At 72.0% G+C, this 57671-nt stretch carries 46 protein-coding genes and 1 pseudogene (2 of these 47 running past the window's edge); 32 read left to right on the forward strand and 15 right to left on the reverse strand.

Annotation, left to right across the window (positions count from 1 at the left end):
• Positions 1-303, reverse strand: partial view of a PGPGW domain-containing protein gene (locus ACFW47_RS24910; protein ID WP_386307164.1) — the 5' portion only. Its footprint begins 105 nt before the window's first position; 303 of the gene's 408 nt are visible here — the first part of the coding sequence; it begins with the start codon at positions 301-303; its stop codon lies off the left edge, out of view.
• A 109-nt stretch (positions 304-412) separates the two neighbouring features.
• On the opposite strand from ACFW47_RS24910, the gene ACFW47_RS24915 reads away from it, so the two are divergent.
• The 3 genes from ACFW47_RS24915 to ACFW47_RS24925 all read left to right on the forward strand — a co-directional run bounded on the left by ACFW47_RS24915 (position 413) and on the right by ACFW47_RS24925 (position 3695).
• Entirely contained in the window at positions 413-952 is a 540-nt protein-coding gene (locus ACFW47_RS24915; RefSeq protein WP_386284225.1) for a hypothetical protein, read from the forward strand.
• 40 nt (positions 953-992) lie between these two features.
• Positions 993-1691, forward strand: a complete 699-nt coding sequence (locus tag ACFW47_RS24920; protein ID WP_386307165.1) for a bleomycin resistance protein — start codon at positions 993-995, stop codon at positions 1689-1691.
• A 138-nt stretch (positions 1692-1829) separates the two neighbouring features.
• On the forward strand, positions 1830-3695 hold the full coding sequence (locus ACFW47_RS24925) for a CocE/NonD family hydrolase (protein ID WP_386307167.1): 1866 nt from the start codon (positions 1830-1832) through the stop codon (positions 3693-3695).
• 30 nt (positions 3696-3725) lie between these two features.
• Here ACFW47_RS24925 and ACFW47_RS24930 read toward each other — a convergent pair whose 3' ends face one another.
• On the reverse strand, positions 3726-4670 hold the full coding sequence (locus ACFW47_RS24930) for a methionyl-tRNA formyltransferase (RefSeq protein ID WP_386307168.1): 945 nt from the start codon (positions 4668-4670) through the stop codon (positions 3726-3728).
• Positions 4671-4850: 180 nt separating this feature from the next.
• On the opposite strand from ACFW47_RS24930, the gene ACFW47_RS24935 reads away from it, so the two are divergent.
• The 9 genes from ACFW47_RS24935 to ACFW47_RS24975 all read left to right on the forward strand — a co-directional run bounded on the left by ACFW47_RS24935 (position 4851) and on the right by ACFW47_RS24975 (position 25115).
• Positions 4851-6206 (forward strand): lysine N(6)-hydroxylase/L-ornithine N(5)-oxygenase family protein, encoded by a 1356-nt coding sequence (locus tag ACFW47_RS24935; RefSeq protein WP_386307170.1) that lies wholly within the window; start codon positions 4851-4853, stop codon positions 6204-6206.
• 11 nt (positions 6207-6217) lie between these two features.
• On the forward strand, positions 6218-7276 hold the full coding sequence (locus tag ACFW47_RS24940) for a FecCD family ABC transporter permease (RefSeq protein WP_386307172.1): 1059 nt from the start codon (positions 6218-6220) through the stop codon (positions 7274-7276).
• An 11-nt stretch (positions 7277-7287) separates the two neighbouring features.
• Positions 7288-8355: a FecCD family ABC transporter permease gene (locus tag ACFW47_RS24945; RefSeq protein ID WP_386307173.1), complete on the forward strand. Its 1068-nt coding sequence runs from the start codon at positions 7288-7290 to the stop codon at positions 8353-8355.
• Positions 8356-8393: 38 nt separating this feature from the next.
• On the forward strand, positions 8394-9242 hold the full coding sequence (locus ACFW47_RS24950; RefSeq protein ID WP_386284206.1) for an ABC transporter ATP-binding protein: 849 nt from the start codon (positions 8394-8396) through the stop codon (positions 9240-9242).
• A gap of 109 nt (positions 9243-9351) precedes the next feature.
• Entirely contained in the window at positions 9352-10413 is a 1062-nt protein-coding gene (locus ACFW47_RS24955) for an iron-siderophore ABC transporter substrate-binding protein (protein ID WP_386307175.1), read from the forward strand.
• Positions 10410-12203: an ABC transporter ATP-binding protein gene (locus tag ACFW47_RS24960; protein ID WP_386307176.1), complete on the forward strand. Its 1794-nt coding sequence runs from the start codon at positions 10410-10412 to the stop codon at positions 12201-12203. Before ACFW47_RS24955 ends, ACFW47_RS24960 begins: the two co-directional genes overlap by 4 nt.
• 61 nt (positions 12204-12264) lie before the next feature.
• On the forward strand, positions 12265-23208 hold the full coding sequence (locus tag ACFW47_RS24965; protein WP_386307177.1) for an amino acid adenylation domain-containing protein: 10944 nt from the start codon (positions 12265-12267) through the stop codon (positions 23206-23208).
• The gene (locus tag ACFW47_RS24970) at positions 23195-24895 is read left to right on the forward strand and encodes an ABC transporter transmembrane domain-containing protein (protein WP_386284196.1); all 1701 of its coding nucleotides are present in this window, start codon (positions 23195-23197) and stop codon (positions 24893-24895) included. Before ACFW47_RS24965 ends, ACFW47_RS24970 begins: the two co-directional genes overlap by 14 nt.
• Positions 24896-25037: 142 nt before the next feature.
• Positions 25038-25115, forward strand: a complete 78-nt coding sequence (locus tag ACFW47_RS24975; protein WP_370443954.1) for a 50S ribosomal protein bL37 — start codon at positions 25038-25040, stop codon at positions 25113-25115.
• 83 nt (positions 25116-25198) lie between these two features.
• Here ACFW47_RS24975 and ACFW47_RS24980 read toward each other — a convergent pair whose 3' ends face one another.
• Positions 25199-26308, reverse strand: coding sequence for an alpha/beta hydrolase-fold protein (locus ACFW47_RS24980; RefSeq protein ID WP_386284194.1), 1110 nt, complete (start codon positions 26306-26308; stop codon positions 25199-25201).
• A gap of 89 nt (positions 26309-26397) precedes the next feature.
• Between ACFW47_RS24980 and ACFW47_RS24985 the strand changes: the two genes are divergently transcribed.
• From ACFW47_RS24985 to ACFW47_RS24995, 3 genes are all read left to right on the forward strand, one after another.
• A complete protein-coding gene (locus ACFW47_RS24985) occupies positions 26398-26610 on the forward strand; it encodes an MbtH family protein (RefSeq protein ID WP_386284191.1) in 213 nt (70 codons plus the stop codon).
• A 6-nt stretch (positions 26611-26616) separates the two neighbouring features.
• On the forward strand, positions 26617-28194 hold the full coding sequence (locus ACFW47_RS24990) for an amidohydrolase (protein ID WP_386307179.1): 1578 nt from the start codon (positions 26617-26619) through the stop codon (positions 28192-28194).
• A 117-nt stretch (positions 28195-28311) separates the two neighbouring features.
• Positions 28312-29208: an aminoglycoside phosphotransferase family protein gene (locus ACFW47_RS24995; protein WP_386284186.1), complete on the forward strand. Its 897-nt coding sequence runs from the start codon at positions 28312-28314 to the stop codon at positions 29206-29208.
• 50 nt (positions 29209-29258) lie between these two features.
• On the opposite strand, the gene ACFW47_RS25000 is transcribed toward ACFW47_RS24995, so the two are convergent.
• The 3 genes from ACFW47_RS25000 to ACFW47_RS25010 all read right to left on the reverse strand — a co-directional run bounded on the left by ACFW47_RS25000 (position 29259) and on the right by ACFW47_RS25010 (position 31556).
• A complete protein-coding gene (locus tag ACFW47_RS25000; protein ID WP_386307181.1) occupies positions 29259-29885 on the reverse strand; it encodes a dihydrofolate reductase family protein in 627 nt (208 codons plus the stop codon).
• 54 nt (positions 29886-29939) lie between these two features.
• Positions 29940-30863 carry a class I SAM-dependent methyltransferase gene (locus tag ACFW47_RS25005; RefSeq protein ID WP_386307182.1) on the reverse strand — a complete coding sequence of 308 codons (924 nt, stop codon included), beginning with the start codon at positions 30861-30863 and terminating at the stop codon, positions 29940-29942.
• Positions 30864-30959: 96 nt separating this feature from the next.
• Positions 30960-31556 carry a helix-turn-helix domain-containing protein gene (locus tag ACFW47_RS25010; RefSeq protein ID WP_386307184.1) on the reverse strand — a complete coding sequence of 199 codons (597 nt, stop codon included), beginning with the start codon at positions 31554-31556 and terminating at the stop codon, positions 30960-30962.
• A 122-nt stretch (positions 31557-31678) separates the two neighbouring features.
• Here ACFW47_RS25010 and ACFW47_RS25015 point away from each other — a divergent pair, with 122 nt between their 5' ends.
• From ACFW47_RS25015 to ACFW47_RS25025, 3 genes are all read left to right on the forward strand, one after another.
• On the forward strand, positions 31679-33283 hold the full coding sequence (locus ACFW47_RS25015) for an MFS transporter (RefSeq protein WP_386307186.1): 1605 nt from the start codon (positions 31679-31681) through the stop codon (positions 33281-33283).
• 86 nt (positions 33284-33369) lie between these two features.
• Positions 33370-34128, forward strand: coding sequence for a PIG-L deacetylase family protein (locus tag ACFW47_RS25020; RefSeq protein WP_386307301.1), 759 nt, complete (start codon positions 33370-33372; stop codon positions 34126-34128).
• A gap of 170 nt (positions 34129-34298) precedes the next feature.
• Entirely contained in the window at positions 34299-35012 is a 714-nt protein-coding gene (locus ACFW47_RS25025; protein ID WP_386307188.1) for a DUF4328 domain-containing protein, read from the forward strand.
• Between the two features lie 219 nt (positions 35013-35231).
• On the opposite strand, the gene ACFW47_RS25030 is transcribed toward ACFW47_RS25025, so the two are convergent.
• On the reverse strand, positions 35232-35867 hold the full coding sequence (locus ACFW47_RS25030; protein ID WP_386307189.1) for an HD domain-containing protein: 636 nt from the start codon (positions 35865-35867) through the stop codon (positions 35232-35234).
• A 123-nt stretch (positions 35868-35990) separates the two neighbouring features.
• Complete coding sequence (locus ACFW47_RS25035; RefSeq protein WP_386307190.1) at positions 35991-36980, reverse strand: GlxA family transcriptional regulator; 990 nt, start codon at positions 36978-36980, stop codon at positions 35991-35993.
• Between the two features lie 168 nt (positions 36981-37148).
• On the opposite strand from ACFW47_RS25035, the gene ACFW47_RS25040 reads away from it, so the two are divergent.
• Together ACFW47_RS25040 and ACFW47_RS25045 are read left to right on the forward strand one after the other, a co-directional pair.
• Positions 37149-37979, forward strand: a complete 831-nt coding sequence (locus tag ACFW47_RS25040) for an alpha/beta fold hydrolase (protein WP_386284165.1) — start codon at positions 37149-37151, stop codon at positions 37977-37979.
• Positions 37980-38062: 83 nt separating this feature from the next.
• The gene (locus ACFW47_RS25045) at positions 38063-39034 is read left to right on the forward strand and encodes a pirin family protein (RefSeq protein ID WP_386307192.1); all 972 of its coding nucleotides are present in this window, start codon (positions 38063-38065) and stop codon (positions 39032-39034) included.
• A gap of 295 nt (positions 39035-39329) precedes the next feature.
• Here ACFW47_RS25045 and ACFW47_RS25050 read toward each other — a convergent pair whose 3' ends face one another.
• Entirely contained in the window at positions 39330-40787 is a 1458-nt protein-coding gene (locus ACFW47_RS25050; RefSeq protein ID WP_386284159.1) for an MFS transporter, read from the reverse strand.
• A gap of 147 nt (positions 40788-40934) precedes the next feature.
• Between ACFW47_RS25050 and ACFW47_RS25055 the strand changes: the two genes are divergently transcribed.
• The 3 genes and pseudogenes from ACFW47_RS25055 to ACFW47_RS25065 all read left to right on the forward strand — a co-directional run bounded on the left by ACFW47_RS25055 (position 40935) and on the right by ACFW47_RS25065 (position 42849).
• Positions 40935-41351 carry a MarR family winged helix-turn-helix transcriptional regulator gene (locus ACFW47_RS25055; RefSeq protein WP_386284157.1) on the forward strand — a complete coding sequence of 139 codons (417 nt, stop codon included), beginning with the start codon at positions 40935-40937 and terminating at the stop codon, positions 41349-41351.
• A gap of 204 nt (positions 41352-41555) precedes the next feature.
• Positions 41556-41729: pseudogene (locus ACFW47_RS25060) on the forward strand (pirin family protein); the annotation flags it as partial.
• A gap of 781 nt (positions 41730-42510) precedes the next feature.
• A complete protein-coding gene (locus ACFW47_RS25065; protein ID WP_386284154.1) occupies positions 42511-42849 on the forward strand; it encodes a MerR family transcriptional regulator in 339 nt (112 codons plus the stop codon).
• A gap of 149 nt (positions 42850-42998) precedes the next feature.
• Here ACFW47_RS25065 and ACFW47_RS25070 read toward each other — a convergent pair whose 3' ends face one another.
• Together ACFW47_RS25070 and ACFW47_RS25075 are read right to left on the reverse strand one after the other, a co-directional pair.
• On the reverse strand, positions 42999-43322 hold the full coding sequence (locus tag ACFW47_RS25070; protein WP_386307193.1) for an FhaA domain-containing protein: 324 nt from the start codon (positions 43320-43322) through the stop codon (positions 42999-43001).
• Positions 43323-43404: 82 nt separating this feature from the next.
• The gene (locus ACFW47_RS25075; protein WP_386284149.1) at positions 43405-44067 is read right to left on the reverse strand and encodes a type III effector protein; all 663 of its coding nucleotides are present in this window, start codon (positions 44065-44067) and stop codon (positions 43405-43407) included.
• Positions 44068-44195: 128 nt separating this feature from the next.
• Between ACFW47_RS25075 and ACFW47_RS25080 the strand changes: the two genes are divergently transcribed.
• From ACFW47_RS25080 to ACFW47_RS25090, 3 genes are all read left to right on the forward strand, one after another.
• Positions 44196-44633: an Hsp20/alpha crystallin family protein gene (locus ACFW47_RS25080; RefSeq protein ID WP_386284146.1), complete on the forward strand. Its 438-nt coding sequence runs from the start codon at positions 44196-44198 to the stop codon at positions 44631-44633.
• A gap of 99 nt (positions 44634-44732) precedes the next feature.
• A complete protein-coding gene (locus tag ACFW47_RS25085) occupies positions 44733-45155 on the forward strand; it encodes a DUF2267 domain-containing protein (RefSeq protein ID WP_386284144.1) in 423 nt (140 codons plus the stop codon).
• 64 nt (positions 45156-45219) lie between these two features.
• Entirely contained in the window at positions 45220-45660 is a 441-nt protein-coding gene (locus ACFW47_RS25090) for a DUF2267 domain-containing protein (RefSeq protein WP_386307194.1), read from the forward strand.
• A gap of 140 nt (positions 45661-45800) precedes the next feature.
• Here ACFW47_RS25090 and ACFW47_RS25095 read toward each other — a convergent pair whose 3' ends face one another.
• The gene (locus tag ACFW47_RS25095; RefSeq protein ID WP_386284139.1) at positions 45801-46652 is read right to left on the reverse strand and encodes an ANTAR domain-containing protein; all 852 of its coding nucleotides are present in this window, start codon (positions 46650-46652) and stop codon (positions 45801-45803) included.
• Positions 46653-47086: 434 nt separating this feature from the next.
• Between ACFW47_RS25095 and ACFW47_RS25100 the strand changes: the two genes are divergently transcribed.
• Positions 47087-47527 (forward strand): DUF6010 family protein, encoded by a 441-nt coding sequence (locus ACFW47_RS25100; protein ID WP_386284136.1) that lies wholly within the window; start codon positions 47087-47089, stop codon positions 47525-47527.
• 35 nt (positions 47528-47562) lie between these two features.
• Here the strand turns inward: ACFW47_RS25100 and ACFW47_RS25105 are convergent, their stop codons facing one another.
• Positions 47563-49191: an amidase gene (locus ACFW47_RS25105; RefSeq protein WP_386284134.1), complete on the reverse strand. Its 1629-nt coding sequence runs from the start codon at positions 49189-49191 to the stop codon at positions 47563-47565.
• A gap of 270 nt (positions 49192-49461) precedes the next feature.
• On the opposite strand from ACFW47_RS25105, the gene ACFW47_RS25110 reads away from it, so the two are divergent.
• From ACFW47_RS25110 to ACFW47_RS25120, 3 genes are all read left to right on the forward strand, one after another.
• On the forward strand, positions 49462-50175 hold the full coding sequence (locus tag ACFW47_RS25110; protein WP_386284131.1) for a lytic polysaccharide monooxygenase: 714 nt from the start codon (positions 49462-49464) through the stop codon (positions 50173-50175).
• 152 nt (positions 50176-50327) lie between these two features.
• The gene (locus tag ACFW47_RS25115; protein ID WP_386284129.1) at positions 50328-51026 is read left to right on the forward strand and encodes a dienelactone hydrolase family protein; all 699 of its coding nucleotides are present in this window, start codon (positions 50328-50330) and stop codon (positions 51024-51026) included.
• 38 nt (positions 51027-51064) lie between these two features.
• Positions 51065-51727, forward strand: a complete 663-nt coding sequence (locus ACFW47_RS25120) for a phosphoribosyltransferase (RefSeq protein WP_386284127.1) — start codon at positions 51065-51067, stop codon at positions 51725-51727.
• A 38-nt stretch (positions 51728-51765) separates the two neighbouring features.
• On the opposite strand, the gene ACFW47_RS25125 is transcribed toward ACFW47_RS25120, so the two are convergent.
• Positions 51766-52656: an SDR family oxidoreductase gene (locus tag ACFW47_RS25125; protein ID WP_386284125.1), complete on the reverse strand. Its 891-nt coding sequence runs from the start codon at positions 52654-52656 to the stop codon at positions 51766-51768.
• Positions 52657-52879: 223 nt separating this feature from the next.
• Between ACFW47_RS25125 and mgrA the strand changes: the two genes are divergently transcribed.
• The gene (gene mgrA, locus ACFW47_RS25130) at positions 52880-53926 is read left to right on the forward strand and encodes an L-glyceraldehyde 3-phosphate reductase (protein ID WP_386284123.1); all 1047 of its coding nucleotides are present in this window, start codon (positions 52880-52882) and stop codon (positions 53924-53926) included.
• 11 nt (positions 53927-53937) lie between these two features.
• Here mgrA and ACFW47_RS25135 read toward each other — a convergent pair whose 3' ends face one another.
• Positions 53938-54552 (reverse strand): dihydrofolate reductase family protein, encoded by a 615-nt coding sequence (locus tag ACFW47_RS25135; protein ID WP_386284121.1) that lies wholly within the window; start codon positions 54550-54552, stop codon positions 53938-53940.
• 263 nt (positions 54553-54815) lie between these two features.
• On the opposite strand from ACFW47_RS25135, the gene ACFW47_RS25140 reads away from it, so the two are divergent.
• Positions 54816-57671, forward strand: the 5' portion of a protein-coding gene (locus ACFW47_RS25140; RefSeq protein WP_386307195.1) for an endo-alpha-N-acetylgalactosaminidase family protein. The gene runs 1122 nt beyond the window's last position; the window shows 2856 of its 3978 coding nt (coding positions 1-2856); its start codon is at positions 54816-54818; the stop codon falls past the right edge of the window.

The following is a 57671-nucleotide window of genomic DNA, read 5'->3' on the forward strand; positions in this document are numbered from 1 at the left end:
CGGCAGCCGTGGGAACAGGCCCCAGGCCACCCCCGCGCCGACGAGGCACAGCCCGGCCGTGACCGAGCCGGCGATCCGCCACGGCGACGAGACGCTCTCCTCGGCCGCGCGCATCGCCTGCCGGCGGACGGGGGCGACGAACCGGTCCAGGGCCGGGACGGCACGCGACAGCAGCACCATCCCGGCGAACACCAGCAGCAGGCCCGGCCCGGGCAGCACCAGCAGCGCGACACCGACCGCCACCAGTACGGCCCCGAGGGAGCCCAGGGCCGCTCGCCGGACCGCTTCGACGCTGCGCGCCATGTCGCCGCACCTCCCCGGGGTCGGCCGGAGTTCCCGTTTGCCTCGGTGTGCCCAACCTTAGGCATGCGACGGGGTACGGGCGATTCCGCCCGGCTGGCAAGCTGCTCCCATGAATCACGCGGAAGTGCTGCTCGTCGGAGGGCGCGCGGGTGTCGGCAAGACGACGGTGGCATGGGAGGTTTCGGTGCTGCTGCGGGCCGCTTCGGTGGCCCACGTGGTCGTCGAGGGCGACTTCATGGGGCAGGTGCACCCCGCTCCGGAAGGAGACCCTCGCCGGTCGCGCATCACCGAGAGCAATCTGACGGCGGTGTGGGCGAACTACGCCCGGCTCGGCCACCGCCGCATGATCTACACGAACACGGTGAGCGTGCTGCCCGAGGCGGAAGGCATGTTTCGGCGCGCGATGGGGGCGGACGTACGGCTCGTCAGGGTCCTGCTCACGGCGTCCGACGTCACCGCCGGCGCGCGTCTGACGGGGCGGGAGCTCGGCTCGGAACTGGCGCAGGAGCTGGCCGGCAGCGCCCGCAAGGCGCGGCTGCTGGACGAGGCGGCGCCGGCGGACACCGTCCGGGTGGGAACCGACGGGCGCCGTGTCGTGGACATCGCCCGGGAGGTGGTGGGCGTGACGGGGTGGACGGCGAACGGGTGACCCCCACTGTTTGCTGTTCAAGCTTGACTAGAGTGGCCGCATGGCCGAGAAGACGATCCCGATCCTGCCGTGCCGGACCCTCCAGCCCGTGCTCGACTTCTACACCGCCCTCGGCTTCGAGGTGACGTACCGGCAGAACAGTCCCAACCCGTACGCGGTCGTAGAGCGCGGCGGCATCGAACTGCAGTTCTTCGCGGTCAAGGGGTACGAGCCCGCCGCGTCACTCGGTACCTGCTACGTCCTCACCGACGACGTGGACGGGCTGCACGCCTCCTTCCGGGCGGGGCTCAAGGCGGCGTACGGCAGGGTCCCCACGCGCGGGCTGCCCCGCATCGGGCCGCTCAGGGACATGGCGTACGGGGTGCGGCAGTTCCTCATGACCGACCCGGGCGGCAATTGCGTCCGCGTCGGGCAGCCCGCCGCCGACCCGCGCCACCGGCGCGCCCCCGAGGAGACCTTCGCCCGTGCCCTGCACCACGCCCTGCTCCTCGCGGACTCGAAGGAGGACCCGGCGGGCGCCGCGAAGGTCGTCGACCGGGTGCTGCGACTCGACGACGAGCGGCCCACCCCTGCGCAACTGGTCCGGCTCCTCGTGCTGCGGGCGGACGTCGCCGGGCGGCTCGGCGACGAGGGAGCCAAGGCGTCGGCGCTCGCCCGGGCGGCCGCGGTCCGACTCACCGGCGGGGAAAGGGAGTCGGTCCGCGAGGACCTCGTACGTCTTGCCGAACTGCGCGACTGAGGCCCGGTCACGTCATCGCTGCCGCTCCCCAACGCCCGGTCGCGGCCGGGAACTTGTACGCCCCATCGACGTACGACCGCATCACTGCTACACCTGCGTCACATGCACCACCGGCACCCACCGTCCAAGGAGGAGCATGTGAGAGCACGTCGCGCGGCTGCCCGAAGCACCTCCGCGCTCATCGCCACCCTCGCGCTGACCGCCGGCCTGGCCGGCCCCGCCGTAGCGGCGGGGGAGGCGCAGGTCCCCCCGGTCGCCACCGCGACCGACCCCGTCACCCACGAGGAGAACGACCGCGTCCCCGAGGGCTCGGTCTGGACCCAGCACTACTTCCCCTCCTCCGACGACTCCGGCACCGAGTTGCACGCCGACGTCCTGCTGCCAGAAGGGCTGTCCCGCAGCGAGAAGGTGCCCGTCATCCTCTCGGTCGGCCCGTACTTCGCCCACGCCGGGCAGACCGGCCCGGAGGGCTGGAGCCACACCGGGCCCTCGTCGCGCTTCCAGGACTTCATCGAGGGCACCGACCTGTTCGACGAGGGGTACGCCTTCGTCATGGTGGACCTGCGCGGCTTCGGTGGCTCCACCGGCTGCCTCGACTGGGGCGGACCCGGCGAACAGGCCGACGTCAGGGCCGCGATCGACTGGGCCGCGAAACAGCCGTGGTCCACCGGCGCGGTGGGCATGTACGGCAAGTCCTACGACGCCGTCACCGGCCTCATCGGCAACAACCTGGACCAGCGCGCGCTCAGGGCCGTCGTCGCCCAGGAACCCTTGTGGGACATGTACCAGTACATCTACTCCAACGGCGTGCCCCGCCCGAACGTGACCGGCACCGCCGGCGCGTACAACTCCATCGCCACGATGCCCCCGATGGCGGACGACGACCCGCGCTACCGGGCGAACGCCCGCTACGAGCAGGCGCGTCCGGAGTGCCTGACGGAGAACTCCGCCGGGTACCGAATAGCCGACCAGCGGGACGAACACTGGACCTCCCGCGACCTGGCCCGGATGGCCAGGGGCAGCGACACACCGCTCTTCGTCACGCAGGGCTTCATCGAGCCCAACACGAAACCCGAGGAGATGCAGGAGTACCTCGACAACCACGAGGGCCCCGAGCGCGGCTGGCTCGGCCAGTGGGACCACGTGCGCGGCGGTGACCGCACCCCCGACGGACGCCTCGCCATGGGCCGCGAGGGCTGGTACGAGGAGACCCTGTCCTTCTACGACCAGTACCTCAAGGGCATCAGGCCGGAGGTCCGCTACCCGGCCTACGCCGTCGAGGACTCCACGGGCGCCTGGCGCGCCCAGCGCACCTGGCCGGTCACGGAGCGGTCGGTCACCCTGCCGCTCGGCGGCGGATCGTACGTGGACGACGGCGGCGCGTCCGCCCGCGCGGCGCTGACCGCGTCCGGCACCCCTGCGCCGCGGCCGCCCGCGCCGCCGGCCGGGCGGTGGGACATGGAGAACGCACCGGCCACCGAGCACACCGCCCCTGAGGGACTCGCCGGGGAGACGGCGAAGCGGCAGCGGGGCGGTGAGGTCGGCTCCAGCTTCTTCGTGTGGTCGAAGCCGCTCAAGAAGGCGGTGCGCGTCACCGGCACCCCACAGGTCTCCCTGACCGCCCGGGGAGAGGGCAACGTCATGCTCAAGCTGTACGACGTCGCCCCCGACGGCACCGCCGTCATGTTCGACGAGCAGGTGTCCCTGGTGGACTCGGGCCGGCTGACCGTCGACCTGAAGGCCACCGACTGGACGCTGGCGGCGGGACACGTCCTGGCCGTGGAGATCGGTTCGATCCAGACCGGCTCATGGCGCGACACGCCCTCCGGCGAGACCATCGAGGTCCGGGGTGCCAGGCTCCGGCTGGCCCTGGACGACCCCGCCGACGACGTCGCCACCCCCGGCGACCGCTCGCCGTTCCTCGACACGTACCTGAGCCGGTACACGGTGGAACTGCCCGCCGGTCCGGGCACGTTCACGGTGGTCCGGGGCGGTCGCCGCTGACAGCGGACCGTGCCGCCTTCGCCGCGCGGGTCAGGGACGGCTGGTCAGGTATCCGCCCATGGAGGTGAAGTACTCCGTCGCAGGCAGCTCCCGGCCGTCCTCGGTCCGTACCCGGGTGATGGCCAGGCCGTGATTGCGGCCGGTCCGGGCGTCGGCCCCGGCGACGATCACCACGCCGTCGCCCTCTCGGTAGAAAACGCGGCCGGGAGTGCCGCCGTAGCGGCCCTGGGACACCACTGCGGCGAGTACTTCCAGCCGCCTTCCCCGGTGGTAGGTGAAGGCGCTGGGGTAGGGCTCGGACTGGGCGCGGACCAGGCGCTCCAGATCCTGGGCCGGCCAGCCCCAGTCGATCCGGACGTCCTCGGCGGACCGTTTGTGGAAGAAGCTGGCCCGGGAGCGGTCCTGCTTGGTGAACTCGGTCCGGCCGGCGGCGATGAGGTCCAGTGCGCCGATGGTGACCGGGGCGATGAGGTCGACGGTCTTGTGGAAGAGGTCGGTCGCGGTGTCCGCCGGCCCGACGGGCACCGCCTCCTGCCGGACGATGTCCCCGGCGTCGAGCTCGTCGTTCATCATGTGCGCGGTGACGCCCACTTCGGACTCGCCGTTGATCAGCGCCCAGATCAGCGGGGAGAAACCGGCGTACTTGGGCAGCAGTGAGTCGTGCACGTTCAGCGTCCCGTGGCGCGGCAGACCGAAGATGTGCGGCGGGATCCACGTCCGCCAGTTGTTTGCCACGATGATGTCGGGGTCGGCCTCCTTGAGGCGCTCGAACAGCTCGTCGTCGGGGCGGTTGCGGATCAGGACCGGGACGCCGTGTTCCTGGGCGAGGTCGGCGACGGAGTCGCTCCAGATCTTCTCGTACGCGTGCTCGCTCCTGGGGTGCGTCACGACCAGTACGACGTCGTGTTCGGAGTCCAGGAGCGCTTGCAGGGTGCGGTGCCCCCAGGTCTGGTAGCCGAACATGACGACCCGCATGGGGTTCCTCCTCGAGGCAGGGGACGGCGGCCCGGGCAGTAAAGCAAGGCTTACCTTAGTGGAGAACAGCCTTGCTCGACACCCCAGTTGGGGGCGGAGGCTTCAGGTTCGCCCTATCGACAGCCTGCACCAATTAGCTTAGGCTCACCTAAGTTTCGGCGGCCGCGGGATGGGAGTGACATGTCACAGGTTCTTCCTGATGACGCAACACTGGTCCACGACCTCATTGGTATCGGCTTCGGGCCGTCCAATGTCGCCATGGCGATCGCACTGAGCGAGCACAACGCACGCCCCGACGGACGGGAGCCGGTCACCGCCCGCTTCTTCGAGCAGCAGCCGCGCTTCGGCTGGCACCGTGGCATGCTGATCGACGACGCGACCATGCAGGTGTCCTTCCTCAAGGACCTGGTGACGCTGCGGAACCCGGCGAGCGAGTTCAGCTTCCTCTGCTACCTCCAGAGCAAGGGACGGCTGATCGACTTCATCAACCACAAGAACCTCTTCCCGCTGCGGGTCGAGTTCCACGACTACTTCGAGTGGGCCGCAGCCAAGGTCGACGACATGGTCTCCTACGGCCACGAGGTCGTCGGCGTCGCACCCGTCGAGAGGGACGGGTCCGTGGCACACCTGGAGGTGACGGTCCGTTCGGGGGAGGGGCTGGAGGTGCACCGGACCCGCAACCTCGTCATCGGCACCGGACTGCGACCCCTCTTGCCCGAGGGCGTCGAGCGCGGCGACCGCGTCTGGCACAACTCCGAGCTCCTCGCCAAGGTGGACGCCTTGGAAGGCACCTCGCCGTCCCGGTTCGTCGTCGTCGGCGCCGGGCAGAGCGCCGCCGAGAACGTCGCCTACCTGCACCGCCGCTTCCCGCGCGCCGAGGTCTGCGCGGTCTTCGCCCGCTACGGCTACAGCCCCGCCGACGACAGCGGCTTCGCCAACCGGATCTTCGACCCCGAGGCGGTGGACGAGTACTTCACCGCGCCCGCCGGCGTCAAACGCCGGCTGATGGGCTATCACGGCAACACCAACTACTCCGTGGTGGACATCGACCTGATCGACGACCTGTACCGGCAGATGTACCGGGAGAAGGTCCTCGGCACCGAACGGCTGCGCTTCCTCAACGTCTCCCGGCTCACCGAGGTCAAGGAGACGCCGGAGAAGGTCCGGGCCACCGTGACCTCCCTGGTCACCGGCGAGGAGACCCTGCTGGACGCGGACGTCGTGGTCTTCGCCACCGGCTACCGCCCGGCCGACCCCCTCGGCCTGCTCGGCGAGGTCGCGGACCGCTGCCTGCGCGACGACGAGGGCCTGGTCCGGGTCGAGCGCGACTACCGCGTCGCCACGGACCCCGGTCTGCGCTGCGGCATCTACCTCCAGGGCGGCACGGAGCACACCCACGGCATCACGTCGTCCCTGCTGTCCAACACCGCCATCAGGGTCGGCGAGATCCTGCGCTCGCTCCTCGGCCGGGGCGTCGGGACCGCATCCGGTGCGGCCCGCACGGTCACCGACGGGACCGGCAGCGCGGCGCGTTAGTGTACGTCGCCATGACCACGACTGCGGCCCGGAGTGCGGCGCCCCCGGGCACAACACCGGCCCGCCGAAGGCGCGTTGTGGGGCTCGGTGTGCTCGTGGCGCTCCTGGTGGTGGCGTCGGCGGCGTCCCTGGCGGTCGGCGCGCGCGCCTTGAGCCCCGCCGACGTGTGGCACGGGCTGCTCGCGGAACCCGGGTCCGGTCAACGGCTCACCGAGATCAGGCTCATCGTGCACACCGTGCGGATCCCGCGTACGGTGCTCGCGGTCGTGGCGGGCGTCGCCCTGGGCGTCGGCGGCGCGCTCATCCAGGGCTACACACGCAACCCCATCGCCGACACCGGCCTGCTGGGTGTGAACTCCGGTGCCTCGTTCGCCGTGGTGACGGGGATCGCCCTGTTCGGGTTCACCGACCCGTTCCAGTACGTCTGGTTCGGCTTCCTCGGCGCCGCGGCCGCGGGTGTCGTGGTCTTCGGGCTGGCGAGCATCGGCCGGGGCGCCGGCAATCCGCTGACGCTCGCCCTGGCCGGGCAGGGGGTCACCGTGTTCCTCGCGGCGATGACCACCGCCGTCGCCCTGTCGGACAAGGAGTCGCTCAACGCGCTGCGGTTCTGGAACGCGGGCTCGGTGGCCGGCGTCCGGTTCGACGTCATCTGGCCCGTGACGGCGTTCATCGCGCTCGGCCTGCTGCTGGCCCTGTCCACGCTGCCCGCTGTCAATCTGCTGAACCTGGGTGACGACGTGGCGCGGGGGCTGGGGCTGAACATCGCACGGAGCCGGACCGCCGGCATCGTCGCCGTCACCCTGCTGGCGGGCGCGGCGACGGCCGCGTGCGGGCCCATCGCGTTCCTCGGGCTGATGGTGGCCCACGTGGCCCGGTACCTGACCGGCCCGGACTACCGCTGGCTGGTGCCGTACGCGGGGCTGCTCGGGGCCGTCGTCCTGCTGGTCTGCGACATCGTGGGACGCCTGGTGGTGCGGCCGGGCGAACTGGACGCGGGGATCGTCGTCTCCCTCCTCGGCGCCCCGTTCTTCGCGGTGCTGGTGTGGCGCGGGAAGTTCAAGAGCGCGTGAACGGGGCGGACGTGAAAACCGATCAGGCGGACGCGAAGCCGCCCCTGACGCCGGGCGTGCGGCTCGGTGGTGTGTCGTTCGTCTGGCGGCCCTGGCTGGCCGGCGTCACCCTGCTGCTGGCGGCGGGGGCCTTCCTGCTCTTCTGCCTGTCCATAGCCGTCGGGGACTTCCCCATCGCCCTGCCCCGGGTGGTCGCGACGATCTTCGGCACCGGCGAACAGGTCGACGAGTTCGTCATCATGGACCTGCGGATGCCGCGCGCGCTGGCCGGGCTCGTCGTCGGTGTCGCGCTCGGGGTGTCGGGGGCGATCACCCAGTCCATCGCGCGCAACCCGCTGGCCAGCCCCGACGTGCTCGGCATCACCAGCGGCGCGAGCGCGGTCGCGGTCTTCCTGGTGACCGTGTCGGGCGGCACCGCCGCGGCGATCACCGACTCCGTGGGGCTGTCGGCGGCGGCGCTCGCGGGCGGGCTCGGCACCGGTCTGCTGGTGTACTTCCTGGCCTGGCGGCGGGGAATCGACGGCTTCCGGCTGATCCTCATCGGCATCTCGGTGACCGCCATGATGCAGGCGGTCACGACCTGGCTGCTCGTCACCGCCGACATCAGGGACGTGGCCAGGGCGCAGGCGTGGCTGGTCGGCTCACTGGACGACCGGTCCTGGGGCGAGGTGTCGCTCGCCCTGTGGTGCACGCTCGCCCTGCTGGCCGTCGTGTCGTGCGTCGCCTTCCAGTTCAAGCCCCTGCACTTCGGCGACGAGATCGCCGCGGGTCTCGGCGTCCGGTACGCGACGGTGCGGGCCGTGCTGCTGCTGTGCGCGGTGCTGCTGGCGGGCGCCGCCGTGAGCGCGGCGGGACCGGTCCCGTTCGTCGCGCTGGTGGCGCCGCAGGTGGCGATGCGGCTGGGCAGACATCCCACGCCGCCCATGGCGGCCTCCGGCTTGGCGGGGGCACTGCTGCTGACCGGCTCGGACCTGGTCGCCCGGGCGGTGCTGCCGGTCTCCCTGCCCGTCGGTGTCGTCACCGCCGCGATCGGCGGGCCCTTCCTGGTCTATCTGCTGGTGCGGGCGAACCGCCGGTAGCTGGTACAAAGTAAGGCGAGCCTAAACGAGGGGGCCCTGTGGGCGTTCAGTCCATCACCGGAGTGAAGCCGAACACCGACGGCACCGACGGAGCTTCGAGGCTGGCGGCCAGGGGCGTCACGGTCGGGTACGGCGCCCGGACCGTCATCGACGACCTGGACGTCACCGTTCCGCCCGGGGTCGTCACCACCGTCATCGGCCCCAACGGGTGCGGGAAGTCCACCCTGTTGCGCACCCTGTCGCGGCTGCTGAAGCCGGCCGGCGGCAAGGTGGTGCTGGACGGCGACGACATCGCGAAGCTCCGGACCCGGGACGTGGCGAAGAAGCTCGGCCTGCTGCCGCAGGCGCCGGTCGCGCCGGAGGGGCTGACGGTGTCCGACCTGGTCGCCAGGGGCCGCCACCCGCACCAGAGCTGGCTGCGGCAGTGGTCGTCGGACGACGCCGACGTGGTCGCCCGCGCGCTGGCCATGACCGGCGTCTCCGACCTCGCCGACCGCCCGGTCGACTCCCTCTCCGGCGGACAGCGCCAGCGCGTGTGGATCTCGATGACCCTGGCCCAGGGAACCGACCTGCTCCTGCTGGACGAGCCGACCACCTACCTCGACCTGGCGCACGCGATCGACGTCCTGGACCTCGTGGACGACCTGCACGAGTCCGGGTGCACGGTGGTCATGGTGCTGCACGACCTCAACCTGGCCACGCGCTACAGCGACAACCTGGTCGTGATGCGGGAGGGTGCGATCCTGGCGCAGGGGCACCCCCGCGACGTGATCACCGCCGAACTGCTGCACGAGGCCTTCGGGCTGCGCGCCAAGGTGATCGAGGACCCGGTGGGCGACCGGCCGCTCATCGTGCCGATAGGGCGGACACACGCCGAACTTCATTGACCACCAGTCGAGTTGTCGTGGTGAGGGTAGGCTATCCTCACTCGAGCGCGATAAGGTTTGCTGCCCTCGGACGGGGCGCACGGACAGCGCGACAGCAAGGGATCCCCGGATGCTCTTCCTCAGAACGACGCGTATCAGGCCCTGGCGACGACTGGCGGCGGCACTGTCCGCCGCCGCCCTCGGTGCCGGCCTCCTCGCAGGATGCGGTTCCGACTCCGACGACTCGGCGGACGAGGCGGCGGGCGGCGCCCCGGCCGCGGGCGGCGTCTTCCCGGTCACCGTGGAGCACGCGTTCGGCACCACGAAGGTCACCGAGGCTCCCGAGAGGGTGGTCTCCGTCGGCTACACCGACGACCAGACCGTCCTGGCCTTCGGCATCAAGCCGGTCGGCATGGTCGACCAGTACCCGAACCCGGCCGGCCAGCGCCCCGACATCAACACCCAGTGGCCGTGGGTGAAGGACAAGTGGGGTGACACCCAGCCCGAGGTCGTCATGAAGAACGGCGACGACGGCCCCAACTACGAGAAGATCGCCGCCCTGCGCCCCGACCTGATCGTCGCGGTCTACTCCGAGATCGACCAGGCCGGCTACGACAAGCTGTCCAGGATCGCCCCGACCGTGGCCCGCACCAAGACCGAGAAGGAGCCCTTCAGCGCGCCCTGGCAGGACAACGCGCTCCACATCGCCAAGGCGCTCGGCAAGGCCGAGGAGGGCGAGAAGATGGTGGCCGGCATCCAGGCCAAGCTCGACACGGCCAAGAAGGAGCACCCCCAGTTCGCGGACCAGACCGCGGTGGTGCTGTCCTGGTACGAGAAGTCGGTGGCGCCCTTCACCTCCACCGACGTACGCGGACGCCTCGTGACCGGCATCGGGTTCAAGTACCAGACGGAGATCGACGAGGTGGCGGGCGGCGACTTCTACACGACGCTCTCCCCGGAGCGGCTCGACCTGATCGACGTCGACCGCGTCTTCGTCATCAACGACCAGGCGGACCAGGACGCGCTGAAGAAGTTCGAACTGTTCAACAACCTGAACGCGGTGAAGAACGGCAAGGTGTCGTACCTGCTCGACAGCGAGGGCCCGGCGGTCGGCGCCGCCATCTCCCAGGGCACCCTGCTGTCCATGCCCTACGCCATCGACGAACTGGTCAAGGCGGCCGGGCAGGGGTGAGCCGCACCGACACAGCCGTCGCCCCGGCGATCCTGCGCACGGCGAACGGACGCGAGGCCGCCCGCTGGGTCGCGGCGCACTGCCGCGAGGTGCCGTGGCTGTCGACCGCCACCGTCCTCACCACGGTGGCGGGAGCGGCACTCCAGGTGCTCCCGGTGCTGCTGCTGGGCCGGGTGGTCGACGCCGTCGTCGAGGGCGAGTCCCAGTCGGTCCTGGTCACGATCGGCGCCCTGATGGTGGCCGCCGCGCTGCTCGGCGCGGCGGCCGGCGCCGCGTCGACGTACCTCATCGGGCGGCTCGGCGCCGACCTGCTCGCCCGGCTGCGGGAAGGAGCCGTGCGGGCGGTGCTGGGGATGCCCAGCGCCCGCGTCGAGCAGGTCGGCCGGGGAGACGTGCTCTCCAGGGTCGGCGACGACGTGGCCGTCATCTCCAAGGGCATCCGCACCGCGGTCCCCACGGTGTTCTCGGCGGGTGTCCTCGTCGCCATCGCCACGGCCGGGATGTTCGGGCTGGACTGGCGGCTCGGTCTCGCGGGCGCCGGCGCGCTGCCCGCCTACGCGCTGGCCCTGCGCTGGTACCTGCCGAGGTCCGCGCCGCTGTACCGGAAGCAGCGCAGGGCACAGGCCGACCGCGCACAGGCCCTGATCAGCGGTCTCAACGGCATCGACACGGTCCGCGCGTACCGGCTCGAGGAGTCCTTCCGCGAGCAGGTCACCCGCGAGTCCTGGCGGGTGCGCGACCTCGGCATCGAGGTGTTCCGCTTCTTCGGCCGGTTCGTCGGCCGGGAGAACCGCGCCGAGTTCATCGGCCTGTCCCTGATCATCGTGGTGGGGTACGCCCTGCTGGAGGCCGGTGCCGCCACCCTGGGCGAGGTCTCGGCCGCCCCGCTGCTCTTCCACCGGCTGTTCACCCCCCTGGGCGCCATCATGTTCACCTTCGACGAGGCGCAGAAGTCGGGCGCCAGCCTCACCCGGCTGGTCGGCGTGCTGGGGGAGGAGGCGCAGGAGCGGCTGGTGGGCGACGCGTCCGCGACGGCGGCCGCCGGGCCGTACCCGGTGACGGTGAAGGGACTGACGTTCCGCTACCCCGGCACCGAAGAGCCGGTCCTGCGGGACGTCTCCCTGACCATCCCGGCCGGCGGCTCGCTCGCCCTGGTCGGGGCGACCGGTGCGGGCAAGACCACGCTGGCCGCGCTCGTCGCGGGCATCGGGACCCCCGAGTCGGGGTCGGTGCGGGTCGGGACGACCGACCTGGCCGCCCTCGACGAGGCCGCGGCGCGGGCCCTGGTGAGCATCCTGACCCAGGAGACGCACGTGTTCTCCGGCCCGCTCGCCGACGACCTGCGGCTGGCCGCACCGGGGGCGACCGACGCCGAACTCACGGACGCCCTGCGCACGGTGGGGGCCGGCTCGTGGGTCGACGCGCTGCCCGACGGGCTGCACACCGTGGTCGGCGAGGGCGGCGAGCGCCTCGACGTCACCAAGGTCGCCCAGATCGCCCTGGCCCGGCTGGTGCTCAGCCGGTCGCCGGTGGTGGTGCTGGACGAATCGACGGCGGAGGCCGGCAGCGAGGGCGCCGCCGAGCTGGAACGCGCCGTGCTGGCCGCCTGCGCGGGCCGGACCACCCTCTTCGTCGCGCACCGGCTGACCCAGGCCATGGCGGCCGACCGGATCGTCGTGCTGGACGCGGGGCGGGTCGTGGAGGAAGGCACGCACGAGGAGTTGGTCGCCCTGGGCGGCCGGTACGCGCGGCTGTGGCGAGCCTGGCGGGAGGGCAGCCAGGCGGCCTAGTTAGGTGACCCTAAGTCAGGCTAGCCTGCCTTCATTCCTTGGAAGGGGCGTTGAGTCTTCGATGATGGAACCGAGCGCTCGTCACATCCCGCTGTCCCCCGAGCAACTGGCCGGCATCCGCCGCCGCACCGGCGACTTCTCCGACCGCACCATCGCCGAGGCCTGCGCCATCGGACTGGAGTACTGGGCCACCGGCCGCAGCCCCGACGGCATCGACCTCGCACCGGGCACCCTCTTTCCCGACGTACTCGGCTGGGTCGACAACGGCGGCTCCGCCGGCGGTGGCGGACCCGTCGGCACGGACGGCCGGAGCGTCCTCCTGCCGCCGGGCGTCGCACCCGACGACGCGCGGCGCGCCCTGGACGACCTCGCCGACTTCCCGGACCGGCCCGTCGGCACCATCGCACCGGCCGACGCGGCGTCGCGGCTGGAGCAACTGGCCCGGTGGAACGACACCGGCGCCGACCGCATCCGCCCGACCCTGGTGGCGATGTTCCGCGAGCAGGCGCGGACCAGGCCGGACGCCGTCGCCGTCGTCGACGAACGGCGGACGCTGACCTACCGCCAAATGGCGGAATTCTCCGCCCAGTTGGCACAGCACCTCGTGGAGCGGGGGCTCACGGCCGAACAACTGGTCGGCGTCTCCCTGGAGCGCTCCGCCGACATGGTCGTCGGACTGCTCGGCGTGCTCCAGGCGGGGTGCGCCTTCGTGCCGCTCGACCCGCACTGGCCGGCCGAGCGCCGGGCCGCCGTCATCGAGGACGCCGGGGTCGTCGTACAGCTCAACGCCTCGGGGGAGCACCCGGCCGGCGAACCGGAAGCGGTCGCCGTGGACCTGGCGGACTGGCGCCACGGCGCACTCCCCGCACAGGCGCCCGAGGTCCCCCTCCCCGGCGACGCCCTGGCCTACGTGATCTTCACCTCCGGCTCGACCGGGCGTCCCAAGGGCGCCATGATCCGGCACGAGGCCATCAGCGAGCGCCTGCTGTGGCAGGTCCACGAGATCCTGGGCTTCGGTCCCGACGACGCCTCGCTGTTCAAGGCCCCGCTGTCCTTCGACATCTCCGTCAACGAGATCTTCCTGCCCCTGGTCTGCGGCGGCCGGCTGGTCGTCCTGCGCCCCGGCGGCGAGCGCGACCCGCACCACCTGCTGGGCGTCATCGCCGAGCAGCGCGTCACCTTCACCTACCTCGTGTCGTCCATGCTCGACGTACTGCTGGAGATCGCGGGCGACTCCGGGCGCCTGGACGGCCTGCGGCACGTTTGGTGCGGCGGCGAGGTGCTGACCCCCGAGCTGTACGAAAGGTTCCGCACCCGGCTCGGCATCCCCATGTACCACGGCTACGGGCCCGCCGAGACGACGATCGGCGTCTCCCACGTCGTCTACCGGGGGGCGGCCGAACGTCTGTCGACGTCGATCGGCAAGGCCAACCCGAACACGCGCCTGTACGTGCTCGACGACGAACTGCGCCCGGTCCCGGTCGGTGTCGGCGGCGAGCTGTACGTCGGCGGTTTCCTCCTGGGCCGCGGATACGTGAACGCGCCGGGGCTGACGGCGTCCCGGTTCGTGGCGAACCCCTTCGCCGACGACGGTTCCCGGCTCTACCGGACCGGCGACCTCGCCCGCTTCAACCCCGACGGCTCACTGGACTTCCTCGGCCGGGCCGACAACCAGGTCAAGATCCGCGGGATGCGGCTGGAGATCGAGGACGTGGAGACCGGACTCGCCGAGCACCCCGGCGTCCGGCACACCTGCGTCGTCGCCAGGAAGAACGCCGCAGGCGGCACCTACCTGGTGGGTTACGTGATCCCGGCCGCCGGGAACGAGACGCTGCGGGCCGCCGACGTCAAGGCGTGGGCCGGCGAACACATGGTGGAGTACATGGTGCCCGCCCACGTAGTCGTCCTGGCGGAGTTCCCGCTCACCGCGAACGGCAAGCTCGACCGGCACGCGCTGCCCGAACCCCAGCTCACGACGACCGCGACCGTGCCGCCGACGACGGAGAAGGAACGGGCGGTGTGCGCGGCGGTCGCCACGCTGCTGCGGCTGGACCGTGTCGGCGTCGACCAGGACTTCTTCCAGCTAGGCGGAGACAGCATCCTCGCGATCTCGCTGCTCGCCGCCCTGCGCGAGGCGGGGCTCCACGTCACGGCGCGCCAGATCCTCACCCACAGTACCCTGGGGGCGCTCGCGGCGGTGGCGAGCGGCGAGGACACCGCGGTCGTGGACCACCGCGATGTGGCGACCGGCCCCGTGGTCGGTTCCCCCATCGTGCAGTGGCTCGGCGAGACCACGGACGCCATCGACGGCTTCGTGCAGTCGGTGGTCCTCAACACTCCGCCGGAACTCACCGCCGACGCCCTCGGCGAGCTCCTCGCCGCCCTCGTCGCGCGGCACGCCATGCTGCGCGCCCGGCTGGTGCGCGGCGAGCGCTGGAGCTTCGACATCCCGGAGGCGGACGGCTCCACGCCCCGGTGGCGGGAGAGCGACCGGCCGCTCGACGAATGCCTGGCCCTCGCCACGGCCGGACTGGACCCGGACCACGGTGCCATGCTGAGCGCCGTGTGGAACCGGGACGCCCGCCGGCTCGTCCTGGCCGCCCACCACGTCGTGATCGACGGCGTCTCCTGGCGGATCCTGATGGAGGACCTGGCCACCGCGTGGCGCCAGTACGCCTCGGGAGCGCCGGTCGGACTGCCCCCTGTCGGCACGTCGTTCCGCCGCTGGACCCAGCTGCTGGAACGAGCGGCGTTCGACGCGGACAGCACGTACTACCGCCGGCCCCTGCCGGGTCCGGACCGGCCGCTGGGCAGGCGGGCACTGAACGAGTCGGACACCGTCGCCCGGGAACGGCTCCGCACCGTCTCGGTGGGCCCCGAGGCCACGGCCGCGCTGCTGGGCGAGACGCCCGCGAAGTTCCACGCGGGCGTCAACGACGTCCTGCTGACCGCGCTCGCCGTCGCCCTCGCCCGCCGACGGCGCGACCTCGGACAGGACCAGACCTTCGCGTACGTCGAACTCGAGGGCCACGGCCGCGAGCCGCGGTTCGTGACGCCGGCCGCCGGCTTCGAGCCCGAACTGTCCAGAACCGTGGGCTGGTTCACCACCCTCTTCCCGGTGACCGTGGATCCCGGGCCGGCCGCCGACCCCACCACCCCCGAGTACCTGGCCGCCGCGCTCAAGGCGGTCAAGGAAGACCTCTCCAGGGTCCCGGACAACGGCGTCTCCTACGGTGCCCTGCGCCACCTCGCCGACTGCGAGTTCGGCGCCCCCGCACCCCAGGTGCTCTTCAACTACCTGGGCCGCTTCGAGGCGGGCGCGCCCGGCGACTGGCAGCTCTCCGACACGACCGGGCAGCTGGGCGAGCGCCGGGACCCGAGGATGCGTCTGCCGCGGCTCGTGGAGTTCAACGCGATCGCCGAACCCGACCCGGCCGGCGGGTACCGACTCGCCACCACCCTCTCCTGGCCCGAGGGAACGTTCACCGAGGAGGACATCGACACCCTCGGCGCCTACTACCTCCAGGCCCTGAACGGGCTGGCCGTCCTCGAGCACGGCGGCCACTCGCCCAGCGACTTCGCCCCGCTGACGCTCACACAGTCCGACGTCGACGCCCTGGACGGTCCGGCGCTGCGGGACGTCCTGCCGCTGACCCCGCTCCAGGAGGGCCTGTACTTCCACTCCGTCTACGACGACGACTCCGCCGGCAGCTACGTCGAGCAGCAACTGCTCACCCTGGAAGGCGAGGTGGACGCCGACCGGCTGGCGGCGGCGGCCACCCGCCTGCTCACGCTCCACCCGAACCTGGCCGCCAGGTTCGTGCCCCTCGCCGACGGCCGGGTGGTCTCCGTGCTGGAGGGCGGGGCCGAGGCGCCCTTCACCACCCTGGACCGCCCCGGCATCACCGACGACGAGATCCGCGACCTGGCCGAGCGGGACCGCCGCGCCGGCTTCGACCTGGCCACCGGCCCGCTGATGCGCTACACGCTCATCCGCCGGGGCCCCGGCCGGAACGTCCTCGTGCAGACCGTTCACCACATCGTCGCCGACGGCTGGTCGGTGATGCCGATGCTCCGCACCCTGCTCGCCGAGTACCACGCGCCGGGGACGGTGTACCCGCCAGGCGGCTTCGCCGACCACGTACGCCGGCTCGCGCGAGGCGACGACGGGCTCGGTGACCGGGTGTGGGGCGAACAGCTCGCCGGACTCGCCGGCCCCTCACTGGTCGCCGAGGGGCACACCCCGTCCGACCGGTTCGCCGACACCGCGGTGGAACCGGCGGACGACATCGACGCGGCCGCCCGGTCGGCCGGCGTACCGCTGAGCGTGGCCGTGCACAGCGCCTGGGCGGTGACGCTGGGCGGCATCCTGCGCCGCACCGACGTGGTGTTCGGCTCCACGGTGTCCGGACGGGACGCCGACTTGCCCGGCGTCGAGGACATGGTGGGTCTCCTCATCAACACCATCCCCCTGCGCGCCCGGTGGTCCGCGGCCACCACCGCCCGCGAACTGCTCGCCTCGGTCCGTGAGCACCAGAGCGCGGTACTGCCCCACCAGCACGTCTCACTGTCCGCGCTCGCCCGCGCCGCCGGCACCGGAACCCTCTTCGACACCCTGGTGGTCTTCGACGTCGCGGCCGACGTCCAGGCTCTGCGGCGACCGGACGACACGCTGGTCATCACCGGTGTCGAGAACGAGGGCGCACCCCACTACCCGTTGACACTGGTGGCGGAACGCACGGCCGACGGCCGTCCGCGCTTCAACCTGATCCACGACGGCGAACTGCTGCGGGAGGACAGTGCCCGGGGGCTCCTGCGCACGTTCGTCCGGACCCTCACCGGCCTGCTCACCCGGCCGGACGCCCTGGTCGACGACGTGACCTCCGAGGGGAGCCGGCGGACCGAACCGGTCATCCGGACCACCCTGGCCGGGCTGTTCGACGCCGCCGCGCGCCGCGACCCCGCGGCCGTCGCCGTCACCCAGTGCGCCCTCGACGGCGCCAGGCGGTCCCTGACCTACGGCGAACTGGCCACCGCGTCAGCCGCGTCGGCCTCGGCACTGCGCGCGGCCGGTGCCGGGCCGGGCCGACTGGTCGCCGTCGCCGTCCCTCGCTCCGTCGAACAGGTCGTCGCCCTGGTCGCGACCGTCGGCGCGGGCGCCGCGTACGTGCCGCTCGACCTGTCCTATCCCGACGACCGACTGGAATACGTCCTCGCCGACGCGGCCCCCCAAGTCGTCCTGGTCGACGCGGAGCGGCACGACCGAATCACGCGGCTGCTGTCCCGGGCGGGTGTACGTGCGCGCGTTCTCGTCCAGGGAGACGAGCCGCAGGGAATCGAACCGCGGCGGAACGACTCGCCGGGAGACCTCACCGGCCGGGACGGCGGACCGGGGTGGCACGATCCCGCGTACGTGATCTACACCTCCGGGTCGACCGGCAGGCCCAAGGGCGTCGTCGTCCCGAACTCCAGTGTGGTGACGCTGCTGGCGAACACCCGGCGCGACATGGCCTTCGGCCCGGACGACGTCTGGGTCCAGTTCCACTCCTTCTCCTTCGACTTCGCGGTCTGGGAGCTGTGGGGCGCGCTGGCGCACGGCGGGGAACTGCTCGTGCCGGAGTACGGCCTGACCCGTTCCCCGGTCGACTTCCACCGCCTGGTCCGCGAGCGGGGGGTGACCGTGCTCAACCAGACGCCGTCGGCGTTCTACCGGTTCGCGGAGGCCGACCGGCAGGCCGGCGCACCACTGCCCGCACTGCGCCGCGTCGTCTTCGGCGGCGAGGCACTGGACCTCGGGCGGCTGCGCGACTGGGTCGCCCGGCACGGCACCGGCTCGCCCGAACTGGTCAACATGTACGGCATCACCGAGACCACCGTCCACGTCACCCATCGCGTGCTCACCGACGCGGACTTCACCACCGGCGACGACGTCAGCCCGATCGGCGGCCCGCTGCCCGGCCTGGTCACCCACCTGCTCGACGACCGGCTCCGTCCGGTCCCGCCGGGGGAGGAGGGCGCCATCTACGTCGCCGGTGACCAGCTGTCGCTCGGCTACCTGGGACGGCCGGGACTCACCGCGGGCCGATTCGTGGCGAACCCGTTCACGGGCGACGGCTCCCGCATGTACCACACCGGCGACCTCGCCCGCCGCACGCTCGACGGCGGGCTGGAGTTCACGGGCCGCGCCGACGACCAGGTGCAGCTGAAGGGGTTCCGCATCGAGCTGGGCGAGGTGGAGTCCGCGATCAGGGAGATCGACGGCGTGGCCGACGTGGCCGTCACCGTCGCGGACAGCGGCGACCACCTGATCGCCCACGTCGTGGGCCGGGCACCCGGCAACCTCACCGAGGCCCTGGCGGCGAAGCTGCCCGCGTACATGGTGCCGGGACGGGTGCTCGCCCTCGACGCCCTGCCGCTGACGGTCAACGGCAAACTGGACCGCAGGGCACTGACCGAGCGCGCGGCGCGGGAACGCCCCGACGGCGTGCCGCGAGGCGCGGCCGGCGGCCCGGACGGTGCCGCACTCGACGCCCTGGTGGAGATCTTCACCGACGCCCTGCCCGGCGTACCCGTCGACGCCGACACCGACTTCTTCCGCGCCGGAGGCGACAGCATCGTCGCCATCACCGTGATCAACCGGGCCCGCGCCCTCGGTCTTCCGGTCGCCCCGAAGGACGTGTTCCTCCGGAAGACCCCCCGCGCGCTCGCCGCACACCTGGCGACGGAGGGAGCCGATCCACGACCAGCGGCGAAGGAGGCACCCGCCCGCCACGAGGACGGCCCGCTGCCGCCCACGCCCATCATCCTGCGCCAGCGGGAACTGGGCGGCTCGCTCGCCCGGTTCGCCCAGGCCAGGGCGGTACCGGCGCCCGAGGGCACCGGGTTCGCCGACGCCGAACGCGCTGCCCGTGCCGTCGTCGCCGCCCATCCGGTCCTGCGGCTGCGGCTGCGCGTCGACCACGGGGTGTGGTCCCTGCGGACCGGACCCGCCCGCGAGGTCACCGTCGAGCGGGTGGACTCGGACGCCGCCACCGCGGCGAACGGGGCCGCAGGACGGCTCGACCCCGAGTCCGGACACGTCGTCGCGTTCTCCTGGCTGGAGTCGAACCGGACCCTGGTGGTCACCGTCCACCACCTCGCCGTCGACTCGGTTTCCTGGCTGATCCTGCAGGACGACCTGACCACCGCCATGCGCGGAGCGCCCCTGCCCGCACCGACCACCCCCTACGCCGAGTACGCCCGAGCCCTCGCCTCCCGGCCCGTCCGTGAGGCCGACGACGTGGACCGCTGGATCACCACGCTCCAGGCGCCCGCGCCGCTCCCCGACGGCGGCACACGGCGCGAGACCACGGTCGTGCTCGCGCCCGACGTGAGCGAACGTCTGACGCGCACCGCACCGGCCGCACTCGGCATCGGCGTCACCGAGTTGCTCTGCGGCGCCCTGCGCGCGGCACTCACCCGCGTCCAGCTCGAGCCCACCGACCTCGCGATCGACCTGGAGCGGCACGGCCGGGTGCCCGCCCTCCCGCACCACGACTACACCCGCACCGTCGGCTGGTTCACCGCCGTCGCGCCCGTGCGGCTGACGGCGCACACCGATCCCCTCGCGGCCGCGAAGGAGGCCGACGCACGCCGGCCGGACGACGACGCGCACGTCGCGTACGGCCGGCTCAGGTACCTCGATCCGCAGACGGCTCCCCTGCTGACCGCGCGCCCGCAGGTGCTCTTCAACTACCTGGGCCGGGGCGGCGAATCCCGCGTACCGCACCTCACGCCCGAAGACCAGGGCAGCCCGTACGCCGTCGAGGTCAACGCCTGGACCGACGAGGCCACCGGCAGCCTGCACGCGGCCTTCACGCTCGCCGAGGGCGTCCCGGACGAGATCACCGGGCACTGGCACGACGCACTGGCCCGCGTCGCGGACGCCGCCGCGACGGCCGAGCGCACGGCACCGGTCACCCCGCTCCAGCGCGGCCTGTTCTTCCAGGCCCAGCTGACGGGCCCCGCCGGACACTACGTCGCGCAGAGCTGGTTCACCTTCGACCGGCGTCTCGATGCGGGCGCGCTGGCCGACGCGATGGCGTACGTGATCGCGCGGCACCCCGTCGCGGGCGCCGGCTTCACCACCGACGCGGACGGAAACCCGGTACAGGTCCTCTCGGCGGGCCGACGGGTCGACGTGCGTACGGTCGAGGCGGCTGACGACGCGGAGGTGGAGGCCCTGCGGGCCAGGGACCGGAGCACCGGCTTCGACCCGGCGGCGCCACCGCTGATCCGGCTCACCGTGGTGCGCCTGCCCGACGACGGTGACGGACTGCTGCTCAGCTACCACCTGCTGCTGTGGGACGGCTGGTCACGCGAGATCGTGCTGCGGGACCTGTTCGACGCCTACCGGGCCGTCCTGGACGGGAGGCCCCCCGTCCCGGCCCCGGCCACTCCGGGCTTCGAGGACCACGCCCGGTCGCTCGCCGCCAAGGACACCGCCGTCGCGGAACGCTTCTGGGCCGGGCACCTGTCCGGCCTGTCCGGGCCGACGCTGCTGGCCGGACCGGCCCCCGACCTTCCCGACGACCTGCCGCGCGCCCTCGTGCACACGCTCTCCGCCGAGCGGTCCGACCGGCTGCGGGCGGCCGCCAGGACCCACGGCGTCACCCTCAACTCGGTGCTGACCGGCGCGTTCGGCCTGCTGCTGGGCGCCCGTACGGGCCGGGAGGACGCCGTGTTCGGCGTGACCGTCTCCGGCCGGGAGGGCGAGGGACTCTCCGGCGTCGTCGGCGTCCTGCTCAACACCGTGCCGACGTGGACGCGGCCACGGCCGGGCGACACGGTGCGCGAGTACCTCACGGCCGTGCAATCGGCCCGCATCGAGGCGATGGAGCACGAGCACCTCGGACTCGGGGAGATCCAGCGGGCCAGTGGGCACGACACCCTCTTCGACAACCTGTTCGTGCTGCAGAACTTCCTCGACCTGGACGCCCTCGCCGAGATGAACGCCGAGCACGGCATCACCTCGGTACGCGCCGACGACTCCACGCACTACCCCTTCACCTGGGTCGTCACCCCCGGCGACCGGCTCACCGTCAAACTGGAGTACCGCGACCACGACACCGCGCACGCCCGCCGTCTCCTCGACGACTACCTGCGCGTACTCGACGACCTGGCGCGGTCGACCGGACGGGTCGGAGCACTGCCGGGTGCGGGACCCGAGCCGACTCCCGCCGTCCGCACGGACGTCGGCACGGACACCGTCGTCGACCGCTTCGACCTGGCCGCGGACCGCGACCCGGAACGGGTGGCGCTCGTCGCCCACGGTGCGGCCATGACCTTCGCCGAGCTGCGGGACCGCAGCCGCGAGGTGGCGGGTGTGCTCGTCCGGCGCGGCATCGGACCCGAGACGACCGTGGGCATCGCGGTCCCGCGCTCCCTCGACTCGATCGTGGCGCTCTTCGCCGTACTGCGCGCCGGCGCCGCGTACGTGCCCCTGGAACTGGACCACCCCGACGAGCGGATCGCCGCGATCGTCGCCGACGCCCGCCCGGAGGTGATCCTCACGGTGAGCGCCGTGTCGCCCCGCCTGGCCGGCGACCTGATCGAACTGGACCGCCCCCTTCCCGAGGCCGACCCGTTCACGACGTTCGACCCCGACGACCCCGACCGGCTGCGGCACCCCGCCTACACGATCTACACCTCCGGCTCGACCGGGAAGCCCAAGGGTGTGGTGACCGAGTACGCCGGACTGACCAACATGCTGGTCAACCACCAACGACGGATCTTCGGACCGGTGCTGGCCGAGCACGGGCACCGGGTCTTCCGGATCGCGCACACGGTGTCGTTCGCGTTCGACATGTCGTGGGAGGAACTGCTGTGGCTCGCCGACGGCCACGAGGTGCACATCTGCGACGAGGAACTGCGCCGCGACGCGCCCCGGCTGGTCGCGTACTGCCTGGAGCACGGCATCGACGTCGTCAACGTGACCCCCACCTACGCGCAGCAACTGGTCGCCGAGGGCCTGCTCGACGATCCGGCGCGCAGGCCCGCGCTGGTGCTGCTCGGCGGTGAGGCCGTCACCCCGGCCCTGTGGCAGCGGCTCGCGGACACGGAGGGGACGGCCGGCTACAACCTGTACGGGCCCACCGAGTACACCATCAACACCCTCGGCGTCGGCACCTTCGAGTGCCCCGACCCGGTGGTCGGCGTGGCGATCGACAACACCGACGTGTACGTCCTGGACCCGTGGCTGCGACCGCTGCCGGACGGTGTGCCCGGCGAGCTGTACGTGTCGGGCATCGGCATCGCGCGCGGCTACCTCGGGCAGCCCGCGCAGACCGCGCACCGCTTCGTGGCCTGCCCCTTCGGCGTGCCCGGTGAGCGCATGTACCGCACCGGGGACCTGGTGGTGCGGCGGCCCGACGGCAACCTGACGTACCTGGGCCGCACCGACCAGCAGGTCAAGATCCGGGGCCACCGGGTCGAACTCGGCGAGGTCGAGGCCGTGTTCGCGGCGCACCCGGCGGTGCGGTTCGTCGCCGCGGTCGCCCAGCCCGACCCGCAGGTCGACGGCGTGTACCGGCTGGCCGCCTACCTCGTGCTGGACGGCGCCGACCTGGCGGAGGTCGCCGCCGAAGTGGGCGCCGGGCTGCCGGACTTCCTGCGCCCGACGCACTACGCGCGGGTCGACGGCATCCCGCTGACCGTGAACGGGAAGGCCGACACCAAGGCGCTGCCCGAGGCCAGACCGCTGGGTGCGCTGACGACGGCGGGGGAGCGCGGTCCGCTCACGGAGACCGAGACCGCGGTGTGCGCGTACTTCGCCGAGGCACTGGACCTGGACGACGACGAGGTGAGCGCGGTGAGCGACTTCGTGTCCCTCGGCGGACACTCCATGCTGGCGGTGCGGCTGACGGGGCTGCTCCGCCGGGAGTACGGTCCGGTGATCACCATCCGCGATCTGTTCACCCTGCGAACACCGGAAGCGATTGCGCGCCACCTCGATGACCACTGCTGACACGAAGCGGCCCCGACCGGGGTCCGAGATCCTGCGGACCGCGTTGCGCCGGAACGTGGGCGCCATGGCCGGGGGTACGTTCCTCATGGGCCTGTACCAGGCCGGTGAGACGGCCTTCCCCATCGCCCTCGGCCTCATCGTCGAACACACGATGCGCGACCGGAGCCCCGGCTCGCTGGGCGTGTCGATCGCCGCCCTCGCGGTGATCATCACGACGGTGTCGCTGTCGTGGCGGTTCGGCATGCGCGTCCTGCAGAAGGCCAACACCACCGAGGCCCACCGCTGGCGCGTGCGGGTGGCGGAGTGCGGACTCCAGCCGGTGGCCAGGGACGTCGACCTCAAGTCCGGCGAGGTTCTGACCATCGCCACCGAGGACGCCGACCAGACCGCCGACATCATCGAGGTGGTACCGCTGCTGATCAGCTCGCTGGTCGCGGTGCTGATCGCGGCCGTCGCCCTCGGGCTCGCCGACCTGCGGCTCGGGGTGCTCGTGATCGCGGGGACGGTCGCGATCCTGACGGTCCTGAGCGTGATGTCCGGACGGATCGGCTCCAGTACCCAGGAGCAGCAGGCCCGGGTGGCGCGGGCCGGCGCCAAGGTCGCCGATCTGATCACCGGCCTGCGCCCGCTGCACGGCTTCGGCGGCAATCACGCGGCGTTCCGGTCCTACCGGAAGCTCAGCACGGAGGCGAAGCGCCAAGCCGTCACCGTCGCGAAGGTGAACGGCGTCTACGCGGGCACCGCGCTGGCCCTCAACTCCGTCCTCGCCGCCGCCGTGACGCTCACGGCCGGCTGGCTGGCGTTCGAGGGCCGGATCAACATCGGTGAACTCGTCATGGCGGTGGGGCTCGCGCAGTTCATCATGGAGCCGCTCAAACTGTTCTCCGAGATGCCGAAGTACGTGATGATCGCGCGCGCCTCCGCCGAACGGATGGCCCTGGTGCTCAACGCACCGCCGGTGACGACCCCGGGGACCGAGCGGCCGGCCGCGGGCGGCGCGCTCGAGGTCGACCGCGTGCGCCACGGCGCCCTGCGCGAGGTGAAGTTCCACGTCGCGGCCGGGGAGTTCGTGGCGATCGCCGCCTACCAGCCGCGCGCCGCCGCCGACCTCGCGGCGGTGCTCGCCCTGCGGGTGCCGCCCGACGCCTACGAGGGGGTGGTGCGCGTCTCGGGCCGGGACGTCGCGGACCTGGCGGTGGAGGCGGTCCGCGCGCAACTGCTGGTCAATCCGTACGACGGGGAGATCTTCGCGGGTACCCTGCGCACCAACATCGACCCGTCGGGCACCAGCCGGACGGTCCCGGAGGCCGTCGAGGCGTCCATGCTGACCGACGTGGTCGCCCTGCACCGCGACGGCCTCGACCACCCCGTCCGCGACCGGGGCGCGAACCTGTCCGGCGGACAGCGCCAGCGTCTCTCCCTGGCCCGCGCCCTGGCCGCCGACGCCGACGTCCTCGTGCTGCGCGACCCGACGACGGCCGTCGACGCCGTGACCGAGCAGCTCATCGCGCGCAATGTGGCCGGGCTGCGCCGGGGCCGCACCACCGTCGTGATCACCAGCAGTCCCGCACTGCTGGACGTGGCCGACCGGGTCCTCGTCCTGGACGACGGCGTCATCACCGCCGAGGACACGCACCGCAACCTCCTGGCCGCCGACGAGGGCTACTGCCTGGCGGTGGCCCGGTGACCTCCGGGAGCGGTGACGCGCGCCACCTGTTTGCTTCCGTTTCGCGTGTTTGCGGCCGCGTGGCTGGGAAAGGGGCTCTGTGATCACCGGTGGTGACAATCCGGTGCACACTGTCCGGAAATCTGAGAAACAGGAGGTTTCGATGTCCTCGAAGCGACGTCGCAAGAAGAAGGCCCGCCGCAAGAACGGTGCCAACCACGGCAGCCGTCCGCAGAGCTGAGGGCGGCACGAAGCACCGGGTGGGTGGCCGACGCCACCCACCCCGGACACCGCGGCGCCCGCGACGGGGCCGCGGGGTCACCACTACGACCGGCGGCCGGATCCGGCGAGAGCCCAGGCGACGTCCCGCAGCAGCGCGTGCCGCCAGCCCGCCCGGTCGTGGCCCGACGGCGACCGCGCGACCCGCACCGTCGCACCGGCCCCCGAGACCAGGCTCTCCACCAGCTCGCAGTGCGGAAGCATCCGCCGCTCGTGCTCCCCCACGTCGAAGGCGATCCGCAGGCCGGAAAGATCCGGCCCCTCCCGCAGAAGTCCGGCGAGAAACCCGCCGACCGGACCGCCCAGCGGATCCGCGAGCTCCGCCGAACCGGGCGTCCACCAGCACGACGCCGACTGGCAGGCGACCCGCGCCACCAGGTCCGGAAACCGCAGTGCCGCGTACAGGGCGCTGAGCCCGCCGAGGCTCTGCCCCGCGACCACCAGCCGCCCGGGGTCCGCGGGCACCCCGGAATCCACCACCAGCGGCAGCAGCTCGTCCCGGACCGCCTCCCACAGCTGCGGACGGCACCCGAACTCCGTCGTCCGGTCCCTGGCCGGCAGGAACACGAGGGTGACCGGCGGCATGTCACCGCCGGCGACCGCCGATTCGAACGCGGTCATCGCCGGGTGCAGATGCAGCCAGTCGTCCCCGTCGAGCAGCAGGACCACCGGCCCGCCGCCGCCCACCGGGTGGACCCGCACGGTGCGCCGCCCGCCGAGCAGCCCACCGGTCCAGCGCAGCCGGGTGCGCGGCAGCGGCAGCACGCCGTCGGCGCCGACGGCCGGCCAGTGCGGCTGGGCCGGTGCGTCGGGCGTCGCGGCGACGGACCGGTCGCCGCCCGCGCCCACCGGGTTCAGCGGGTCGGCGTACGCCGCCCCGCCCACGCGGAACCAGTACGTCACCCGCAGCCGTACGGGCATCCGCACCTCGGCGTACCAGCAGTCCGTGTCACCCCACCGGCGCAGCGGCACCGGCTCCGACCAGCTCTCGAAGACGACGCTCGCCGCCTCGAACCCTCGCCGCAGGAACAGCGTCGTCCAGCCGTCGCCTTCCGGTACCGACAGGGGCGTGCTCGCGGCCGCCCAGAAACCGTCGCTGCCCGGCGTGCCGCGCAACCCGTACGCGGTGAAGGCCTCTTCCCCCACGAGCCTCATCGACGTCTCCTTGTGGAGCGGAAAGCGGGAAAGCTAAGCTCGATCTCGATTTAGGCGAGCCTAACCTAACGCATCGGGAGGCCCCGCGCATGAGCACCAACCCGTTCGACGACGCCGACGGCCGTTTCCTCGTCCTCGTCAACGACGAGGGCCAGCACTCGCTCTGGCCGTCCTTCGCCCAGGTGCCCGGCGGGTGGACGACCGTCTTCGGAGAGGACTCCCGCGACGCCTGCCTCGCCTACGTCGAGGCCAACTGGACGGACCTGCGCCCCCGTTCCCTCACCCGTGCCACGAACGCCTGACGCCCCGTGCTCCACACCCGGCTGACCAACGCCCGCTTCCTCACCATGGACCCCGGCCACCCCGTCGCACACGACGTCGGCGTCTGGCGGGGCCGGATCGTGGGGCTCGACGACGCCGTGACGTCCCTGCCCGCCCGCGAGGTCGTCGACCTCCAGGGCGCCACCGTGCTGCCGGGCTTCGTCGACGCCCACGTCCACCTGGCCTGGGCCGGATTGAAGCAGAGCACCCCCAGCATCGCCGGGTGCACACGGATCGACGACGTGCTCGCCCGCGTCGAGGAGGCCGTCACCCGCACGGGTTCACCCGGCACCTGGGTGAGCATCGCCGGATACGACCAGCGGGCGCTGGGCCGCCACCTGACCGCCGCCGAACTCGACGAGGTCAGCCACGGCCACAGGCTGTACGTGACGCACGACTCCGGCCACGGCTGCGTCGTCAACTCCGCCGTCCTGGACCTGCTCCCCGCGGGCACCCCGCACGAGAACGGATTCCTCGCCGAGGGCGCCATGGGTGCCGCCCGCGCGCTGCGACTGCCGTACGCCCAGGAGGAGCTGGCCGAGGCGATCGGGCGGGCCGCCCGCACCTGCCTGGCCGAGGGGGTCACCGCCTGCGCCGAAGCGGGGATCGGCGGTGCCCTCCTGGGCCACAGCCCGGTCGAGCTGGGCGCCTATCAACTCGCCCGCGACGAGGGCCTGCTGCCGCTGAGGATGCGGCTCATGGTGGCCGCCGACACCCTGCACCCGGTCGCCGCCCACGAGCGCGACGGCATCCCCCGGGCGCTCGACCTGGGCCTGCGCACCGGCTTCGGCGACGACCGGCTGTCCGTCGGCGCGCTGAAGGTCTTCACCGACGGCGGCATGATGGCCCGCACCGCCGCACTCACCGGCCCGTACCAAGGGCTCGACCACGCGGGACAGTTGCAGGACGACCCGGACGTCATCGCCGCCACGATCGTGGACGGTCACCTCGCCGGCTGGCAGCTCGCCGTGCACGCGATCGGCGACCGCGCCGCCGACGTGGCGCTCGACGCCCTCGAACGCGCCCAGCGGGTGCGCCCGCGCCCCGACGCCCGGCACCGCGTCGAGCACGCCGGCCTGATCCGCCCCGACCAGCTCCCGCGCTTCGCACGGCTCGGTGTCAGCGCGGTCGTGCAACCCAACTTCCTGCGGTACTTCGGCGACGACTACGCCGCGATCATGGGCGAGGAGCGCGCCCCCTGGCTCTACCGCGGCAGGTCCTTCCTGGACCACGGGGTCCCCCTGGTGGGCAGCTCGGACCGCCCCGTCACGGACGGATCGCCGCTGCGCGCCGTCCAGTTCATGGTCGAGCGCGCCTCCGAGTCCGGCCTGACCATCGGCCCCGAGGAGGGGATCACCGTCGACGAGGCCCTGCACGCCTACACGGTCGCCGCCGCCCACGCCTGCCACTGGGAGGACGACCTGGGCAGCCTCACCCCGGGCAAGCGGGCCGACCTGGTGGTGCTCGGCGACGACCCCCGGCGGGTCGACACCTCGCGCATCGGAGACATCGACGTCGTGGAGACGTATGTGGACGGCCACCCGACCGGAGGCCCGGCCGCGTGAGCCCACCGCCCCTGGACGCCACGCGCCGGAGGAATCCGGTCGACACGGCGGCGGGCGGCGCCGTTCCATGGCCCTGACCGCCCGCCGCACGCAGCGGGCCGAGATCAGGAGACGTCCTTGCCGACCGGAAGCGCTCCGGACCGCCCCTCGATCGACACCGCGCTGGTGAGACGTCTGGTGGACAGCCAGTTCCCACAGTGGGCGAAACTGCCGCTGGAACGGTTCGAACCGGCCGGCTCGGACCACGTGATCCACCGGCTCGGCGAAGAGCTCGCCGTCCGGCTGCCCCGCCATGCCGGTGCCCTCGGGCAGGCCGGGAAGGACTCCGAGTGGCTGCCCCGGCTCGCCCCGCACCTGCCGCTGGCGGTCCCGGTACCCGTGGCGGTGGGCGAACCCGGCTTCGGCTATCCGTGGGCCTGGGCGGTCACCCGCTGGCTGAACGGTGAGGCGGCCACCGTCCGGACCCTGGGTGACTCGTGCGAGGCCGCCGTCGAACTGGCCGGTTTCCTGAGCGCACTTCAACGGTTCGCGCCAGGGGAGACCGCGTCCCTGGGCGCCCGCCGGGACCTCACCGGCTCACCGCTGGCCGCCCGGGACCGGGCGACGCGTGCCGCCATCGCGCGGGTCGACGGCGTGTTCGACGCCGCCGCCATGACCGGTCTGTGGGACGCGGCGCTGAGCGCCCCGGACTGGGACCGTCCTCCGGTGTGGTTCCACGGCGACTTCCACACGGGCAACCTGCTGACCGCCGACGGCCGCCTCAGCGCGGTCATCGACTTCGGCGAACTCGGCATCGGCGACCCGGCCCGTGACCTGACCATCGCCTTCACCCTGATGTCGGCCGCGCCGCGGGCCGCCTTCCGCGCCGCGCTCGGTGTGGACGACGCCACCTGGACCCGAGGGCGTGGCTGGGCCCTCGCGACGGGCCTCAACGCCTACACGGCCTACGCCGCCGTCAGCCCGAGGGTCGCGGCACAGACCACCCGGCAGATCACCCAGGCCCTCACGGGCTGAACGGCGGACGGTCCGCGCCGACTCCCCGCCCGGTCACCGGACTCCGGCCCTCAGGCCACGCCCCGGACGCGATAGGTGACGTGCGTGACCAGACTTGCCGACCGCGACGCCACCTGCTCCAGCCTCAAGGGCGGTACGCCGTCGAACAGGCGGGTGCCCGCCCCGAGCGTGACCGGCGCGATGTGCAGCCGCAGTTCGTCGATCAGGCCGGCGGCGAGGTACTGGTTCACGGTGGTCGCGCCGCCCTGGACCTGCACGTCGCCGTCGCCGGCCGCCGCGCGGGCCCGCGCCAGCGCCGACGCGATTCCGTCGGTGACGAAGTGGAACGTGGTGCCGCCCTCCATCGGCTGCGGCTCGCGGGCGTGATGGGTGAGCACGAACACCGGGGCGTGGAACGGAGGATCCTCGCCCCACCAGCCGTTCCAGCGCCGGTCCCACCCGCCGCGCACCGGGCCGAACATGTTGCGTCCCATGATGAAGGCCCTCGCGGCGGCCAGCCGCTCGACCTCGGCCCGGTTCTCGTCGGGGGTTTCGAACATCCACGCGTGCAGTCCGGCCCCCGAGCCGTCGCCGCCGTCGTCGCCGAAGGGGCGGTCCTCCGTCTGGTTGAGCCCGGCCGAGAAGCCGTCGACCGAGATCGTGATGTCGCTGGTCACCCTGCCCGGTCGACCGGTCATTGCTTCTCCTCCGCACCGCGAGTGGCGGGTCTGCTGGGCCAACGGACCGATGTCTCACATCCTCGCCCTCCGGCGGGGAGCTGTCGACTCGCCCGGCCGAGGGCGGCGTGCGGCCCACACCGTGCGTTCGGTGCGGACGGCCAGATCGCCGCGGCGCAGCACGCTGTGACTGCTGTCCGTGTCGAGGAGCCGGTCGAGGGCGGCCAGGTCCGCGGCGGCCAGGGTGGAGGCGACGCCGTCGCGGACACGACGCAGGCCCGCCAGCGCGTAGCGCGCCACCGCCGCGCCGGCCTCCGACGGTCCGGCGTCGACCGTGACGGTGCGCCGGTCCTCGACCGTGAACCCCGCGTCGGTCAGCATGGGCCCCCAGTCGGCTCCCCGGTGCGGTACCCGTCCGGCGTGGTCGTGGTCGGCCGCGACGTGACAGCGCTCCTCAAGACCCGGTGCCTCCGCCGGGGCGTCCTCGGGCAGGAACCGCGGGAAGCCGTCCAGTTCCACGACGGCGAACAGCCCGCCCGGTGCCAGCAGACCGTGCACCTGGCGGAGGGTACGGGCGGGGTCGGCCATGTGATGCAGGGACGCCGACGCCCACACCAGCTCAGGTGTGCCGAGCCCGGGCCAGGCAGGCGCGTCGAGATCGGCCCTCACCACGCGCACGCGGTCGCTCACCCCGTCCGCCTCCGCCTTCTCCAGCAGGCGGTCCAGGTGGGCGGCCGAGGAGTCCACGGCGGTCACCTCGGCGCGGGGGAACCGCCGGAGCAGCGCCAGGGTGCCGGCGCCGGTCCCGCAGCCGAGGTCCACGACGTGGCGTGGAGCGGACGTGAGCGGGAGTCCGGCGACGACGGACGAGAGGGGGCCGGCGAGCACTTCCGCGTCGAGGTCGAGGATCTCCGCCTGGTCGACCGGGCCGTGGCCGGACTCGTGCGGGTGGCCCGGGTGTGCGGTTCGGTGCGGCGGGTGCGCGTGAGCGTGGTTCATACCTGGACGCTAAACGGCCCCGTGCGCGCCCGGCCCGCCGCGTTGCGCAAGAAGCAAGCCGATGCCGGCTCGCGGCGCGTGCCGCGCAAGGCCGGTTCACGGTGCCGGGCGGCTCGTCCTGCGGGTGGCCTCGCCGCGTTGGTGGCCACGCCGGGCGTCGCGGTCGAAGATCCCCATGATCTCGCACGGACCGCCCTCGGCCCTGCCGATGGCGTGCGGAAGCATCGTCGGGAACTCGGCCGCCTGGTTGGTCTCGATCCTGAAGCGCCGGTCGCCCAGCAGCAGGATCGCGGTGCCGGACAGGACGACCAGCCATTCGCGCCCCGGGTGCGCCCGCATTCGTGCGGGATTCTCCGGCGGTGGCTCGGTCATGCGCTGGCGTACGACCGACATGCCGGGCTCGGCCTTCAGGGACCACCGCATCAGCCCGTGGGCACCGTCGATCACCGGGTTGGAGACGACGTCGTCCGTGGCGGTCTCGACCAGCTGGTCGAGCGACGTGTCCAGTGCGCGGGCGAGGGTGACGAGCTGGTCGAGGGCCAGTCGCCGGTGGCCGTTCTCGATACGGCTGAGGGTGGACTGGCTGACCCTGGCGCGCGCGGCCAGCTCCTCCAGGGACCAGCCCTGCGCCACCCGCAGGGCGCGGATGCGTTTGCGTACGAGGCCGTCCAGATCGCCGTTGTCTTGCGTCATAGGCAACATGGTATGCCTCACAGGCATGGTGCCTCTAGCGTCGTCCGTGCTCGGCCCCACCGTGTCGGCCGACGCCTCCTTCCGGCTCTCGCCGGCATTCGTTCGCACCGCTGAGAGGACCCATGAGTACGCAACAGCCTGCCCAGACCGGACACGACCCGAGTGGCGCCGCCGGTGACGGGGGAGTGCCGGACGCGCGCCGACGCCGCACGATCCTGATCGCCGTCTGCATCGCGTTGATGGCCGTCATCGCCTCCGTGTCCGGCCTGGGCGTCGCTCAGCCCGACCTCGCCGTCGCCTTCGGCGCCTCGCAGAGCACGGTCCTGTGGATCATCAACATCTACACCCTGGGCCTGGCCGCGCTCCTGCTGCCGCTCGGCGCACTCGGCGACCGCCTCGGCCGCAAGCCCGTGCTGATCACCGGGCTGGCCGTCTTCGGGACGGCCAGTGCGGCGGCGGGCCTCGCCCCTTCCGCCGAGGTCCTGCTCGCCGCGCGACTGCTCGGCGGTGTGGGCGCGGCCATGATCATGCCGATCACGCTGGCCGTCATCACCTCGACCTTCCCGCGGGAGGAGCGCGGACGGGCCATCGGCGCGTGGACGGCGGTGGCCGGTGGCGGCGGCATCCTGGGCATGTTCCTCTCGGCCGTCCTGGTCGACGTGGCGAACTGGCGGTGGATGTTCGTCCTCCCCGTCGTACTCGTCGCCGTCGCCCTGGCCATGACGCTGCGGTCCGTCCCCAACTCCCGGGAGACCACCGGGCACGCCTTCGACACCGTCGGCGCGCTGACGTCCGTCGTGGCGGTGGCCGGACTCGTCTTCGCCCTCCAGGAGGGGCCGGAGCGAGGGTGGACGGACCCGGCGACCGCGCTCGCCTCGGCCGTCGGAGCCGTCGCCGCGGCCGGCTTCGTGGCCTGGGAGCTGCGTCGCCGGGACGCCGCGCTCCTCGATGTGCGCCTGTTCGGCGAGCGGGCGCTCGCGGGGGGTTCGGTCACGCTGCTGGCCGTCTTCGGCGTCCAGGCCGGCATCTTCGTGGTCCTCTTCCCCTTCCTCCAGGCCGTGCTCGGCTGGTCGGGGCTGCTGTCCACGCTGGCGCTGATGCCGATGGCCGTTCTCATGATGGCCGCCTCCGGCCTCGCCCCGCGCCTGGGCGCGCGCGTAGGCCCCCGGGCGACCATGGCCACGGGTGTCCTGCTGGCCGGCGCCGGCCTGGCACTCATGGCGTCCGTCGTCTCGGTCGACGGCGGATACCTCTCCGTCCTCCCAGGGATGCTCGCCATGGGACTCGGCATGGGCCTGTCGATGACCCCCTCCACCGAGGCCATCACCGGCGCCCTTCCGCGCGACCGCCAAGGCGTCGCGTCCGCCCTGAACGACGTCACCCGCGAGCTGGGCACCGCACTGGGCGTCGCACTCCTCGGAGCGCTCCTTTCGACCGGCTACCGGGCCGCCGTCGGCCCCCGGCTCGACGGCGTCCCGGAGGGCACCGCGGACACCGCACGCGAAGGAGTCGCCAACGCCCTCGACGCCGCCCACCAGGGCGGCCCGTACGCGCGGGAACTGATCCTGGCGGCCCGCGAGTCCTTCGTCGACGGCTGGCAGAACGCCATGTGGGCCGGGGTCGCGGTCATGGCCGTACTCTTCCTGTACATCTCCGTCCTGGGCCCCCGGCAGTCCGCCGGCGGGCAGAGCGACGCCCCCGAGCCGGTCGGCGCGAAGGTCCCGTGAGGCCGGGGCGGCGGGGCCCGCTGCCCTCCGGGCAGGCGGCGCATACGATCGACTGCCGTCCGAGCCGGAAGGTGCCCCACATGCCCATGTCCCCGCCGAGCCTGCTCGCCGTCTTCGCCCACCCGGACGACGAGTCGTTGTCGGCGGGCGGGGTGCTCGCCCGGCACGCCGCCGCGGGAGCTCGCACCGCGGTCGTCACGGCGACCTGGGCCGAGGACAGCCCGCGCGCCGCGGAGTTGGCGGTGGCCCTGCGGACGCTCGGCGCGGGCGCGCCGCGGATGCTCGGTTACGCCGACGCGCGCGTTCCGTCGTCTGCGCCGGGCATGCCGAGGTTCTGCGACGCGCCGCTCGACGAGGCGGTGCGGAAACTGGTGGCGCACATCCGGGACTTCCGCCCGGAGATCGTCGTCACCCACGACGCGTACGGCGGGCTGACCGGCCACCCGGACCACCTGCACACCCACCGGGTGGCCGCACTGGCGGTCCAGGCGTCCGGGCTCGACCTGCTCCACCCGGACACCGGTGCCCCCTGGAGCCCCCGGGCCCTCTACCTCGCCACGCACCCGCACTCGGTCGTGCCGGCACTGAGCGAGGTGCTCGGGGCGCGCAAGGCGCGGTTCAGTGTCCCGGACGAGCACGTCACCGCGACCGTCGACGTCCGCCCCTGGCTGGACCGGAAGATCGCCGCGGTTCTGGCCCACCGTTCCGAAGTGCGGCGGGGTGCGCTGCCGGGCGTGATCGCCGGACTCGCGCCCGAGGCCCGGGAGCGGTTGCTGGCGACGGAGTGGTTCATCCGGCATCCGCCCGCCCGCCTGGCCCCGGTCCGGAGCGAACTGACGGTCTGACAGCCGCCGGACGCACGGCCCAGGTCGAAGGCCGGTCTGGTGACTCCGAGGGTGTGGCGGAAGCCGCCCACCTGCATGGGATAAAGTCCCGAGGCCGACCGCACACACGGTCGTCCGCCGCGCCGTCCTTGGACGGGTCGCCGCGCTCAACACCATTCCGGGGGCCCGTCATGACGTATGCGTCCACACCCGTGCCCAGTTCGCACCCGCCCGCGCCCGGCCCTGTGCTGCGTTCGCCCGTCGGCCTCGCGCAGGCCGTCACCGCGCTGCTCGGTGTGGTCGTCGTCGCCGATCTGCTGATCGTCGCGGCATCGCTCAACATGCGGTCGCTGATGGGCGAAGTCGCCTCGGGCGGCGTGGCCGACTTCGACGAGGGCGAGGCGAGCCGCGCCGACTACGCGATGGCCGGGTCGGCCGTCCTGTACGTCGTCGCCATGCTGGCGACGGCCGTGGTCTTCGTCATCTGGTTCCACCGGGTCCGCCACAACGCGGAGGTCTTCGCGCCCGACACCCAGAGGAGGGCCCCCGGCTGGGCGATCGCCTGCTGGTTCATCCCGATCGCGAACCTCTGGATCCCGCGCGGCATCGCCGCCGACGTGCTGCGGGCCGCCCAGCCGGACCCCTACAGCGGGTCGCCGCGGCACCGGGGGCTCCTCAACGCCTGGTGGGGTGCCTGGGTCTGGGCCGTGGTCTTCGACCGCTACGCGTCCAGGACGTACGACGACGCCCAGGACGTCGACGCGATCCATGACGCGGCGGGGCTGGTCATGGCCGGTGCCGGTTTCGACGCACTGGCCGCGGTGCTCGCGATCCTCTTCGTGCGCCGGCTGACCGCCGCACAGCACGAGAAGGCCCTCGCGGGGCCGGCCGTGCCGCGACACTGAACGCCGCCCGGGCCCGCGGGCCCGGGCCGGAGAAAACACGGCGGTGCCGCGAGCCTGTGGTGAGATGAACGGCGACGGGGGCGGCTCCCCGGCGCGCATCCTTCTCACCTTCCTGCAAAGAACCGGCGCGCCCACTCTCCGCCCTCGTTCTTCCGTCCTGAGCCGTCGTGGAGGGCTTCCTGTTGCTCGCTGCCGAGTCCGGTACCGGGGAAGGGCCGGCTACTCCGGCCAGGCGGAGTTCTCGATGACGTCGACGAAGTCCGTACGCCGGAAGCCGGGCACGAAGTGCTCCAGCACATCCGCGTTCACCGTGCCGAACGTGGTCTCCGGGCGGTGCTCGAAACCGTCGGTGAACGCCCGCAGGATCTGTCTCTTGAAGTCCGGGCGGGGGTGCGCGGCGGTGACCGCGTCGATCTGCGCCCGCGTGAGCCGGTCCAGGCGCAGGCCGAGTACGTCGGTCTCGACACCCGCGGTGGTCGCCGCGATCTCCGGGGCCATCCGGTACGGCACTTCCGGGGTGGTGTGGAGGGCGACGGCCGCCCACACGGTGTCGGCGCCGGCCTCGCGGATGCCGCGGGCGAGCAGGAAGGCGCGGGCCTGGTCGGCGCCGTCCATCTCGAAGCGCTGGTCGCCGCGGTAGGGCGGCACCAGGCCGGTGTCGTGGAAGAGCGCGGCGACGTAGAGCAGCTCCGGGTCGGGGCGGATGCCCAGGGCGACGGCCTGGAGGCTGCCGAAGAGGTACACCCGGCGCGAGTGGTGGAAGATCAGCGGCGGTGTGGTGTCACGGATGAGGTCGGTCGCCTCCCGCGCGAGCTCGCTGTCGGGAATCTGGATACCGGCGATCGTCTCGGCCATGGCTGCCCTCCCGGGGATCGGTGCCGTCGTTCGTGTCCCCACTTTCCGCCGGGCGCCACCCCGGCGTCCGCTGCCCGATGGCCGACAACCCCTCGGAAACGGCCATGGCACGCCACCGCCGGCTCACCCGCCGTCCGGCCGCGCGCGGGCGCCCGGCCCCGTGGTGGCGAAGCGGTGCCGGTAGCGGGTGGGGGACAGGCCCAGATGCCGAGCGAAGGCGCGGCGCAGGCTCTCGTAACTGGGAAAGCCCGACAGCGCGGCCGCCTCCGTGGCGTTGTGCCCGGCGTCGAGCAGGGCCTTGGCCAGGTCGAAACGGATCAGTTCCACGTACTTCACCGGTGTGACGTCCAGCTCCGCCCGGAACATCCGGGTCAGGTGCCGCGGACTGACCCGCACGCGCGCCGCCAGCGCCTCCAGACTGTGGTCTGCGGCCGGATCGGCCTGCACCGCGTCCTGTATCTGGCGCAGTACGGGCGTCCGCGGCGCCGGGCCCCGCAGCGAGGCCGAGAACTGTGACTGGCCGCCGGCCCGCTGCATGTACACCACCAGGGAGCGGGCGACCTTCCGGGCCAGGTCGGGCCCGTGGTCCTCCTCCAGCAGGGCCAGGGCCAGATCGATGCCCGCCGACACACCCGCGGACGTCCAGGTGGCACCGTCCTTCACGAAGATCGCGTCGGGCTCCACCCGCGTCGACGGACAGCGTCGGGCCAGCGTGCCGGCGTGCTGCCAGTGCGTCGTCGCCCGCCTGCCCTCCAGCAACCCGGCCGCGCCCAGGACGAAGGCGCCGGTGCACACCGAGGCGACGCGTCCCGCCCGGTCCGCCAGCGACCGCGCGGCCTCGGTGAGCACCGGATCCACGGACGAGCCGGGCAGCACGTCACCGCCCACGACGACCAGCGTGTCGTAGGCGGCGGGCGACCGCGCGTCCGCGTCGGCCGGTACCGGCATGCCGATGGACGAACGCACCGACGCGCCGTCCGGCGAGACGAGGGTCAGCCGGTACCGGGCGCCGTACCGGTTGGCCTCCGTGAAGACCTCCGCGGGGCCGGACAGGTCGAGCATCTTCATGCCCTCGAACACGAGGACGCCCACGTCGTGCGGTCTCCCTGTCATGTCTCCCTCTTCCGTGGGCCTCGCGGGGGCCCGAACGCATTCTCCCGGTGAGACATACCGGACATGGGCGTAGGGTGGCTGGCGTGGATTCGACCGGGGCTCCTGGTCGCGCGACCAGGTCCGCCGGCCGCTTCTGACAGATCTCACAGGGACGCGGAAGGAACAGTGATGGGCAGGGTCACCACCTCCGACGGCACGAGCCTCTTCTACAAGGACTGGGGGCCGCGCGACGGCCGGCCGGTCGTCTTCCACCACGGGTGGCCGCTCACCGCGGACGACTGGGACAACCAGATGCTGTTCTTCCTCTCCCACGGTTTCCGCGTGATCGCCCACGACCGGCGCGGTCACGGGCGTTCCAGTCAGCCCTCGACGGGCCACGAGATGGACACCTACGCCGCCGACGTCGCGGCCCTGACCGACGCGCTGGACCTTCAGGGCGCCGTGCACATCGGGCATTCGACCGGCGGCGGCGAGGTCGCGCGCTACGTGGCACGTGCCGAGCCGGGCCGGGTGGCCAAGGCGGTGCTCGTCGGCGCCGTGCCGCCGGTGATGGTCAAGTCCGAGACCAACCCCGGCGGCACCCCGATCGAGGTCTTCGACGGATTCCGGACGGCGCTGGCCGCCAACCGCGCGCAGTTCTACATCGACGTGCCCTCCGGCCCGTTCTACGGCTTCAACCGGGAGGGCGCGAAGGTCTCCCAAGGACTCATCGACAACTGGTGGCGGCAGGGGATGACGGGCGCGGCCAACGCCCACTACGAGTGCATCAAGGCGTTCTCCGAGACCGACTTCACCGAGGACCTCAAGCGGATCGACGTCCCGGTGCTGGTCGCGCACGGTACGGACGACCAGGTTGTGCCGTACGAGGACGCGGCGCCGCTGTCGGTGAAGCTCCTCAGGAACGGCACGCTGAAGTCGTACGAGGGACTCCCGCACGGCATGCTCGCCACACACCCCGAAGTCCTCAACCCCGACCTGTTGGACTTCGTGAAGTCCTAGTGCGGCTCTATCATCGCCCCCATGGATGTTGAAAGTGGAACTTTCATGTCGGCGTCGGCGACGGCGGGGGAGGTGCGGGGAGCGTGAGCAATACGGAGACACACCCCGCGGAGATGAGGTGCGGCGCGTCGGAGGACGACGTGCCCGCCGCCGGCATCGAGGTCCTCACCGCCCGTGACGTCCCCCTCGGCGGCCCGCGTGCCATGCGGGTGCGGCGTACGCTGCCCCAACGGGCCCGGACGCTGATCGGAGCCTGGTGCTTCGCCGATCACTACGGTCCCGACGACGTGGCCGGATCGGGCGGCATGAACGTCCCGCCGCACCCGCACACCGGTCTGCAGACGGTCAGCTGGCTCTTCAGCGGCGAGATCGAGCACCGGGACAGCCTGGGAACCCACGCGTTGGTCAGGCCCGGCGAACTCAACCTCATGACCGGCGGCTTCGGCATCGCCCACTCCGAGGTGTCCACCTCCGGCACCGCCGTTCTGCATGGTGTCCAGCTCTGGGTGGCGCTGCCGGACGAACACCGCGGCACCGACCGGGACTTCCAGCACCACGCGCCGGTACCGGTCACCCTCGACAACGGCACGGTGCGCGTCTTCCTCGGCTCGCTCGCCGGGGACACCTCACCCGTCAGCACCTTCACGCCGCTGCTGGGCGCCGAGGTGTCGCTGGACCCGGGCGGCACCATGAGCCTGGAGGTCGACGCGGGGTTCGAGCACGGCGTTCTCGTCGACAGCGGTGACGTACGCGTCGACGGCGACACCGTACGGCCGACCGAACTGGGCTACCTCGCTCCGGGCCGCCGGACACTGACACTGACCAACGAGTCGGCCGCGACCGCCCGGCTGGTCCTGCTCGGCGGACCGCCGTTCCCCGAGGAGATCGTCATGTGGTGGAACTTCATCGGACGGTCGCACGACGAGATCGTGCAGGCGCGTGAGGACTGGACGAAGGGGAACCGCTTCGGCGAGGTGCACGGGTACGACGGTGCTCCGCTGCCCGCGCCGGAGCTGCCGAACGCGCCCTTGAAGCCGCGGCGAAGGGCGCGCTGACCAGCGGATACGGCGCGCCGCACGTCGACAGGTCAGATCGCTGCTGCGCCTGCCTGGTAACGCGACAATCCCGCAGCCGCCACGTCGGCTCCAGCCGCGTACTGGAGTTGGGTCCGTCGCGTGATGCCCTCCACGCGTGTCCGGAACGCCTCCGGGCCGCCCCGCGAGGGCTGCGCTGCGGAGGCGCCGGCAACGAAAAACGGGCTCGCAGCGACGTATGCTCCGAGCCCATTCGGTGAATCCGAAACGAACTGCTGGTGACGCGGTTTTCCGGCGGTCCGGAATCGCGAACGAGTCAGGGCGCGGTGGCGGACGCACCAGGGGTGCGCGTCAGGTTCCGCAGAACGAGGGCGAGCACGATGGCGACGACGGAGCAGACGGCCAGGGCGAGGAAGCCGCTTGCGACCCCCTCGCTGGTGGCCGCGGCGACGGTGTCTCCGGCTGCGAGGCGGGTATCGACGGAGGAGGCGAGGACGGTTCCGATCACGGCGATGCCGAGGGCGGCCCCGGTCTCGTTGAAAGTGTTCAAGAGGCCGGAGCCGACGCCGGACTCCTCCACCTTGACGTGTGAGGTGCCGATGCCGAACAGCGGGACGAAGCAGGCCGGCAGGCCCGCACCGATGACGGCCAGCGCGACGATGGTCAGTGTGACGCTGTCGGTGCCGACGGCCAGCACCCCCGCGCCCGCGAGTTGAAGCGCGGTGCCGGTGGCGTACATTCCGCCGAGTCCGAGGACGTTGGCGACCGAAGGGGCGGCCAGGGCCACGACCAGTGCGGCCAGGCCCATGGGGAGCAGGGAGAGGCCGGTGGCGAAGGCGCTCATTTCGTGGACGCGCTGGAAGTACATGCTGCCCAGGTAGGTGCTGCTGATCATCACGGAAGCAACCAGGAGCAGTCCCATGCTGGAGAGCCAGTAGGTGGGCTTGCGCAGCAGATGCAGCGGCAGCAGTGGGTCGTCCTGGCCGAGTTCCATGAAGGTGACCGCGGTGAGCAGGGCGACGGCGACGGCGATGCTGACCCAAGCGGCCGTGTCGCCGAAGCCCTCGTGCAGGCGGATCAGGCCGTAGGACAGGCTCGCGAGGCCCGCAGTGGACACGATGGCGGAGGGCAGACGCAGCTTGCGTCCGATGCCGGCGTTGAGTGCGGGCATGCTGCGCAGAGCGCCTGCGAACGCGGCGATGCACACCGGAATGTTGATGAGGAAGGCCCAGCGCCAGCTGATCGCTGTGACGATCAGGCCGCCGAGCACGACGCCGATGGTCGCCCCGATCACGCCGAGGCCGCTCCATGCGGTCAGTGCGATTTTGCGCTGCGCCTCGTCCTGGTAGACGGCCAGGATGATGGACAGGGCCGCCGCGGAGAGCAGCGCGGCCCCCACGCCCTGCGCAGCGCGACCGGCGACGAGGACCTGCTCGTTCGCCGCGATGCCGCACAGGACCGACGCGGCGCCGAAGAGGGACAGCCCGCCGAGGAAGGTGCGCCGCCGACCGAAGACGTCGGAGACCCGGCCGCCGAAGAGCAGCAGGCTGCCCAACAGGAGGACGTAGGCGCTGATGGTCCACTGCAGGGCCTCCTGGCCTGCGGGGAGCTGTGTGCTGATCGACGGCAGCGCCACGTTCACCACCGTCGAGTCCAGCATGACCATCAACTGGGCGACGCCGACCACGGCCAGCGTGGTCCACGGGGCCTGGGTGGGCCGGGTGGTGGCCGGTTCCGTCGGTTGCCTCTCGGACGTCAGCATGTCCTCGGTCACTGTGCCTCCTTCGTCTGTATGTGCCGCGTGAGCGCCTGGATGTGGCGCCCGGGCATCGGAAGCTATATTCATGCGGATGAATTGATCGCACACTACATACATGTGCATGGATCGACAAGCGGCCCGGGTCGCCATAGGCTTACTGGCGTGACTGATACCGCTCTGACTGATCGTTGGCTGGCCATGCTCCGTGCCTGCGCGCAGATCAACCAGGTCGCCGAACGCGAGCTGTCCGAGCACTACGGCCTCTGTGTCAGCGCCTACGAGATCATGGACGTGATGTCCCAGGACCCCGGCTGGGTCCGGGTGGGGGAGCTCAGTGTGCGAGCGGCCCGCAGTCAGCCGCAGGTTTCGCGCCTCCTGGCGCAGATGGTCGACGCCGGGTATGCGGAGCGGAAACCTTCCCTCACTGATCGCCGGGGCTTCGAGGTGAGGCTCACTCCGGCCGGCGAGCAGGTCTTCGCCCAGGCTGTCGGCACGATGGGCGACGTCCTGCGCGCGGTGGTCGGTGAGAGCGCCGACGTGCGCCGGGCGATGAGTGTGCCCACCCTCGAGTCGCAGTAGACGGCGGGTGTGCATCTCGCCGGCATGGGATAATCGATCAGGTTCACGTCAGACGGCTAGGCTGGCCGACGGTGGGAGGCTGACCGGTCCCCGACCTCATCTGCTTCCTGGCCTGTCAGCCGGTACCAGATCTTGTAGGCGTGCGGGCACTTCGACCACCGCGACTGCGGATGCCCACACTCCTTGAAGAACGAAAATGCCATGGAGTTCGCTATGTGGTGGAACTTCATCGGACGGTCGCGCGACGAGATCGTGCAGCCGAGTGAGGACTGGATGAAGGGCACCCGCTTCGGCGAGGTGCACGGGTGCGACGGTGCTCCGCTGCCCGCGCAGGAGCTGCCGAACGCGCCTTTGAAGCCGCGGCGAAGGGCGCGCTGACCCGCGAGAGCGGTGGATTCCGCGCGGCCGCCGCCTCGGACGGCGGCCCCGCAGACCGAGCTGGTCCTGTACGGCGTCAGCGGCGGTGTCCTCGCCGTTGCCGGAAGGCCGTCAGCGCAGTCTGATCAGGACGGGAAGACGAGGTCGGCCGGCCGGCCGCACCACCAAGCAGCCACGCGCCGGCGAGGCGGGTTGCGACACCCAAGACGAAGCCGACGCTGGGACCTGCCCTGCCTGCCTGTAAGGAACGCACGGGCACAGAAAATCCGTCACCCGTTCGGTCGAAAAACTGTAGCGGCTGCTGTAGACATTCGACCGTCGGCAGGGTTAGTGTGTTGTTGTAGCCAGGAAGTCAGTGAGGCGCGGCAGAGACGAACTGCCCGCATGCAGAACAGTGGTTGCGGCACGGCGGTGGAGTGGCGAGGCCAGAGGTTCCCAGGGTCTTGCCGCTGGCCGCCGGGCCGGGCGGCTTGTCAGGGTCGCCGGTATTGCGCAGTACCAGCAGTACGAAGAGGTGCATCAGAAGGAAGAGAAGGAGGCGAACGCCATCAGGATCGCCCGGGCGAGAACGGTTTGCCCGGGTACCGCAGGCCCCGGAACGGAAGGTGGTCCCACGGTCACGCATCCGCGATCCCTCAACTGCCCGCCCCCCGCAGGGGGACGGCGCGGAGTCAGAAGGCCGGCAGTGCAGTAGGCCGGCAGATGGTGTTGCAAATCCCTCGGGGCCTTGGTGCCGTACGGCACCAAGGCCCCTCGACGCGTTCCCCGATCAGAGGTGCAGATGACCGCAGAAACCCCGCTCGGCCGTATCGACGACGACGACTACCCCGCCTACACCATGGGACGAGCAGCCGAGATGCTCGGCACCACGCCCGCCTTCCTGCGGGCCATCGGGGAAGCACGGCTGATCACGCCGTTGCGTTCCGAAGGCGGCCACCGCCGCTACTCGCGCTACCAGTTGCGTATCGCCGCCCGCGCCCGCGAACTCGTCGACCAGGGCACTCCTGTCGAAGCCGCCTGTCGCATCATCATCCTGGAAGACCAGCTCGAAGAGGCCCGGCGCATCAACGAGGAGCTGCGGCGACGGCCCGCCGGCCGTTCCGGTGAGGACGACGCCTGACCCGGCCCGCCGCCGCCCTGCTGGGCAGTCATCCGGGCACCGACTCCGCCTACGCGGTGTCACCGGCGAGGGAAGGGCGGGGCTCACAGGGCTACGGCCGCCCGCGTGCCGGATCGATGCGGCTGTGGACGCGGAACCGGGCGGTCATGTCATCTGGTGCGGGGCGCAGCGCGACCGTGACCGGGCCAGGTGTAACCCCGTTGGGCGGCGTGGCGGCGTACTTCGCAGGCGAGGGCCGCCGCCACGGGCAGCGGGCTGGCGGAGACCAACTGGTGGATGTCCGGCAGTAACTCAACGACGAAGGCGTTGGGTACCACCACGTTTCGCCGGCCGACGATCACCGTGTTGTCGTCGCACTGCCGCAGAAGCACGGCCAGGGCCTCGCCCCGTGCGTGCCTGCTCGGGAGCAGGCGCACCCACGCCTTCGTGGCCCACCGTTCCATGACGCGTTCACTGGTTCCAAGGACACCCATCGGGGGCACCTGCCCCACAGCACGGGAGGCAGGCTCACCCGTAAGGGTGTACCGCGGCGCCGCGGCCTGTGCCGTTTCCTCCTCACGCTTGCCCCGGAGGCCGGCGTTCCCCTTCCGCTGACGCGCGGATCTGCTCTGTGTGGCGGGTCAGGGCGTCGATGCGGGTGATCAAGTCCGACTGGTCGGCCGCCAGGTGATCGCGTGCGCGGACCAGTGGGCCGATGAGTCCGACGGCGTCGTCCTGGCCGAGTGCCTGCAGGAGGGGAGTGCGGGCCTCTGAGGGGAGACCGGTGAGAGCGGTGACCTGACCGGCGAGCTGGCGCAGGTCACCGGCGTTGCCGCGGGCCCAGGCGGTGACCGTGCGGTCGGCGGCGCGGCGGTCCCGGGTGGCCTGTACGCGCTGTTCGCCCGTGGTGCCGGGGGCCCCGGGGCGCAGGCGCAGATAGCGGCGTTCGGCGGCCTGCCGACTGGCGACACCGAGTGGATGGGCGAGATCGGCCCAGCTGGCCCCCGCGGAACGTGCGGTTTCGATCAGCCCGGTCTCCCAGCCGGCGAGATGGGCGCGGACCTGGCGCAGGAGGAGCAGCGCGGCGAGTGCCTGATCCGGGCTGATCTCGTCGCTGGGCCGCTCTTCGGACTGTGGTGCCTGGGCGGTGTGGACGGCTTCGTCGATCGCCGCCAGTGCCGCCTCGGCGGCAGGGAACGACGCGGGCTGCGTACCGGCTTGCCGGGGGTCTGCGGTCATGATTCACCTCCGCTCGAGGGCGTCACCCGACAGGTGACATCTGCGCTTGTCATCGTTTCGATGACATGCTACAAGAAATACAGGAAGCAGCGCATGAGCGGTTCTGCTCGAAGTGGAGGTGTTTCACGATGCTGATGCGCACTGACCCTTTCCGTGAGTTCGACCGGCTCACCCAGCAGCTGTTCGGCAACACGTCCGGCACCTGGTCGCGCCCCACGGCGATGCCCATGGACGCCTACCGCGAGGGAGACGCCTACGTGATCGCCCTCGACCTGCCCGGTGTCGACCCGGACGCGATCGACATCGACGTCGAACGCAACATGCTGACCGTCAAGGCCGAACGCCGGCCCGTCACCAAGACCGACGACGTGCAGATGGAGCTCTCGGAGCGCCCCCTGGGCGTCTTCTCCCGCCAGGTGATGCTGGCCGACACCCTCGACACCGAGCACATCAGTGCCGACTACGACGCGGGCGTACTCACCCTGCGCGTCCCGATCGCCGAGCGAGCCAAGCCCCGAAAGATCTCCATCTCGGGCAGCGCGGACCGCAAGGAGATCTCCGGCTGAAACGGGGCCGCGCACCCCGGCGGAGGGCTGGCGGCCTCTCCCGCGGCCCAAGCCCTCCGCCCGCCGTCACGGACTCCCGGCGAAAGGAGGACGGCCCCGATGGCCATGCACTGGGACGTGTTCCTCGACCAGGTGCAGGAACGCGGTGAGTACAAGACCCGAGCGGAGGCGGACCGCGCCGCACGCACCGTGCTGGGGCTGCTGGGCGCGCACCTGGTGGGCCAGGTACGGGCGGAGCTGGCCGCCCGGCTCCCGGAGACCTTCGCCCTGATTCTCCTCAACCCGCTCCAGGCGGCCGAACCCCTCTCGGCCGAACGCTTCGTGCGGGCCACCGCCGCCTGGATCGAAGGAGCCACCGAACAGACTGCGGCCTGGGACGTCGGCGCCGTGCTCAGCGTGACCGCCGACGCCGCGGGCGAGGACCTGACCCGCCGCGTCCTGCTCCAGCTCCCGCCCGGGTACGACCTGCTCTTCGGCCGGCCGCAGAACGGCACCACCTTCGCCACCACATCCGGTGACTGAAACCTCGCGGTCACCGGCCCACACAACCGAGACGATCCACGAGCGAGAAAGGCACCTTTCACCGATGCAGACCACGACGGCCCCGGAGACGATCACCACGATCCCGGCCATGTCGTACCTCCACATGCTGGAACAGGTCCGTTACGACGGCGCCTACCCCACCCGAGAGCGGGCCGAGGAAGTCGTCTCCGCCGTCCTGGCCGCCCTCGGCCGCCGCATCACCGGCGAGGAACGCGTCGAACTGGCCGCCCGCCTGCCACGGGAGGCCGCACAGATCTTCGCCGCCCAGATCCCCGCCACCGACTCGATGACCGGCTGGGCCTTCGTCAGGGACCTCGCCACCCGTACCGGCGGCAGCCTGGCGACCACCCGCTGGGACGTCGGCTCGGTCCTGGGCGTCGTCGCCCGCATCGCCGGCACTGACCTGCTCGACCGCATCCTCACCCAACTCCCCTCCGGCTACGCGATCCTCTTCGGCCGCGCAGAACTCACCCAGGCAGCCTGACCTTTCGAAAACCCCCACCCCGAGGAGCATCGCTGGGATGGGCCGGGAGGTGGGCGGGGCCCGTCCGTGAATCGCGACCGGACCGACCGAAGCAGGAGCGCGCTGCGAAGATGCCGGCCGGGCGCTGTGGTTGGGACTGTTCAGCGGTCTGTTGCGCTGACGGTGTGGAGATGCTCGAGGGCGTCCAGGACGACGGTGTGCCGGTGCCAGAGCAGCCATCGGCCGACCTGTGTCCCCAGTCCGTCCAGGGCGGTGAGCTGGGCTTGGGTCAGGCCGGGCAGGGGCCGTTCGTGGTGGCAGGAGACCATGCCCAGCACCGCCCCGGACGGACTGGTCAGAGGCAGGCTGTGAACTCCCCGGGCGCCTGCCTGCAGGATGGCGTGGCGAGAGCCGTCGTCGAAGATGTCCGCGACGGCCGCGTCCTTCACCGTGACCTGGCGTCGTTCCTGGGCTGCCTGCGCGCAGGCCGTGGTCGAGTCCTGGACGAACGCGAAGAAGTCAGTGAACTCCTGGTTCAGGCCGGTGTGCTTCTCCAGGCGTAGCAGCCCGTTCTCCGCCAGTTGGACGTTGCCCATCCCGGTGTCGGTGATGTGCAGCATCCGTCGCATCGCAGCCCGCAGCACCGCCCCGTGGTGCCGGCGCTCGGCTCCCTCCACTCCCAGGCCCGGCAGCGGGGGCGGACTGTAACGGGCTCGGCGGGGAAACCACTGTGCCGCGCCGGGGCCGGGCGGCGGAACATGAGTGACGGCATCGGCCAGGGTGTGCAGCTTGATGTTGAACCGCTGCGACGTCTGGCGGAGCAACTCGAAGGAAGCCTCGGGGCCGGCCAGCCGGTAGCGACCGACGAGTATCTCCTGGGCACGTGCGACACCGGCATGAGCCAGCCGGCGATTACGGTGCTCGGCGCCGTCCTGCGGGGCGTTCCCGACCGTCATGCCGATACGACGCGCCCCGCGACCGGTCGAGGCCGCGTCCTGGCATTCGTGGCTCACGCTGCAGACTCCCTGAGAACCTGGAGGAAACAGCGCCCGCGCCGCGCGTACACGTGCACACCGCGGGCGTGCCTGCTTCCCAAGCACCCTGTCCACCATAACGAACACCACCACTGGGCGAGCTGCCGTCGGCCGCGCAGGAGCACGTCGCGGAACGGGCAGGCACCGAACTCCGGTTGACCGGCGGTCAGGACCGCCGCCATCGGCGCGCTCCTGAGGGTCGGGTGCGCACTACCGCGGCAGATTCGGTCCCCGATCGCCGTGCGGGCCACTTGGTGTTCGGCACGGCATGGAAGCCTTCGTGGGCTCTGAGGGCCCCTTTGGCACTATTCCGTTCGCACGCGTCACTGGTGCCACTGGGCCGGCACGGCGACACCCGGTTGACTTCGGGGCGTCCGATGGAAATCGCCCCGAAGGAAGGGGTCATCCCCCTCATGAATCTCGTGTCACCGGTGCTCGTCGGCATCATCTACTGCCTCCTGATGTCCCTGATCAAAGAACCGCACCGGCGCCGCTTCAACGCGGTCATGGTGGGCGGGGCGGGAGCCGCGTATCTGAGCGGGGGCGGATTCGGCCCCTGGGAGATCCCGTTCGTCGCGCTCGTGGCCTACGTCGCCTATCGCGGCTTGGACTCCTGGACGTTCATCGGTGTCGGCTGGCTGCTGCACACCGCTTGGGACTTGGTCCACCACCTCAAGGGCAATCCGATCCTGCCCTTCTACCACGACTCGTCCCTCGCCTGCGCGATCTGCGATCCGGTCATCGCCCTGTGGTGCTTTCGCGGAGGACCCTCCCTGGTCAGGTCCGTCCGCCTCCGGTTCGGGCCCGACCGCAGGGCGGACCACGCGCACGAGCACGCTTCCGCCGCCCCCTGACCGGATCGGCGTGGCGCTTCCACACGACCGTCGGCTCAGTGCGCGTCCTCGGGCGGCAGGGTGGGCAGGTACACCGGTGCTCGCCAGGCGTCCAGCCGGTGCTCCACCGCCGCCCCGAGGGACAGCAGCCCGGCGTCCTGGTGGGCGCCGGCCATCAGGAGCAGTCCGACCGGCAGTTCGCCGACGAACCCGGCGGGCACGGACAGGGACGGGTATCCGGCGACGGCGGCGGGCGTGGAGGACGGGACCACGTCGTTGTCGCCGCGCGCGCAGTCGGTGGTCCACGCGGGCGGGTTCGCCGGGGAGGCGATGGCGTCCAGGTCGTGCTCGGCCATGGTCTCGTCGATGGACCGCCGGGAGAGGTCTCGCAGCTCGGCGCGCATCGCCCGGTACCGCGGGTCGGTGGTCGGCGGCGCGGCCAGCGCCTGCTCGAACAGCTCCTGGCCGGCGAAGCAGGTCTGCTCGGCCGGGTGGGCGCGGTTGAACTCGATCAGCTCGGCGAGGTCCCGAGGCCAGTCGCGGGTGGTGAGGTAGGCGTCGATGTCCCGGTGGAACTCGCTCAGCAGGGCCGGGAACTCGAGTTCGGCGAGTCGCTCCTGATGGGGCGGGGTCACCTCGACGACGTGTGCCCCCGCGGCACGCAGGTCCCCCGCGGTACGGGTCATCAGGGCGTCCACCTCCGCGCCGAGCGACGGGAGTCGCCACAGCCCGATCCGCTTGCCGCGCAGTCCACCGGGCCGGGTGGCCGCGTCCGCGAGGTCCTGCGCGCGATCACCGCCGGTCGCCGTGCTGGTGACGTCCTCGCTGATCGCGGAGAGGGTGAGCGCGGTGTCGATCACGTTGCGTGCCATCGGGCCGGCCGTGTCCTGCTCGGCGGAGATCGGGACGATGCCCGACTGGCTGACCAGGCCGAGGCTGGGTTTGAGACCGACCACGCCGTTCATCCCGGCCGGGCAGACGATCGAGCCGTCGGTCTCGGTGCCGATCGCCACCTGTGCCAGCGACGCGGCGAGCGCGGCGGCCGAGCCGGAGGAGGACCCACAGGGATTGCGGTCCAGCACGTACGGGTTGTGCGTCTGGCCGCCCACCGCCGACCAGCCGGAGGTCGGCTTCGCCGCGCGGAAGTTGGCCCATTCGGACAGGTTGGTCTTGCCGAGGATCACCGCGCCGGCCGCCCGCAGCCGCTTCACCACAACGGCGTCGGTGGCCGGCGGGCTCCCGGCCAGGGCCAGCGATCCGGCGGTCGTCGGCATGCCTCGGGTGTCGACGTTGTCCTTGAGGAGGACCGGGATGCCGTCGAGCGGGCCGCGGGTGCGGCCGAGTCGGTGCCGTACGTCGCTGGCGGCCGCCTGGCGCAGCGCGGTCGGGTCGGTGCGCAGCACCGCGTTGACCGCCGGGTCGACGGCCTTGATCCGCCGCAGGTAGGCGAGGGTCAGCCGGTACGACGTCAGTGATCCGCGCCGCATGTGCTCCTGCAACTCGGGAATCGTCGCCGTGTTCAGGTCCACCCCACGCACGAGCGCGGCCTCCGCGTCGGTTGACGAGACGCCGGTAGCGTAGGCGGTGGGCTCGGCGGCCACCGCACGGTGGCCCGGGGCGCCCGCTGCCGGGAGCGGTGCCACCGCCAGGGCGGCGGTGAGCGCCGCCACGCTTGTCATCCTCATGGGCCACAGCTCACTACGCGCTCCTCTCGGACACAAGACGCCGTCTCTCCAGGGGTGTTCGGGTGAGCCGGCCGCCCGCGCGTGCCCGGCGCGAGGTCCTGGCTGCCCGGCGGTTGCCCGTGTCCGCCCCCTTGACGCCCCCTCGTCTGCCGCTAAGGTCTAGACCTGCGGGGTGAAGGTCTAGACCTTCATCGGGTGTTGAGCGGCGCCGCCGCAAACCGGGGCCGGCTGGTTCGGTGTGCATCGAGCGGATCGAAGGGAAGGCATGTCATGCGCATGAAGAGAAGAGTCGCTGTCGCTGTGGGAGCACTGGTCGCTCCGGTGATCGCCGTGAGTCTTCCGGCGCCCTCGGCGAGTGCCCACGGCTGGGTGGTCTCGCCGGGGAGCCGTCAGGACCAGTGCGCCGCGGGCGTGGTGGACTGCGGTCAGATCAAGTACGAGCCGCAGAGCGTGGAGGGCCCCAAGGGACTCAACAGCTGCAGCGGCGGCAACCCCCAGTTCGCCGAACTGGACGACGACGGCAAGGGCTGGCGGGTCACGCCGGTCGGCTCCACGCACACCTTCACCTGGCACCACACGGCACGGCACGCCACCGCCAACTGGCAGTACTTCATCGGCAACCAGAAGATCGCCGAATTCGCCGGCCACGGCGCGCAGCCCGCCCCCGACGTCAGCCACCAGGTGAACTTCGGCGGATTCACCGGCAAGCAGAAGGTGCTCGCCGTCTGGAACGTCGCGGACACCGGCAACGCCTTCTATTCCTGCATCGACGTCAACATCGGCGGAACCGGTGGTGGTGACGGCGGCGGCGACGGTGAACCGGGCGACTGCGTCGCGGCGGCCTGGAACTCCGGGAACGTCTACAACGGCGGCGACACCGTCTCCCACGGCGGCCACACGTGGCGCGCCAAGTGGTGGGTGACCGGTGAGGAGCCCGGCACCACCGGTGAGTGGGGTGTCTGGGAAGACCTCGGAGCCTGCTAGAGCTCCCCGCACCGATCGCGACCGGCCGGCGTACGCTTTCGCGAGGGGCGCACGCCGGCCTCCGCACGCTCCCATTCGGGCCGGGGTGTGTCCGCACCCGTGCCCGGGTACCCGTTCGCAGCGAACGGCTGGCCCTCCGGGATGTGAGCACGATGGTCTCCGAAACCGCACGGTTGCCTTCGGCGGACGTGACCCTGACCGGCGACCTCACGGTCCCCGCCGGAGCGCGGGGCCTGGTCCTGTTCGCGCACGGCAGCGGCAGCTCGCGTCTCAGCCCCCGCAACCGGGCGGTCGCCGCCGGTCTGCGGCGGGCCGGGCTCGGCACTCTCCTGCTGGACCTGCTGACCGAGGACGAGGAGCGCGAGGACGCCGCCACGGGCAGGCACCGTTTCGACGTCACCCTGCTGGCCCGGCGCCTGGCGGACGCCGTCGACTGGCTGGCCCGGCGCCCGGACACGGCCGGCCTGGCCGTGGGCCTGTTCGGCGCGAGCACGGGAGCGGCCGCGGCCCTCGAAGCGGCCGCGGAGCGACCCCGACGGGTCTGCGCGGTGGTGTCGAGGGGAGGCAGGCCGGACCTGGCCGGCGACGCGCTGGCCCTGGTCGCCGCGCCGGTGCTGCTTGTCGTCGGCGGCGACGACACCTCCGTCCTCGGTCTCAACCGTGAGGCCGCGCAGAAGCTGTCGGCGCCCCATCGCACCCATGTCGTGCCGGGCGCCACCCACCTCTTCCCGGAACCGGGTGCCCTGGAGGAGGTCACCCAGGCCGCAGCGGACTGGTTCCGTGCGCACCTGACCGGGGGAGCGGCCGACCAGTGCTCCGGCCGAAACCGTCCCGGACGGACCACGGAGTGACAGCCTTCCACACTCACCAGCAGACAGGCGGAGCGGTCATGCGATTCCACAACCGCCGGGAAGCCGGCCGGCTACTCGGTCTTCGGCTCATGGAGCGGGCCAGTGAGCGTGAGTTCCTCCGGCCCGTGGTGCTCGCGCTGCCCCGCGGCGGCGTGCCGGTGGCCGCCGAGGTCGCCCAGGCGCTCGGCGCACCACTGGACGTACTGGTCGCACGCAAGATCGGCCTTCCCGGCCGGCCGGAGACCGGCATCGGAGCCATCGTGGGCGACGATCCGCCGCTGTTCGACCAGCGCGCCCTGGAGATGCTCGGTCTGACCGAGGAACGGCTCGCTCCCGACGTGGCCCGCGAACGTGACGAACTGAGGCGTCGCACGCTGCTCTACCGGGGGGACCGCTCCGCACCCGACGTCAGGGACCGCACCGTGATCGTCGTCGACGACGGCCTGGCCACCGGCGCCACCGCACGCGCCGCCCTGCGGCATCTGCGCCCGCTGCGACCCGGCCGGCTGATCCTGGCCGTCCCCGTCGGCGCGCCCGAGACCGCCGCCGAGATGCGCTCGGAGGCCGACGACGTGGTCTGCCTCCAGCAGCCGCCGGACTTCCGGGCGGTCGGCCTTTGGTACGACGACTTCGACCAGGTGGACGACGACGAGGTCGTCGAGGTGCTGGACGCGCGGCGCGCCTCGACGCGCGGCACCTGAGACGGCGGCGGTCAGGCAGGCGCCCCGCAGCCCGCGGCTCAGGGCAGCGGCGTCCCTCCCGTCGCGTTGAGGATCTCCGCGGTGACATAGCCGGCCTCCTGCGAGGCGAGGTAGACGTACGCCGGCGCCAGCTCGGCCGGCTGGGCGGGGCGGCCCAGCGGACTCTGCTTGCCGAACTCCACCGTGTCCGGCAGCGTCGCCGGGATCAGCGGGGTCCACACGGGGCCCGGCGCCACCGCGTTCACCCGGATGCCGCGCTCGGCGACCATCTGGGCGAGACCCTGGGTGAAGGTCACGATCGCGCCCTTGGTCATCGCGTAGTCCAGCAGGTGCGGGCTGGGCTTGTACGCCTGGACCGAGGTGGTGTTGATGACGCTGCCGCCGGCGGGGATGTGCGGCAGCGCGAACTTGGTCAGCCAGAACATGCCGTAGAGGTTGGTCCGCACCACCCGGTCGAACTGCTCCGTCGGGATCGCCTCGATGCCGTCCGGCTGCGCCATCTGGTACGCCGCGTTGTTCACGAGTACGTCGATGCCGCCGAACTCCGACACCGCCCGGTCGATCAGCGACCGGCAGGCATCCTCCTCACGGATGTCGCAGGAGACGGCCACGGCCTTCCGCCCGGCCTCCTCCACCAGCCGCGACGTCTCCCGTGCCTCACTCTCCTCCTGCGCGAGGTACGTGAACAGCACGTCGGCGCCCTCCCGGGCGAAGGCAAGGGCCACCGCGCGGCCGATGCCGGAGTCACCGCCCGTGATGACGGTCCTGCGGCCCCTCAGCCGCCCCGAACCGCGGTACGAGTCCTCCCCGTGGTCGGGCGGCGGGTCCATCGGCCCGCTCCAGCCGGGGTGCGGCTGGTCCTGGGCGGGGAAGTCGGGGCGGGGGTACTGGTCGGTCGGGTCCCGCTGCTCGCGCTGGTCGTCCGCCACGTCGGCCTCCTGTGTCTCGTAGGGCGAAGTCAGCGACCGTGTTCCCCGAGCGGGCGGGCCGAAAGGTGGGAGTGCGGGCCGGGGACACCGCCGGCGTCGAGAAACGACAGTGCTCAATGCCATGAGCCGTTCTTGTTGGACGGCCGTACGAACCGCGCGCGATGATGACGCGACGTCCGTCGTCACGGACCACCCACCTTCCTCAGCAACACGGAGAACCCCCATGAACCACGTCGCCGACCCCGGCCGGTACGACGGCATCATGCAGTACCGGCGCACCGGACGCTCCGGTCTCGACCTGCCCGTGCTGTCGCTCGGCTACTGGCACAACTTCGGTGACGACAAGCCGTTCGAGTCGCAGCGGGAGATCGCCCTGCGCGCCTTCGACCTCGGCATCACCCACCACGACCTGGCCAACAACTACGGCCCGCCCTACGGCGCCGCGGAGACCAACTTCGGCAGGATCCTGCGCCAGGACCTGGCGCCGTACCGGGACGAACTGGTGATCTCCACCAAGGCCGGCTGGGACATGTGGCCCGGCCCCTACGGCCAGGGCGGCGGCTCCCGCAAGTACCTCCTCGCCTCCCTCGACCAGTCCCTCAAGCGCACGGGCCTGGAGTACGTCGACATCTTCTACTCCCACCGCCTGGACGCCTCCACGCCGCTGGAGGAGACCATGACGGCGCTGGACACCGCGGTGCGCCAGGGCAAGGCCCTCTACGTCGGCATCTCCTCGTACGACGCCGAGCGCTCCCGGCAGGCCGCGGCGATCCTGCGTGACCTCGGCACCCCGCTGCTGATCCACCAGCCGTCGTACAACATGCTCAACCGGTGGATCGAGACCGAGGGCCTGCTCGACGCCGCGGCGGACGAGGGCTTCGGCGTCATCGGGTTCACCGCGCTCGCCCAGGGCCTGCTCACCGGCCGCTACCTCGACGGGGTCCCCGAGGGGTCCCGCGCCACCCAGGGCAAGTCCTTCACCGCCGACTGGCTCACCGAGGACACGCTCGGGCGCCTGCGCGCCCTGAACGGCATCGCCGCCCGCCGGGGCCAGAGCCTGGCCCAGATGGCCCTCGCCTGGGCCCTGCGCGACCCGCGCGTGACCTCGCTCGTCATCGGCGCCTCCCGCACCGAGCAGCTGGAGCAGAACGTGGCCGCGCTGGACAACCTCTCCTTCAGCGAGGAGGAACTCGCCGAGATCGACAAGCACGCGGTGGCCGTCGCCGGTGTCGACCTGTGGCGGCAGGCCCGCACGGGCGCCCTCGGCTGAGGCGCGGGGCTTCACAGGACGTCGTAGGTCACGTGGGTGGCCGTCGTCGTCGGCGTCACGTCGCGCCGCACCAGCGTGCGCCGGGTTCCGCCGGTGAACAGGGGCGTCCCCGAGCCCAGCACCACGGGCGCGAGGTGCAGCGACAGCGTGTCGACCAGCCCCGCCTCGAACGCCGAGCCGATGGTGGCCCCGCCGCCCATGAGCACGACGTCGAGGTCCTCGCCGCCGCGCGCCGAGGCCGCCTCGGCGCGCTCGCGCGCGGCGGCGACGGCATCCGGCAGGCCGGTGGTGACGAACGTCCAGTCGAGGCCGGCGAGGCGCACCGCCCCGGGGGGCGAACTCGTCACGACCACGAACGCGGGTCTGCCGACCTCGCCGGCGCCGTAGCCGGACGTGTCGTCCCAGCCGTACGGCCCGTCGACCACGTCGAAGAGCCGGCGGCCGAGCACGACGGCCCCCGAACGGGCGGTCGCCTCCCGCAGGATCCGCCGGTCGTCGGGGTCGTCGGAGAACGCCCAGGTGTGCAAGGCCTCGCCGCCGGTGCCGAGACCGCTGTCCGGGCCGGGATCCGGGCCGGTGACGAAGCCGTCCAGGGAGACGGAGATGTCCGCGATGATGCGTGTCATACCAGTGCGGACCCGAGGCGTCACCGAAACTCATCGCGTCCGGTGACGCGCTCTGGTGTTATCGATGCCAATTCCACTATGGTCCCCGTGTTCTCCGGTCGGCAGTGCCGGCCGTCCCGAGGAGCCGCTGGATGGTAGCGATGAACCTGCGAGAACCCCGAACAGACCGAACTCCCCGAACACCCACGCCGACTCCCCGGGGAACGGCCCGATGGAGACCGGGCGCGGCGGCCGCCGTCGGCGCGATGCTGGTCCTGAGCACCTTGTCGACCGCTGCCATGCCGGCCCACGCGGGCGACCGCGCCCCCGCCTCGCCCGCGGACGCGTCCGCGGCGTGGGCGCCGGTCCCGCCGCCCGAGCCCGACGACCCGGCCACGCCCGTCGCGCTGTCGCGCGCCGGACTGACCGTGCGGGTCGCCGAGGAGTTCCCGCAGGTCGTCTCGTACGACCTCGACGGCCGCCGGCTGCACGGCAATGCGGAGGTCCTGGACACCTTCACCGTCAACGGCAAGGCGCACGAGGCCCGCACCACGATGAAGGCGAACCGGCACAAGGCCACCTACACCTCCACCTTCGCCGACCTGCCGGACCTCACCCTGACCTCCAGCATCACGGTCACCGACCGGCGCACCGTCGTCTTCGCCGTCGAGAAGATCTCCGGTGACGCCGCCGCAGCCGTCAACGAGCTGTCGGTACCCGGCCAGTCACTCGTCTCCGTCGACTCCGCCGACCGCGGGGCGAGCCTGGCCCGTACGAAGATCTCGACCGACTCCACGACGACGGCGGACCGTTTCATCGACATCACCGGCGCCACCGAGCCAGACGAGGCGCGGGTCGGCACACCCTACGGCTTCGTGTCCCACGACGGACTGGCGGCGGGGCTGATCACCAACGCCACCGACGACTCCGCGCAGGGCGACAACGGCAACTGGAACACCCGGCTCCAGTCCCGGATCGTGGACGCCGGCGACGGCGCACGCCGCGCCGAGCTGTCCGTAGGCGACTACACGTACGCGCCCAAGGGCGCCCAGGACCCGCGGGTCGCCCGCTACGAGCTGCCGAGGACCACCGTCGTCCTCGCCGGGGACGCAAACGGCGACGCCCGGGTCGACTGGCAGGACGCCGCCATCGCCCACCGGAACGCCATGACCCGCCCCCTGGGCGCCGACCGGGTGCCGGAACGGGTCGTCCAGCACATCCCGTTCAACTTCGCCAGCCAGGCCACCAATCCGTTCCTGAAGACGCTCGACAACGTCAAGCGCGTCTCCATGGCGACGGACGACCTCGGCCAGTGGGTCCTGGAGAAGGGCTACGCCAGCGAGGGCCACGACTCCGGGCACCCGGACTACGGCGGCAACGAGAACGTCCGGGCGGGCGGACGCGCCGGACTGGGCGAGCTGATCCGCGAAGGCGCCCGCTACAACGCCGACTTCGCCGTGCACGTCAACGCGACCGAGGCCTACCCCCAGGCGAGGAACTTCAGCGACTCGCTGATCAAGGGCCGGGGGCTGGGCTGGAACTGGCTCAACCAGGCCTACCACATCGACCAGCGCACCGACCTCGGCAGCGGCGCCGTCCTGGACCGCTTCCGGCAACTGCGCAAGGACCACCCCCAGCTCAAGAGCGTCTACATCGACGTGTACTACTCCAGTGGCTGGCTGGCCGACGAACTGGCTTCAGAGCTGCGCAAGATGGGCTTCGAGGTCACCACCGAGTGGGCGTACAAGTTCGAAAGCACCTCCATCTGGTCCCACTGGGCGAGCGACAAGAACTACGGCGGCGCGACCAACAAGGGCATCAACTCCAACATCGTGCGGTTCATCGCCAACTCCGACCGCGACGTGTGGAACGTCGACCCGCTGCTGGGCGGCACCAGCATCAAGGAGTTCGAGGGCTGGACCGGGCAGGACGACTGGAACGCCTTCTACCGCAACATCTGGACCGACAACCTGCCCACCAAGTTCCTCCAGCACTACCGGGTGGTGGACTGGGACTTCGGCAAGAGCGCCCGCCTGACCGGTGACGTCACCGTCACCAAGGCCGACGGGGAGAAGCGCCGCATCACCATGGGCGACGCGGTGGTCCTCGACGGCGACACCTACCTGCTGCCCTGGGGCCGCGCCGACAAGAAGGACGGCACCTCGTCACCGAGCGACGCCGACAAGATGTACTACTACAGCGCTTCCGGCGGCACGCACACCTTCGACCTCACCCGCCAGTTCGCCGGGACGGAGGACTTCACGCTGTACGAGCTGACCGACCAGGGCCGCACCGACGCCACCCGGGTCCGCGCCCGTGACGGCCGGGTGACACTGACCGCCGAGGCGGACCGGCCGTACGTGCTGGTGCCCCGCGGCGGCAAGGCGCCGCACACCGACCCGCGCTACGGCGCGGGCACCGGTCTCGACGACCCGGGCTTCAACGCCGGCGACCTCGCCGACTGGCACCCGCGCGGCGGTGCGACGATCGAGCGGGCCGGCAACGGCGACAACGTGGCCCGGCTCGGCACTGATGCCTCCCGCATATCCCAGCGGGTGGACGGCCTGACCCCCGGCAGGCGGTACACGCTCAGCGCCGACGTGGAGATCGCCGCGGGACACCGGCGCGCCACCACCCTGAGCGTGACGGGGGCCGGCGAGGAGGCCGAGAACACGTTCGACATCACCCCGGCGCGCAACTGGATGGCCGCCGACGAGAAGCGGGACACATACTCCCAGCGCGCCTCCGTGGCCTTCACCGCCCCCGCGAACGGCGAGGTCGCCATCGCCGTCGCCGCAGAACCCGGGGCGGCCGCCGTCGTCCTCGACGACCTGCGGGTCATGCCCGACACCACCGCGCCGCTGCCGCCGCGCGACAGCGGAGTGATCGCGCGGAACGACTTCGAGGGCAACCAGCCCGGATGGGGCCCGTTCGTCAAGGGCGACGCCGGCGGAGTCACCGACCCCCGCACCAGTATCAGCGAACTGCACGCTCCCTACAGCCAGAAGGAGTGGAAGAACAGCCACGCGCCGTACGACGACGGCACCCTCGACGGCAAGGCGGTCGACGACGTCATCGGCGCCGGGCACTCGCTCAAGTCGCACGCGGAGAACACCGGCCTGGTGTACCGCACGGTCCCC

The sequence above is a fragment of the Streptomyces sp. NPDC058796 genome (genome assembly GCF_042745235.1).
Taxonomy (GTDB): domain Bacteria; phylum Actinomycetota; class Actinomycetes; order Streptomycetales; family Streptomycetaceae; genus Streptomyces.

What these genes read in the sequence shown, in the direction of transcription:
- ACFW47_RS25085 (WP_386284144.1), top strand. Translation starts at nt 44,733, where the DNA reads ATGGCCATGCACTGGGACGTGTTCCTCGACCAGGTGCAGGAACGCGGT.
- ACFW47_RS25040 (WP_386284165.1), top strand. Translation starts at nt 37,149, where the DNA reads ATGGGCAGGGTCACCACCTCCGACGGCACGAGCCTCTTCTACAAGGAC.
- ACFW47_RS25100 (WP_386284136.1), top strand. Translation starts at nt 47,087, where the DNA reads ATGAATCTCGTGTCACCGGTGCTCGTCGGCATCATCTACTGCCTCCTG.
- mgrA (WP_386284123.1), top strand. Translation starts at nt 52,880, where the DNA reads ATGAACCACGTCGCCGACCCCGGCCGGTACGACGGCATCATGCAGTAC.
- ACFW47_RS24930 (WP_386307168.1), bottom strand. Translation starts at nt 4,670, where the DNA reads ATGCGGGTCGTCATGTTCGGCTACCAGACCTGGGGGCACCGCACCCTG.
- ACFW47_RS24985 (WP_386284191.1), top strand. Translation starts at nt 26,398, where the DNA reads ATGAGCACCAACCCGTTCGACGACGCCGACGGCCGTTTCCTCGTCCTC.
- ACFW47_RS24915 (WP_386284225.1), top strand. Translation starts at nt 413, where the DNA reads ATGAATCACGCGGAAGTGCTGCTCGTCGGAGGGCGCGCGGGTGTCGGC.
- ACFW47_RS25080 (WP_386284146.1), top strand. Translation starts at nt 44,196, where the DNA reads ATGCTGATGCGCACTGACCCTTTCCGTGAGTTCGACCGGCTCACCCAG.
- ACFW47_RS24975 (WP_370443954.1), top strand. Translation starts at nt 25,038, where the DNA reads ATGTCCTCGAAGCGACGTCGCAAGAAGAAGGCCCGCCGCAAGAACGGT.
- ACFW47_RS24935 (WP_386307170.1), top strand. Translation starts at nt 4,851, where the DNA reads ATGTCACAGGTTCTTCCTGATGACGCAACACTGGTCCACGACCTCATT.
- ACFW47_RS25005 (WP_386307182.1), bottom strand. Translation starts at nt 30,863, where the DNA reads ATGAACCACGCTCACGCGCACCCGCCGCACCGAACCGCACACCCGGGC.
- ACFW47_RS25115 (WP_386284129.1), top strand. Translation starts at nt 50,328, where the DNA reads ATGGTCTCCGAAACCGCACGGTTGCCTTCGGCGGACGTGACCCTGACC.
- ACFW47_RS25110 (WP_386284131.1), top strand. Translation starts at nt 49,462, where the DNA reads ATGCGCATGAAGAGAAGAGTCGCTGTCGCTGTGGGAGCACTGGTCGCT.
- ACFW47_RS25135 (WP_386284121.1), bottom strand. Translation starts at nt 54,552, where the DNA reads ATGACACGCATCATCGCGGACATCTCCGTCTCCCTGGACGGCTTCGTC.
- ACFW47_RS25025 (WP_386307188.1), top strand. Translation starts at nt 34,299, where the DNA reads ATGACGTATGCGTCCACACCCGTGCCCAGTTCGCACCCGCCCGCGCCC.
- ACFW47_RS25010 (WP_386307184.1), bottom strand. Translation starts at nt 31,556, where the DNA reads ATGACGCAAGACAACGGCGATCTGGACGGCCTCGTACGCAAACGCATC.
- ACFW47_RS24965 (WP_386307177.1), top strand. Translation starts at nt 12,265, where the DNA reads ATGATGGAACCGAGCGCTCGTCACATCCCGCTGTCCCCCGAGCAACTG.
- ACFW47_RS25020 (WP_386307301.1), top strand. Translation starts at nt 33,370, where the DNA reads ATGTCCCCGCCGAGCCTGCTCGCCGTCTTCGCCCACCCGGACGACGAG.
- ACFW47_RS24940 (WP_386307172.1), top strand. Translation starts at nt 6,218, where the DNA reads ATGACCACGACTGCGGCCCGGAGTGCGGCGCCCCCGGGCACAACACCG.
- ACFW47_RS25015 (WP_386307186.1), top strand. Translation starts at nt 31,679, where the DNA reads ATGAGTACGCAACAGCCTGCCCAGACCGGACACGACCCGAGTGGCGCC.
- ACFW47_RS25065 (WP_386284154.1), top strand. Translation starts at nt 42,511, where the DNA reads ATGACCGCAGAAACCCCGCTCGGCCGTATCGACGACGACGACTACCCC.
- ACFW47_RS25035 (WP_386307190.1), bottom strand. Translation starts at nt 36,980, where the DNA reads ATGACAGGGAGACCGCACGACGTGGGCGTCCTCGTGTTCGAGGGCATG.
- ACFW47_RS25090 (WP_386307194.1), top strand. Translation starts at nt 45,220, where the DNA reads ATGCAGACCACGACGGCCCCGGAGACGATCACCACGATCCCGGCCATG.
- ACFW47_RS24920 (WP_386307165.1), top strand. Translation starts at nt 993, where the DNA reads ATGGCCGAGAAGACGATCCCGATCCTGCCGTGCCGGACCCTCCAGCCC.
- ACFW47_RS25120 (WP_386284127.1), top strand. Translation starts at nt 51,065, where the DNA reads ATGCGATTCCACAACCGCCGGGAAGCCGGCCGGCTACTCGGTCTTCGG.
- ACFW47_RS24955 (WP_386307175.1), top strand. Translation starts at nt 9,352, where the DNA reads ATGCTCTTCCTCAGAACGACGCGTATCAGGCCCTGGCGACGACTGGCG.
- ACFW47_RS25075 (WP_386284149.1), bottom strand. Translation starts at nt 44,067, where the DNA reads ATGACCGCAGACCCCCGGCAAGCCGGTACGCAGCCCGCGTCGTTCCCT.
- ACFW47_RS24970 (WP_386284196.1), top strand. Translation starts at nt 23,195, where the DNA reads ATGACCACTGCTGACACGAAGCGGCCCCGACCGGGGTCCGAGATCCTG.
- ACFW47_RS25030 (WP_386307189.1), bottom strand. Translation starts at nt 35,867, where the DNA reads ATGGCCGAGACGATCGCCGGTATCCAGATTCCCGACAGCGAGCTCGCG.
- ACFW47_RS25000 (WP_386307181.1), bottom strand. Translation starts at nt 29,885, where the DNA reads ATGACCGGTCGACCGGGCAGGGTGACCAGCGACATCACGATCTCGGTC.
- ACFW47_RS25105 (WP_386284134.1), bottom strand. Translation starts at nt 49,191, where the DNA reads ATGAGGATGACAAGCGTGGCGGCGCTCACCGCCGCCCTGGCGGTGGCA.
- ACFW47_RS24980 (WP_386284194.1), bottom strand. Translation starts at nt 26,308, where the DNA reads ATGAGGCTCGTGGGGGAAGAGGCCTTCACCGCGTACGGGTTGCGCGGC.
- ACFW47_RS25070 (WP_386307193.1), bottom strand. Translation starts at nt 43,322, where the DNA reads ATGGGTGTCCTTGGAACCAGTGAACGCGTCATGGAACGGTGGGCCACG.